Raw genomic sequence first — 57,671 nt, forward strand, 5'->3', positions numbered from 1 at the left:
GTCGAACTGCTCACCCGTGGGATCGGCGCGGACCGAGTCGCGGGCGAACTCCCCGCGGTCCGCCGCCTGGTGGCCCTCTGCGCCGGTCTTCCGCTCGCCGTCTGCTTGGCCTCCGCCCGGCTCGCGACCCGGCCCAGACAGTCGGTGGGGGCGCTCGCGGACGCCCTCGCCCGGAACGCGGGCGGTGGCCGGCTGGCAGCGCTCGAAGTCGAAGGGGAGACCTCGGTGCACAAGGCTCTGGACGCGTCGTACGCCGTACTGAGCGAGGAGACCGCACGCCTCTACAGGACGCTGGGCCTGCTCCCGGTGCGTACCTTCGACGCGATGATCGCCGCGGCGTCGTGCGATGAGACGCTGGACTGGGCGGAGCGCAGGCTGGACGAGCTGATCGAGGCGAATCTCGTGGAGGACGTAGGACCGGAGAGCTGCCGCTTCCACGATCTCGTACGGATCCACGCGCACGACCGCGCCCGGGAGGACGACACGGACGGCGCCCGCGAAGAGGCGCTGCGGCGATTCTGCGACTGGTGCCTGCACACGGCGACGGCGGCTCAGGAGCGGCTGACCCCGGTGCAGTTCACCCTCCCGAGGATCTACGACCACCGGCCCGGCCTTCCCCTGCCGTTCGCCGACGATGTCGCGGCGCTCGGCTGGCTGGACTCCCATCGGTCGCAACTGCTGGGTGCCGTAAGGCTCGCGGCGAACAGCGGCTGGCACGACACGAGTTGGATGCTCGTGGACGCCATGTGGCCGCTCTTCCTGCGATTACGTCACTACTCGGACTGGATCGCGGCCCATGAGATCGGCCTGGAGGCCGCCAGGCAGGCCGGGAACAGGGCGGCCGAGCGCCAGATGCTCAACTCCGGGGCCATCGGCCTGGGGGCCGCCCGCCGGACCGAGGAGGCAGCCGCCTGGTATCGGGACTCCCTCCAGGCCGCGCGCGAGGCCGGTGACGTACGGGACGAGGGCCAGGCGCTGCTGGGCCTCGGCGCGTGCCATCGCGAGGCGGGACGGCCCGACGACGCCGTGACGTACTTGAACCGGGCGATCGAGGTGTGGGAGGGCTGTGGTTACCCGCGAGGCGCGGCGCTCGCCCGGACCACGCTCGGCGAGATCGCGCTCGCGGCGGGTGCGCCGGACGAGGCGGTCGACTGCTTCGGTCGGGCCCATGCCGCGATGGTGGCGGTGAACGACCCGCACGACGCCGCACGGGCCCTCGCCTTCCTGGGGCGCGCCGGTGTCCGGGCGGGGGCGTACGGGGAGGGCGTGGCGAGGATGAACGAGGCGCTTGCCGTCTTCACCGGGTCCGGAGCGGTCTTCTGGCAGGCGCGCACCCTGGAGATGCTCGGGGAGAGTGCCGCGGAGCACGGTGACGCGAGGGCCGCGGAGGATTTCCTCGCGCGGGCCCTCACGCTGTTCGAGGCCACGAGCCCCGCCGACGCGCGTCGGCTCGGCGGGGTCGGCTGATCCCGCACGGTGGGGTGGGCGGGACCGGGCCGCTGTTGACGGCGGCCCGGCCCCGGGTGTGGTTGGACTTGCGCCTCTCAGTTGGACGGTCGCGCGTTGCGGGCGTACGGCCATTCCCGCAGCGAGCGTCCAGCCACCAGCCAGGCGTGCAGGCACGACGGCAGCAACGACCCGTCTCCGGAGGCTTGGTACGGCAGGTGAGGGCCGTACGGTACGAGGACGACAGCCCGGTCGGAGCCGCCGGCCACGGCCCAGCCGCTCACGCCTGCGCCCGCGCCCGCGCCCCCGGCACCGGCCAGGGGCAACGCGGCGATTCCGCAGGACGGGTGGGCCGAAGTGAGCGCCGCCAACCGGCGCAGTGCGTCGGGGACCGAGTGCGCCCGGCTTCCCTGGAGTACGTCCGCGCAGTCCAGCAGGCAGTTGTCCCGGCAGGCGTCCACGTCCACGACAAGATGCTCGTCGACGACCGCCGGCGCACCGCCGAAACCGACCCCGGCGCCGAGGCGCACGCCGAACGACGCGTCGGCGCAACGCGCGTTCAGCACAGCCGGGGCCGGGCCCGCATCGACCACGACGAAGCGCTTCACGCCGACACCTCCCCGCGTCCTGGCGCCCACCCGGGCAGCGGGAGCGGCGGCGGTTCCGGCAGCGGGACGGTCACCGGCTCGTGCGCGGGCTGGCCCATCCCCAGGAGCCCGTACATCAGCCTGCGCATGTTCCGGTTGAACCGGCCGGGCTCCGACGTGATGCGCGAGGCGATGGCCGCGTACTCCTCGGGCCGGTACTCGCTTGCCGCGTAGGCGAGTTGGTCCATCAGCGGATGGGTGGGCGACAGCGTCGGCGCGTGCGCCGCGAGAGCCGCGGCGGGCGACGACGGATTGATCTCCCGCTCCGGCGAGGTGGCCAGCAGCATCGGCGCCCCGGTGAGCGTCCCGTAGAGGGTGACTGAGCCGTGATCACCGATGATCCAGTCGGCCGCGATCAGGACACTGCGCCAGTCCGCCTCCGGCGGCACGAGCGCCATGCCGAGTTGGCCGCACCGTGCCAGCCACGCACGAATCTGATACGCCCCGTGGCCGGCCCACACATTGGGGTGGACGAGCAGGGCCGTACGGTAGCGCGCCGCCGGGAGTTCGCCCATCAGCCGCGGCAGCAGCGTGTCGAAGTGGCCGAAGGATGAGTGCGCTCCCCAGGTCGAGACCGCGACGACGAATTTCTCTCCTTCGGCGAGCCCCAGCGCGCGACGGTACGCGGTGCGCAGCGGCAGGCTTGCGGTGATCCGGTCATGCACGGGATCACCGGTCACATGCGCCAGCGGGAGCGCCTCCGGGCAGTCGCGCGCCAGCTCGCGCAGTTCGGCGTGGTGCGGGACGACCACGGCGGCGGGCAGCCGCCCGCCGGGCAGGATGTCCTGCCTGCGCAGCCCGGCCACGCCCGTGTTCGCTCCCTCGGTCACCCGCTTCAGATAGTTGGCCCCGTGCGGCAGTGTGATCAGCGGTGCGTCGATGTACTGCACGCCCCGCGGCCCGGCGGCGAGGGCGAGGTCGAAGGTCATACGGGTGGCCTGCTCCCACGGCAGCACCACGCTTCCCAGCCTCGCGAGGAAGGCGGGCACGTCGTCGCCGAAGGCGTGCGGCGGTGCCGTGAAGAGGACCTGGACCCGGAAGTCGGCTTCCAGCAGGGAAAGGACATCGAGCAGCCGTTTCCCGTACGTCACGGTGTGGACCACCGCGAGTATCCTCTTGCGCCCCACCAGGGTCAGCCACTGCCGTGACTCACCCGTGTTCGCCTCTGTGGTCCCCGCGTCGCTGGTGCTTGTTTCGAACCTGTTCGTTTCGGTCGTGCCCGATCCTGTCGCGCCCGATCCTGTCGTACTCGATCCGTACGGAGTCGATCGGTACGTGATGGATCCGTACGTGATCGATCCGGTCCTGCTCAACGCCGACATGGCGTCCCCCTGTTGACCGCACTCTTCCGAGTGCCATGAACTTCCTTCTGCCGAGGGGATGCCCGGCAGGGGGGACGGAAGGCTGGACAGACCCTTGCGAGAACCTTGCAGCCCTGGTGTCAGGAGCCCGTCCGTACGAAGGACCTGTGGGCCTCGACGAAGTGGCGTTCGGCAGCCGCCGCCTGGCCGGCCGGTGCGGAGACCCAGAGGTCGTACATCTTGCCGCCCTCGTCCCAGCTCAGGTCGTACGTTCGGCGCGGTCCGCCGTCGGCGGCGCCGCCGTCCCAGGTGAACTCCCAGACGGCGGCCGGGAATCCGTTGTGCGTGGTTTCGCGGACGGAACCGTCGCGGTAGCCGGGGTAGTCCGACGGGCCCGACGCGTGTGCCTGGCGCATCACCGCGGCGGGGCCGTTCGGGTCCAGGGCCTGGGGATGGACGCCGATACGGAAGGCGTTGTCGGCCGAGTTGTAGAAGACGCGGGGTGATTCGTCGGTGCGGATGAAGCCCGTGGGCGTGGCCATCTTGAAGCCGGCCGGGTCGGTGACGGTCCGGTAGCCCTTGGGGGCCGGGTCGCCGCCGGCCCCGGGGGTCTCCGCGGGTCCGGTGGAAGCGGGCTTGTCCGCGTCGTCGCCGAGGGGTTCGGCCGCGTCGGAGTCCTTCCTGCCGGAATCCTTCGACTTGTCGGGGGTCTTGGAGGGCTTCTCCGTCGCCGTCTCGGAATCCCGCTCCCGTACCTCGTCAGCGGGACCGCTCCCCGCCTCCGTCCCCTTGGCGGAGTCGTCCCTCGTCATGACCCACGCACCGGTGCCGCCCGCCGCGAGGACGACGGCCAGGGTGCCGACGAGAAGCGCCGTACGGACCCGTGGGCGCGCGGCCGGTGCGGATGCGGCGCCGAGCACGACCGGGGCGCCGGAAGGGGACGGGGCCCCGGGCTTGGGACTCACCGGTGTGTGGGGCACGGTGGGCATCCGCTCCTGCGTCAGAAAGCCGCGCAGTGTCCGCTCGACCTCGTCGGCGCCGAGCCGCAGCCCGGGATCCCGCTCAAGGAGACCGTTCACGACGGGAAGCAGCGGACCGGCCGAGTCGGGCACCTTGACCTCGTCGATCACCACGGCGTGCAGCACCTCCGCCATCGAGTCGCGGCGGAACGGCGACTCGCCCTCGACGGCGGCGCAGAGGAGCACCCCGAGCGACCACAGGTCGGACTCCGGGCCCGTACGCTTCCCCGACATCCGCTCCGGAGCGGTGTACTCCGGGGAGCCGACGAACGCGCCCGTCTCCGTAAGCGTCGCCTGTCCGTCGACCTGCGCGATCCCGAAGTCCGACAGCACCACGCGCCCGGTGGCCGCCTCCAGGAGTACGTTCGCGGGCTTGAGGTCACGGTGCAGCACCCCGGCCGCGTGCGCGGCGCGCAGCGCGGCCAGCAGGGCGAGGCCGATACGGGCGGCCTCCGCGGGCGCGACCGGGCCGTCCGTGGCGATCCGGTCGGCGAGCGACTGGCCGTCGATCAGCTCCATCACGAGCCAGGGCTGCTCGTCGTGCTGGACGACGTCGTGCAGGACCAGCACGCCGGGGTGCTTCACCTGTGCGACCGAACGGGCCTCGCGCAGTGTGCGCTGCCGCCGGCTCTCGGCCTCGGCGGGCGAGAGCCTTTCGTCGACGTGCAACTCCTTCATCGCGACGGCGCGGCCGAGCAGTTCGTCGTTCGCCCGCCAGACCGTGCCCATACCGCCGCGTCCGAGTGGTGTTGTGATGCGGTAGCGCCCCGCTATGAGATCCCCGTGACTTGCCATGGCGGCATCATACGAACTGCCTTTCCTATAGGGGCAGTTGGGCCGACTGATGGCCATTGTGCACAAGAGGCGTGACCGAGCGGTGAAGAGAGGCGCTCTCGACCGCGTCCACCGGCCCGGGAGATCCCCGATCAGTCCGCGAACCTCAGCACCTCACGTACGGGGCGACGCTGTGTCTTCGGTCCGTGGGGTCCGTATCCCAGCCGCAGGACCATCTGGACATGCCCCGAGCCCGAGACCGGATCGCGCAGCAGCCACCGCAGATCGGACCATTCGAGTGCCTGGGTGGCGAACGAACTCGTCAGCCCGTGCAGGGTGGCGACGAGGAGCAGCCGTTCCAGCGCCTGCCCCGTCCGCAGCCAGTCGGCCGGTCCGTCCGACGCCGTGCTGAGCAGCGCCAGTTGGGGCCGTTCCTCGAAGTCGACGGTGGGCCGGCCCCGGACCGCGTCGAGCCCTGCGAAGTCACGGGCGGGGGCGGTTCCACCGAGCTTGCGCGGCCCGAAGGCGTAGTCCGGCACCCCGTCGGTGGTGACGTCCGTCCTGGAGTTCCTCGTCCACCGGGCTCGCTCGGCGTCCCGGTCGGGGTCCATGAGGTTGTAGCCCTCGGCGTCCCTGATCAGATCCAGCACGGTGTGCAGGTGCGTGGGCGCGAGAAAGTCCAGTTCGGCGCCTTCGAAGCGGGCGGCTTCCCCGAGCAGGTCCCGGAGACCGGCGGGAATCTCGCGCTCGGAGAACGGAAAGCGGCTCGTGTGCCTTTCGTGGATCGCCGGGTACAGGTCGGCCCGCGGCGTCGCCGTCGTGGCGGAGCCGACGCGTACGGTCGCCAGGAGATCCGGAGCGGCCGGATCGGGCAGCAGCGCCGTCTCGGAGCGGAAACCGAGGTGGGCGAGCGCGACCCGCAGGTTGAGCAGCGCCGCTCCGCACCCGATGTGCAGACCTCGTCCGTCGGGGTCCTCGTGCGGCAGGGCACGCGCCGGATCCGCGTACATCGTGAAGGTGCGGGTGCTCGGGGCGTACCCGAACAGCCACGGCTGTGCGTTGTGCATCGACGGTGCGGCGGTGGCGTCGGCCACGAGCCCCGTCACCGTCCGCTCGTCGATCGTCTGTGCGGACACGGTGCCTCCCGAGCCTCGTCGTACTTCCAGCATGGAGCTGTGACGGGGTTCGGGGCAGGGGCCGACCGGCCCCTTTCCCGGAGCCTCGCCGACCTGGTGTGGAAGCCCCTTCCCGGGACCTGTCGACGCCCGAAAGGGCTGAGTGGCCCCTGGGGCGCCGTGCCGACGGGAGTCACGCTCGGGTGTGTGGCAGCCACAGCCACACACCCGGAGAAGGGGACACGTCATGAAGGCACTGGTTTTTCACGGGCCGGGAAAGTCGTCGTGGGACGAGGTCCCCGACCCCGCGCTCAAGGACGCGGGGGACGTGGTGGTCCGCGTCGACGCGACCACGATCTGCGGAACCGATCTGCACATCCTCAAGGGGGACGTCCCGGAAGTCGCTCCGGGGACGGTCCTCGGACACGAGGCGGTCGGCGAGGTGGTCGAGGCCGGCCGCGACGTGCGGACCGTGCGGCCGGGGGACCGCGTGCTGGTCTCCTGCATCTCGGCGTGCGGGCGTTGCCGTTACTGCCGCGAGGCCCGGTACGGCCAGTGCCTCGGCGGCGGTGGCTGGGTGCTCGGGCATCTGATCGACGGTACGCAGGCCGAGTACGTGCGCGTTCCCTTCGCGGACATGTCCGTTCACCCCCTGCCCGGCGGCGTGAGCAGCGAGGACGCCGTACTGCTCGCCGACATCCTCCCCACCGCCTACGAGGTGGGAGTCCTCAACGGCCGGGTCGGCCCCGGTGACACGGTCGTGGTGGTCGGATCGGGGCCGATCGGGCTGGCGGCGATCACGACGGCACGGCTGTTCAGTCCCGGCCGGATCATCGCGGTCGACCTCTCTCCCGCCAGGCTGGAGGCCGCTCGGCGATTCGGTGCCGACGAGGTGGTGAACGGGGCGGAGGACCCCGCCCGGGTGATCGCTGATCTCACCGGCGGCTCGGGCGCCGACGTGGCGATCGAAGCGGTCGGTGTGCCGGAGACCTTCGAGCTGTGCACCCGCACGGTGCGCGCCGGCGGACACGTCGCGAACGTCGGCGTCCACGGAAAACCGGCGGTGCTCCACCTGGAGGACCTGTGGATCAAGGACGTGACGATCACGACCGGCCTGGTGGACACCTCCTCCACCCCGATGCTGCTGGGCATGACGGCCGCCGGACGGTTTCCCACGGGCTCGCTGGTCACACACACCTTCGCTCTCGACCGGATGGAAGAGGCGTACGAGGTCTTCGGCGCGGCCGACAGCGGGGCGCTGAAGGTCGTCCTGAAGAGGGCGGGAGCGTAGGGAGGCGACCCGCTTCCGGTACAGGATGCGGTCACAGAAGCAGTGGCTACCGTGGAGTTACACCCTCTAGGGCTGGACTGCCCCGACGGAGGACTCGTGGGCGACGACACGGGCAGGTACGGCGACGACCGGCCAAGGCGCCGGGGCGGCCTGCCCGATGCGGGGCCGGCCGTCGCGGTGCCGATGATCGCCAGCGAGGAGGTGCGCGGCGTCCTTCTGCTGGCCAGGCTGCGTTCGGGCGCCCTGTTCACCCGGGCGGAGACGGCCCCTCTGCTCACGTACGCCGCGCAGGCGGCACTCGCCATGGAACTCGCCGAGCGCCGGCGCGCCTCCGAGCAGATGACCGTGCTGGAGGACCGCGACCGCATCGCCCAGGACCTGCGCGATCTGGCGATCCAGCGGCTCTTCGCCACGGGGATGACCCTCCAGAGCGTCGTCCGGTTCGTCGACCATCCCGGAGCGCAGGAGCGGCTGCTGCGCGCCGTGGACGACCTCGACGAGACCATCAAGATCATTCGCTCGACGATCTTCGGGCTGCGCGTCCGGGAAGCGGGGCGGTCCAAACTCGGGCTGCGGGCCCCAGCCGCCGACGCGGTCCAGGAGGCGGTGCGTTCTCTCGGTTTCACGCCGTCCCTGCGCATGGAGGGCCTGCTCGACACGGATGTGCCGCCGGAGGCGGCCGAGCATGTCGTCGCCGTCCTCGCGGAGGCGCTCAGCAACGTCGCACGGCACGCGCACGCCACCTCGGCGCCGGTGTCCCTCGTGGTCCCCGGCGGGACGCTGACCCTGTCGGTCTCCGACAACGGGGTGGGCATCGGGAAGGACAGCCGGAGAAGCGGGCTGGAGAACCTCTCCAAGCGGGCCCGCGGCCTGGGCGGCACCATGACGCTCGAAGCACCCGGCGAGGACAAGGGGCCGTTCGGACCACCCACGAGGCCGGGCGGTCCTTGCCCGAGCCCGGTCACCACAGGCACCCTGGAAGTCGAGCGACCCGTCCGGCAGGGCGTCGGGGTTCGGCGGACGGAGCGGAATCTGGAGGTACGGCCATGACCATGACTCTGCTGAACGCTCTGCCCGGCCAGGGACGGGAGCATCTGATGGAGTTCTCCCGTCCGGTCTCCTTCGCGGCGGGTACCCGGATCTTCGAGGACCGGGATCCGGCGGACCGGTTCTGGGTCATCCGGACAGGCGCGGTCAACCTCGATCTGCACAGGCGTGCGCGGAACACGGGCACGCTGGAGATGCTGGGCCACGGTGACCTGCTGGGATGGTCGTGGCTGGTCCCGCCGTACACCTGGCGGCTGGGTGCCGAAGCCTTCAGCATGGTCCGGGCCGACGAGTTCGACGCCCGCGCCGTACGGGCTCTGTGCGACGAGGACCCCGTCCTCGGACTCGCGCTGACCCGCCGCGTGCTGGAAGTGGTGGCGGACCGTCTCCAGGCGACCCGAATCCGCCTTCTGGGCATGTACGCCCCGCAAGGCAGCGAAGCCAGGCTGTCCATCGAGTGACGGCAGCCCCCTGATCAGCGGTGTCCGCCGGTGTGGCCGTCCGGCCGGCCCGTGTGGTCGTCGACCCGGGTAGCCGCCTCCGTGGCGAGAACCGCGGCCTGGATACGCCGCTCGACGCCGAGTTTGGCCAGCAGTCGCGAGATGTGGTTCTTGACCGTCTTCTCGGACAGAAAGATCCGTCCGCCGATCTCACGGTTGGTGAGCCCCTCCCGATCAGCACGAGAATCTCCCGCTCACGAGGTGAGAGCTGCGACAGGGCGCCCTGCTCGGCCTCCGTACCGCCACCGCCCTCCTCGCCGCGGAGATTCCTCATCAGCCGGGTCGTGGTGGCCGGGTCGAGCATGGACTGGCCCGAGGCCACCGTCCGCACGGCGGCCACCAGGTCCGACCCCTTGATCTCCTTCAGCACGTATCCGGCGGCCCCGGCCATGATCGCGTCGAGGAGCGCGTCGTCGTCGAACGACGTGAGTATCAGGCAGGCCAGCCGGGGCATGCGGGAGCGCAGCTCCCGGCAGACCGTGATTCCGTCGCCGTCGGGAATCCGTACGTCGAGCACGGCGACATCCGGGCGCAGGGCCGGGCCCTGGGCCAGCGCGTGAGCGGCCGTACCCGTGTCGCCGACCACCTCGATATCGGGTTCGGCGTCGAGCAGGTCCTGTACGCCGCGCCGGACGACCTCATGGTCGTCGAGCAGGAAAACCCGGATCGGGTGGGACGGCGAGAACTCCCTTGCCTCACTCATATCGGTCCTTCCGCGGTTCGTGGACCAGTCCCGGTCTCCATCCTCGCCCGCCTTCCGGGGCCGGACCAGGGCCGAACGGGCCCCTGCTCCGGCCGTAGGGCTCCGGCTCCGGGGCCCTGTGGTGCGTTGGCCGGGAGCGTCTGTCGGGGGGACGCTGGAATCCGGCGCCCGGCTTCACGACGTTCCGGAGGACGCGATGCGGGAGGAAGCGATGCGAGACGCGAGCACGTCGGCACCCGGCCCGGTCGCCGGCGGCGGAGACGGGCCCCTACGTTGAGCCGCCGGGGCGGGGGCGAGGGACCCGCTGTGCGGGCGGGGACATGGACGTACGAGGGTTTCGACCCGGAGCAGGAACGCCTGCGCGAGGCCTTGTGCACCCTGGGCAACGGCTACTTCGCCACCCGTGGATCGGCGTCGGAGATCTCCGCCCGGCCCTGGCACTCCCCGGGCACCTACGCGGCGGGGTGCTACAACCGGCTGACGTCCACGGTCGGGGGACGCCAGGTCGAGAACGAGGACATGGTCAACCTGCCCAACTGGCTGCCGCTCCGCTACCGCGTCCGCGTCGAAGGCGCACGCCCCGGCCCGTGGCTGGCGCCCGGCGGCCCCGAGCTGATCGAGTACGGGCAGACGCTGGATCTCCGGCACGGCACACTCACGCGGGGGTCGGTCTACACGGCGGCGGAGGACCCCGCCGGACCTCGGCTGCGCGTGGAGGAGTGCCGGCTGGTCCATATGGGCGAGCCCCATCTGGCCGCGCAGCGCACCTCGTTCACCGCCGAGGGCTGGGCGGGCGAGCTGGAGGTCGAGACGGCCGTCGACGGCGACGTACGGAACGCCGGCGTCGACCGCTACGCGGACCTCGCGGACCAGCATCTGACACGGTGGCGTACCGGCTCCGAGGAACACGACACGGTGTGGCTGTGCTGCCGCACACTCAACTCCGACATCCTTGTCGCGCTGGCCTCGCGGACCAGGGTGGCCGGCCACCGCGACATCACGCCCCGTACCCGTCTCGCCGACCGGCGCGCCGCCCAGACCCTGACGATCCCCGTGGGACGGGGCGAGACGGTGGTCGTCGACAAGACGGTCGCGTTGTACACCTCGCGCGATCCGGCGATCAGCGGTCCCCTGCCGACGGCCGTCGAGGCCGTACGGCGGGCCCCGGGCTTCCCGCGTCTGCTCGCCTCGCACCACCGCGCGTGGGAGCACATCTGGCGGCGGGCGGCTCTCGACGTGCCCGGGAAGGCGGGCTCGATTCTGCGGCTGCACCTGTTCCACGTACTCCAGACGCTCTCCCCGCACACCGCAGGGCTGGACGTCGGGGTACCCGCGAGGGGGCTGCACGGCGAGGCGTACCGAGGGCATGTCTTCTGGGACGAGCTGTTCGTCCTGCCGTATCTGAACCTGCACTTCCCGGAGGTGTCCCGGGCGCTTCTCGGCTACCGGCACCGGCGGCTGCCGGCGGCCTGCCGGGCGGCGGCGGACGCGGGACGTGTGGGGGCGATGTACCCGTGGCAGAGCGGCAGCGACGGACGCGAGGAGTCACCGGAACTCCATCTCAACCCGCGTTCGGGCCGCTGGCTGCCCGACCACTCCCGCCTGCAGCACCACGTCGGATCGGCGGTCGCGTACAACGTGTGGCGGTACGCCGAGGCCAGCGGCGACACGGAGTTCCTGCACGGCAAGGGCGCGGAGATGCTCATCCAGATCGCCCGCTTCTGGGCGGACGCCGCGGTCTGGGACCCCTCGCTGGACCGCTATCGCCTCCGGGGTGTCGTCGGCCCCGACGAGTACCACGACGGCTACCCGGACTCCACCACGCCGGGGCTCGACGACAACGCGTACACGAACGTCACCGCCGCGTGGGTGCTGACCCGGGCGCTCGAACTGGGTCGCGCGCTTCCCCGTACGCGCCGACAGGAGCTGTTCGAGCGTTTCGGAATGGATCCGGGCGAGCCGGACCGCTGGGACGACATCGCGCACCGCCTCCATGTGCCGTACCACGAGGGCGTCGTCAGCCAGTTCGAGGGATACGCGGACCTCGCTGAACTCGACTGGGAGCGGTACCGCGGGCGCTACGGCGACATCCGCCGGCTGGACCGGATCCTGGAGGCCGAGGGGGACTCGGTCAACCGGTACAAGGCGTCGAAGCAGGCGGACGTGCTGATGCTCGGCTATCTCTTCTCGCCCCGGGAACTCGCGGGTCTCTTCCGGCAGCTCGGTCACCGGTTCGACGACGAGTCCTGGCGTGCCGCCATCGACTACTACCTGCCGCGCACCAGCCACGGTTCGACGCTCAGCGCCCTGGTCAGCGCGTGGGTGCTGGCGAGGGCGCGCAGGGACGAGGCGTGGGCCTACGCGGAGGAGGCTCTCATCGGGGACGTGGCGGACATCCAGGGCGGCACCACCGGGGAGGGCATCCATCTGGGCGCCATGGCCGGGACCCTGGATTTCGTGCAGCGCTGTCTGACCGGGCTGGAGACGCGCGCCGACGGGCTGTGGCTCGATCCCGCGCCGCTGCCTCAGCTGTCGAAGTTCCGGGTCGGCATCCGTTACCGGAACCACTGGGACGTGGACCTGCGGATCCGGGCGCACCGGGTACGGATCGCCGTGCCGGAATCGGAGGAGGATCCCGTACGCCTCGTTCTCGACGGGAAGGAGTGGGCGGTCCCGCCCGGTACCGACCGCCGGCTCGATCTGGCCCGGGGGAAGGTCAGCCCGGCACGAGCACGGCGGCGCCGTTGACGCGGTCGGCCGCGAGGTCGCCCAGCGCCTGGTCCGCGCGGTCCATCGGGTACGGACTCACCGTGACCTCGATGCCGATCCGGTCGGCAAGGGCCAGGAACTCGCGTCCGTCCTGGCGGGTGTTGGAGGTGACACTGCGCAGGTCACGCTCCTGGAAGAGATGGCGCTGATAGTTCAGCGAGGGGATGTCGGTGAGGTGGATACCGGCGACCGCGAGTGTGCCCGAGCGGTCCAGCGCCTCCAGGGCCACCGGCACGAGGTCGCCCACGGGGGCGAAGAGGATGGCCGAGTCCAGCGGTTCGGGCGGGCGGCCGTAGGCGTCACCGGCCGAGGCGGCACCGAGGCTGAGCGCCAGTTCACGTGCCCGTGCCGATCTGGTCAGCACATGGACGGTGGCTCCCTCGGCCAGGGCCACCTGGGCCGCCAGATGGGCGGAGGCGCCGAAGCCGTAGATGCCCAGCCGCCCGCCCTCGGGCAGTGCGGCGCGACGCAGCGAGCGGTAGCCGATGATCCCGGCGCACAGGAGGGGCGCGAGCGGGGCGGCGTCCCGGTCTTCCGGGAGCGGGTAGGCGAAGGCCGCCGGGACCAGTGCCAGATCGGCGAAGCCGCCGTCCTCGTCCCATCCCGTGTAGGTGGACCAGGGGCAGAGGTTCTCCCGCCCGGCCCGGCAGTAGCGGCACTTTCCGCAGGTGCCGCGCAGCCACGCGCCGCCGGCGCGGTCACCCGCACGGAACGAGTCCACCGCGTCGCCGGTGGCGACGACGCGGCCGACGATCTCGTGGCCGGGTACGGTCGATGGCCGCCGGGGCGCGAGATCGCCTTCGGCCAGGTGCAGATCGGTACGGCAGACACCGCACGCCTCTACCCGCAGCAGCAGGTCGCCGGGCCCTGGGTCGGGTGGGCGCCGACGGACCCGGGTCAGGGGTCCGGTGCCGATGGGTCCCGGCCTCTCGACGGCCCAGGCGTGCGTCGGTTCTCCGGAGACTGCGGACGTCATGATTCAAGCCTGTGGCAGGTGGGCTGCCGGGGCAAACGACACCGGTCCGGGACACGGTGACCGTGTCCCGGACCGGTGGGCGATCCGGTCAGTGGAACCAGCGGTTGCGGTTGACGACCGGGAGTCGCTCCCACAGGGCGCTCAGACCCCAGGTCCGGCCGGCGTAGGCGGCGGCGAGGCCGATCAGGACCACCGCGTACACGATGTGGTAGTCGAGGACGGGGTTGCTCGACATGCTGGGCGCGCCGTCGGAGAGATGTCTGGCGGGCGGCCATTCCGCGAGCCACATCATGCCCATCATCAAGGTGCCCGCCACCGCGGCGAACCGCAGGGCGAAGCCGGCGAGCAGGGTCACGCCGATCGCGAGGAGGCCGAGCATGAACAGCCAGTCGACCCATGCCTGGCCGGCCCAGCTGTGGAAGGTGGACTCCAGCGGCCCCGCGGAGACGCCGCTCAGGAAGCCCTTCGTCGGCGAGCCTCCGTCGATCCAGGCCGCTCCGCCGGGAGTCGCGTATCCCCAGCCGAACGCCTTGTCCAGGAAGGCCCAGAGGAACACCCCTCCGAGGACCAGCCGTACGACGGCGAGGATCCTCGGGAGGAAGACATCCGCACCGGTTCGGGCGGCGTCCGCGATGCTCAGGGCCTGATCGTCAAGTCCCGGCCGTGAAGTACGAGGCCGGCGCGAACCCTCGTGAACTGCCATTGTCGTTGACCCCTTCGGGACGGTGGATACGGTGTGGCTGCTGCTTGCACACTCAATATCCCGCCGGCCGAAGGCGGCGCACAGCGGCGACAGGCCCTCCTCCGAGGGCCGAACGGCCCTCTCCGTCAGCGCCGTTCAGACCTCGGGGATGTGCCGTGCCGTTCGTTCGCGGCGTTCGCCTGGGTGGCGATGACCGCGGCCTGGACCCGTCGTTCGACGCCCAGTTTGGCCAGCAGCCGGGAGATGTTGTTCTTCACCGTCTTCTCCGCCAGGTAGAGGCGTTCGCCGATCTCGCGGTTGGTCAGTCCCTCCCCCACGAGGACGAGGATCTCCCGCTCGCGCTCGGTCAGGTCCGGCAGGCCGGGCGTCCGCTGCTCGGGTTCGGCCTCGCCGCGCAGTCGTGCCATCACGCGTGAGGTGGTCCCGGGGTCGAGCATGGACTGCCCCGATGCGACGGTACGGACCGCGGTGACCAGGTCCGTGCCGCTGATCTGCTTCAGGACGTAACCCGAAGCGCCGGCCATGATGGCGTCGAGCAACGCCTCCTCGTCGTCGAAGGAGGTGAGCATCAGACAGGCCAACTGCGGCATGCGTGAACGCAGTTCCCTGCACACCGCGACCCCGTCACCGTCCGCCAGCCGTACGTCGAGTACGGCGACCCGCGGACGCAGCGCGGGAATGCGGACCAGTGCCTGCTCCGCCGTGGACGCCTCCCCCACGACAGTCAGATCAGGTTCGGCGTCCAGCAGATCGCGCACGCCCCGCCGCACCACTTCATGGTCGTCAAGCAGAAAGACGCTCACCGGTGCCGTCGAGCCCTCGCCGCTCCCGCTGTCCGTCACTACCGCTCCCCTCGATCCCTGGCTCCGGTCATCCATCGCCCCACCTGGTGCATCCTCGCCGCAACGGGCGTCAAAAGCCATGTGAAGCGAAATGTCCGTGAGGGATGGACCGTTCGGCCCTGGCACCCGGGCGACCACGAGGGGACCCTGGTTGTCCGGCAGACGAGCGCGTGATCGGGCTCGGCGAGAGCAAAGGTTGTGGATGATGAGCGAGCGGGTCCCGCGGCCGTCGCCGAGCGCCCGGGAGACACAGATGCCCCGGCACATGGAAGCGCTGGAGCGTGCTGACGCGCTGAGCCTGCTGCGCTCGGTGTCACTCGGCCGCCTCGTGTTCACCGAGAGCGCGCTGCCGGCGATCCGTCCGCTCAACCATCTGCTGGACGGGGAGGACATCATCATCCGGCTCGGTGACGGTTCCGCGCTCGCGTCGCTGAAGGCGCCGAGCGACCCGCCTGGAGCGGTCGTGGCGTACGAGGCGGATGTCATCGACCCGGTGCGGCACGTGGGCTGGAGCGTCGTCGTGACGGGATACGCGCGTCTGGTGGACGATCCGGCCGACCTCGAACGCTACCGGGATCTGCTGCGTCCGTGGGTGGCCCGGACGATGACCGATGTGCTGCGTATCCGTCCCGAGCTGATCACCGGGTTCAGGCTCACCCCCGCGGCGGGGCACCCGACGGGCGGCTGAGCGGCGACCGACGTTCAGCCGACGGTCTGGGCCGGTCGACCGTGTTCTTCCTGAAGCAGAGGGGCGCGCCAGACGAATCGGCTGCCGCCGCCGGCGGGCGTCTCGATCGTGAAGGTCCCTCCCGCGCCCCGGGCCCGCTCGGCCAGATTCCGCAGACCGCTGCGCGGTACATCCGGTGGGATGCCGCGGCCGTTGTCCGTGACGGTCAGGACGACCTCGTCGGCGGTGGCCTGGAGATCGACCTCCACCCGGGTGGCGTGTGCGTGGCGTCCGGCGTTGCTCAACAGCTCGCCCAGCGCGGCGTGCACGTGGTCGGCGACCGGCGCCGGCACGTCGGTGTCCAGGAGACCCTCCATGCTGAGACGGGGCGGGTAGCCGAGGACGGACGCCGCCTCACCGGCCGTGCGCGCGGCACGCGCCCGCAGGCTGCGCCCGGCCTCCTCGTCCCTGACACGCAGGCCGAAGATCGTGCTGCGGATGATTTTGATCGTCTCGTCCAGGTCGCCGACGGCACGGGTGAGCCGTTCGGCGGCCCCCGCGTGGTCCACCAGCCGCGCGGCGCTCTGCAAGGTCATCCCGGTGGCGAACAGCCGCTGGATCGCCAGATCGTGCAAATCGCGCGCGATGCGGTCGCGGTCCGCCAGGAGCGTCAACTGTTCGGTGTCGCTGCGTCGTTCGGCCAGCTCCAAAGCGACAGCGGCCTGGCCGGCGAAGACGAGCAGCGGATCGATCTCACTGTCCGTGAAGACCGGCTCTCCCGCGGTCCTGACCAGCAGCAGCACTCCGAGACGGTGCTCGGCGGTGCCCAGGGGGACGGCGACGGCGGGCCCCGGCTTCGTGAGATCACCGGCTGCGCCGGTGAAGCGGTCGTCGTCCGCCAGAGAGGCCGTGGCGACAGGGCCGCCTTCGCGGTAGGCGGCGCCGGGCAGGGTGCCGTCGACCGGATGGACCAGACCGCGCCGTTCCTCTTCCCTGCCTCCGGCGGCGAGTTCCACGACGAGGCTGTCGGTTCCGGGCACGGGAAGGGAGATGTCGGCGCGCTCGGCTCCCGTGAGTTCTCTGGCCCGGTCGGCGATGAGACCGAGAACCTCCGCGCGCGGGCTGCCGGAGAACAGGCTGTTGGTGATCTCCGTGTTCGCACGCTGCCAGCTCTGCTGGAGCCTCACGCCCTCGTACAGCCGGGCGTTGTCGATGGCCACACCCGCCGCCACCGACAGGGTGGAGATGACGGCTTCGTCCTCGGTGTCGAAGTCCTGCCCGCCGCGCTTGTCGGTCAGATACAGATTTCCGAACACCTGGTCACGCACCCGGATGGGCACTCCGAGAAACGTGCGCATCGGCGGGTGGCGGGCCGGGAATCCGTAGGACGCCTCGTGCGCCGTCAGATCCGTGAGCCGCAGCGGTTCGGGATTGCGGATCAGCTCACCCAGCAGACCGTGGCCCGCGGGCAGTGGCCCGATCTCCTCGATCTCCTCGTCCGTGACACCGACCGTCAGGAACTGGGACAGTCTGCGACCGTCCGGGCCTATCACCCCGAGCGCCGCGTAGCGGGCGTCGACGAGGACGGCGGCAGCCTCCACGATCCGCCGCAGCACCTGGGCGAGGTCCAGCTCCCGCCCCACCGAGACGACGGCCTCCAGCAGGCTGTGCACCCGGTCCCTGGTGCCCCGGGCGGCGTCGATACGGGTCTGAAGCTCGTCAAGGAGTTCGTCGAGCCGCATCTTCGGTATCTGAGAGAACGGATCCTGCTCGCCCACCGTCGCTCCTCCACAGCCTGGACCGGGGGACAGACTAGCGGCCCTGTCAGGCGTTGTGTGGAGGGTGGAGGTACGACGGGCGCCTACGGTCCCGAGGGACCCGAGCGGCCGTCGGCTCGTACAGGGCCGCTGCCGTCGCCGGGCGGAGTGAGTCCGGAGGGAACCAGCAGGACCGGGCAGCGCGCGTGGTGCAGCAGCGCGTGCACGGTGCGCAGGCGCCGTGAGCGTTTTCCGCCGTGCCGGCGGTACGCGACGACCACCGCGTCGGCGCCGGACGTGGCGGTGATCAGCTCGCTGTCGGGCACGGGCGCGATCCGGTCGTGGTCACGGTCATCCATCCCGGCGGGGCACTCCGCCCCGGTGGCGCGAGCGGTGGAGAACGGCGCGTCGGCGGTGGAGGGCCGGTAGTGCGCGGTGTGTACGAAGCGCAGGCGGGCACCGCGCCGTACGGCTTCCTCGAAGGCGAAGCCCGCGGCTTCGAGGTCGGCGTCGCTTTCGACGGCGAACAGCACCTCGCCCGCCCGGAGTTGGCCAGTGGGGCACCCGGCGCCGACCACGAGGAGTGGGCAGCGGCTCCGTTCGGCGACGCTCTGGGCCACGGACCGCGACGCCAGCGAGGCGGGAGCGCGCAGGGCGCGTGTGCCGACGACGACGAGCGCCGCGGTCCTGCCGCGGGTCAGCAGGGCCGTGGCGGGGTCGGCGGCCACGGCCGTGAGGCGGACGGGGAGTTGGGGGTGGCGTGCGAGGACCCGGTCGGCCGACGTGGTCAGGACCGGTCCGGCGACGTCCAGGTCGGGCACGCCGTACACGATCTCCAGAGTCACCGCCCGGCGCCTCGACTCCTCGGCCGCCGCGTCCAGCGCGCGGGTCGCGACGACCGATCCGTCGACGCCCACGACCACATGGTGTTCGAGCATGCGCGTTCTCCCCTCCTGCCCCTGGCGGACCCTCCGGCCGGGCCCGCGACCCAACTCTGGTGCCTGGGGCGGGCGTTCCACAGGAGCCGACCGGACCCGCCCGGGGGTCCGACCGGCCCTACCCCCGGGCCGGCGGCCGGTGCCACGTTGCTCGGGACAACAACGTGAGCGGATACGGAAGGTGGTGGGAACGGTGGAGTTCCCCCTGGTGGTCGGCATCGACGGATCCGAATCGAGTCTGCGGGCGCTGGACTGGGCCGCGGACGAGGCGGTACGGCACACGCTGCCGCTGCGTGTGGTGTACGCCCACCTCTGGGAGCCGCACGACAGCGTCCGATCGCCACTCGGCGCAGGTGAGTCGATGGACGGGACCTGGGCCGAAGATGTCGTCACCGGAGCGGCCAGGCGGGCCCGGGTGGGCCGGCCCGAGCTGAAGGTCTCCAGCACCGTGCTGCCCGACGCCGCCGTACCCGCGCTGCTGCGCGAGAGCGAGGAGGCGTACGCCGTGGTCATCGGCAGCAGAGGCCATGGCACCCTGACGGGGCTGCTCCTCGGGTCGGTCGGCCTCCAGCTGGCGGCCCGCGCGTCCGGTCCTGTCATCGTCGTACGGGGCGCACCGGCCAGTGTCCGGGGCGGCTTCAACCAGGTGGTGCTGGGCGTGCACGACGCCGAACGCAGCTCGGCGGCAACGGAGTTCGCCTTCGCGGAGGCCCAGACGCGTCGCAGCCGGCTGCACGCGGTACACGCCTGGAGGACCCCGGCCTACGTACTGCCCGACGTGCCGATCCCCCCGGACCTGTTCACGGAGAACCAGGAGCACGAGGCGCGGGAACTGCTCACCGCCGCGCTGCGGAAGTCCGCCCATCGGCACCCGTCGGTGCGGGTCGTCCAGGAAACGTTCAACGGCCCCGCTCGCGACGGTCTGCTGGGCGCGTCGAAATCCGCCGATCTGGTGGTGATCGGCGCCCGCCGCCGCCACAACTCACCGGCCCTCCAACTCGGCAGCGTCAACCACGCGGTACTCCACCACGCACCCTGCCCGGTGGCGATCGTCCCCCAGCGCCCCTGACCCCGGACCCCCGGACCCCCGGGCCCCGGACGGTCACGGGCGATCGTCCTGCCGTCGGCAGGAAAACGAACGTAACAGCAGGTCAATCGCGCGGGCCCGGCGACCATCGCCGGGTCCCGCGCTTCGGTGTGTCCGGCCGTTTATCCGCCCTGCTCATGAGAGCAAAAAAAACCGCATGTGTTGCCTGGAGGTTAACGGCCGACCTACTGTCCCTCGCCAGGACCACATCAGGAGGCCCACATGCGTATCAAGCGCATCTTCGGGATCTTTATCGCGACATCCACCCTTGCGTCACTCGCCGCCTGCTCGGTATCCACCAGCCCCGGTGGCACCGACGGCGGAGGCAAGAAGGCCACCGGCGACCTGTCCATCGGCTTCAGCCAGGCGACCCAGCAGTCACCGTTCTACGTGCAGCTGCGCACCGGAGCCGAGCAGGCCGCGAAGAAGGCCGGCGCCAAGCTCAACTTCGCCGATGCCGGCGATGACGTGACCAAGCAGAACAACGACATCCAGGACCTGATCACGCGCGGCGTCGACGTGCTGCTGATAAACCCGGTGGACCCCAAGGGCGTCAAGGCGGGTCTCGCCGCCGCGAAGGCCGCGGGCATCCCGGTCGTCACCGTCGACCGTCCGGTGCCCTCGGGCGGCGCCGCGTCCCACGTCGGCCGGGACAACAAGGAGATGGGCCGGCTCGTCGGGGAGCAGGTCGCCAAGGCGATGGGCGCCCAGGGCGGCAAGATCCTTGAGATCAAGGGTGACGCGGGTGGCGCGGTCGCCCGCGACCGCAGCGCCGGCTTCCACGAGGCCGTGGCCGGGAACAGCAAGATCAAGATCGTCGCCGGGCCCTACTGCGACTACATCCGTTCCAAGGCCGTCACCGCCACTCAGGACCTCCTCCAGACGAACTCCGACGTCAAGGCGGTCTACGCCCACAACGACGACATGGCTCTCGGGGCGCTCCAGGTGCTCAAGGAGAACAACCGCGGCGACGTGATGGTCGCGGGGGTCGACGGCCTGATGGAGGCGGTGAAGTCCATAGCCGCCGACGGTCCGTATGTCGCCACGGCCCTCAACGACCCGATCTCCCTCGGTGGCACGGCCGTGCGGACGGCCCTCGATGTCCAGGCGGGCAAGAAGGCCCCCGCGTCCGTCGACGCCGGGACCGGTCTCGTCGACCGGGACAACGCCGCCAAGTACACCGGCTCCACCACGTTCGCCCTCGCGGGCAAGGAATGACACCGAGTCCCACCCCGGCGGCCGGGTCTCACCGTGGCCCCGGCCTCCGCCCCCTTCCCGAACCGGCTTCCGGACCCGTCCCAGGATCCACACGAGAAAGCGACACGAACATGCCGCAGACCATGCGAGCCGCCCTGCTGCACGCCCCGGGCGACATCCGCGTCGAGGAGGTGCCGGTACCGGAACCGGCACCCCGGGAGGCGCTCGTCCGCGTCGCCGCCTGCGGAGTCTGCGGCTCCGACATACCGAGGATGCTGCGGCCCGGCGGCGCGTACCACCTCCCGCTCATCTGCGGCCACGAGTTCTCCGGCCATGTGGTGGCGCTGGGCGCCGAGCTGGCCGCCGCCGGCACGGTCAAGGAGGGCGACCTGGTGGCCGTACCGCCGCTGGTCCCCTGCCGCCGCTGCGCACCCTGCTCCCAGGGCCACTTCAGCCTCTGCGAGGACTACGACTACTTCGGCAGCAGGCGCGCCGGTGCCTACGCCGAGTACGTCGCGGTTCCGGAGGGCAACCTCATGGTCCTGCCCGCCGACCTCGACCCCCGCGCCGCCGCGATGCTCGACCCCGCGGCCATCGCCCTGCACGCCATCTGGCGCACCAAGCTGCGTACCGGACACCGGGTCGCCGTTGTCGGCGCGGGACCGATCGGGCTGTTCGCCGTCCAGTGGGCGCGGCTCGCCGGGGCGAGCGAGGTGCTGTCGATCGATGTGAGCGAGCAGAAGGCGGCGATGGCCCTGGAGGCCGGCGCCACCCACACCGCCACCACGCCCGAGCAGGCCACCGAACTGGCGGGCCCCGGCTACGACGTGATCATCGAGTCCGCCGGCGTACCGGCCACCGCCGACCAGGCCGTCGCCCTCGCCGCCCGGCACGGCCAGGCCGTCTTCATCGGGATTCCGCACGACCCGGTGGTGCTGCCCAAGTCCACCTTCAGCAGCTTCCTGCGCCGCGAGGTCACCCTCCACGGCGCCTGGAACTCCTTCTCCGCGCCCTTCCCCGGCGACGAATGGCGCACCGCCGCGCGCGCCATGGGCGACGGCAGTCTCCGCTGGAAATTTATGATCACTCACGAGCTGGGCCTGGACGACGTCTCGTCCACCCTGCACAGCCTCGGCGAGCGCTCCGTGTTCAGCTCCAAGGTTCTCTTCATGCCGAACGGAGACCGGCCATGACGGCATTTCTCGCGATCGACCTGGGCACCGAGAGCGCCCGCGTCGCCGTGTACGGCGCGGGCGGCGCCGTGCTGGGGCAGAGCAGGAGCGGCTACCCCACGTCCTTCCCGCACCCCGGGTGGGCCGAGCAGGACCCCGAGAGCTGGTGGCGCGCGGTGGTGACCGCCACCAGGGCCGCGCTCGCCGAAGCCGGCTCGCCCCCGGTGACCGGTGTCGCGGTCGCCACCACCGCCTCCACCGTCGTCGTACTCGACGGCGAAGGGCGGCCGCTGCGCCCCGCACTGCTGTGGATGGACAGCCGCGCCAGTGCCGAATCGGCGCTGACCGCGCGGTCCGGCCACCCTGCCCTGCGGTACGCGGGCGGTTCCGACGCCGTCGAGTTCCTCGTACCCAAGGCCATGTGGCTGGCCAGGAACGAACCGGACACCTACCGCGCCGCCCGGCACATCTCGGAAGCCGTCGACTACCTCGTCTGGCGCCTCACCGGGGAGTGGACGGGCTCGCAGATGAACGCCGTCTGCAAGTGGAACTACGACCCGCACGGCGCCGGACTGCCCGACGACCTCTACGCCGAGTTCGGCGTCCCCGATCTGCGGGACAAGCTTCCCGACCGGATCATCCCGGTCGGCGGCCCCATCGCCGGGGTCCGGCAGGAAGCCCGCGAGGAACTCGGCATCACCGGAAAGGCCGTGGTCTGCGCCGGGGGCATCGATGCCCATCTGTCGCTCCTCGCCGTGGGAGGCGCCAGGCCCGGCCGGGTGTCGGTCGTCTGCGGCACATCGACCGCCTTCGTCACCGAGATCGACGAACCGGTGTTCCCGCCCACCGTCTGGGGGCCCTATCCGGACGCCCTCAACGCCGGGCACTGGCTGGTCGAGGGCGGACAGGTCACCTCGGGATCCGTCCTGACCTGGGTCGGTGAACAGCTTCTGGGCCGGCCCCGCGCCGAACTGGCCGGACTGATCAAGGAAGCCTCGGCCCTGCCGCCCCGTCAACACGGCCTCATGGTCCTCGACTACTTCATGGGCAACCGCACCCCGCTGCGCGACCCGCGGCTGCGCGGCGCGGTGCTCGGGCTGACCGTCGGCACCCGCCCCGAGGGGGTCTACCGGGCCGCGGTCGAAGGGGTCGCCTACGGCACCCGGCAGGTCCTCGACTCCTTCATCGACGGGGGTGTCCCGGTCGACGAGGTGTTCGTCTCCGGCGGAATCCGGCACAACCCGCTCTGGCTGCGTACCACGGCCGATGTCCTCGGCCGCCCGCTGCGCCTGGTGGCCGAGGACAACCTGACCCTGCGGGCCTGCGCGGTCGCCGCCGCCGTCGGCTCCGGCGAGGCGGCCTCGCTGACCGACGCGGCCGCGGGCTTCGCCCCCGAGGTACGGCTGGTCGAACCGGACCCCGCCCACCACGACACCTTCGAAGAGGGCTACGCGGACTACCGCGCCGCCACCGAAGCCACCCGCACGATCGCCCACCGGCTCAGCGCGCCGGACCGCGGGCACAGCTGACCGGGCATCGGACGAGGAGCGCCGGATGACCAACATCGAGGACGAAGCCCTGCTCTACCAGGTCGCCTCCATGTACTACGAGCAGAACAGGACTCAGGAGCAGATCGGGGAGGAACTGCACTTCACCCGCTGGAAGGTCGGCCGCCTCCTCGCCGAGGCCCGTCAGGCGGGGATCGTACGGATCGAGGTCGTCCACCCCAAAGCGCGGGTGCGCGCACTGGAGGAGCGGCTGCGGGAGGTCTTCGGGCTGCGCGACGCCGTCGTGGTCACGGCCGACCGTACGGACGACGAGGAGGGACTGCGCGCGCGGGTGGCGGAGGCCGGGGCGGACTACCTCGCCAGGCTCAAGCCCTCGGTGCTGGGCGTGTCCTGGGGCCGCACGATGGACCTGCTCGCGGCCAGCCTCCATTCAGGCTGGGCGAAGGACGTCCACGTCGTACAGATCAACGGCGGGCTCAGCCGCTCCCGCACCCCCACCTCCGCGCAGGACATGGCCAGCCGGATCGCGCACTCGGCCCAGGGCACACTCAGCGTCCTGCCCGTTCCGTCCATCGTGGAACAGGAGGCGACCCGGCGGCTCCTGGAGGGGGACAGCGCGGTCGCCGACGTCCTCACCCAGGCCGCCGCCGCTGACACCGTCCTGTTCAGCCCCGGTGGCATAGGCGCCGACTCGGTACTCGTCAGCTCCGGCTATCTCACCGCCGACGACCTGCGGGGGCTCGCCGAGGCCGGAGCCGTCGGCGATGTCGCGGGACGCTTCATCGACGCGCGGGGCGCCATCGTCGACCGGTCGCTGGACGACCGCACCCTCGGTCTCCCGCTGGAACACCTGCGCCACAGCGCCGTGTCGGTGGCCGTGGTCTCCGGCAGCGCCAAACACGCGGTGTGCGCGGCCGTGGTCTCCAGCGGGCTGTGCAACACCCTCGTCACCGACCACCACACCGCGTCCCATCTGCTCAACCCGCAGCCGAGCGACGAGCTGTGAGTGCGCACAGCAGGAAGGGAGGGGCCATGAGCCCTCAGGAATCCGACCGCCGGGGAACCGACCCCGAGATACCCCGCCTGACGATGCGCGGCATCGTCAAGCGCTTCCCCGGCACCCTCGCCAACGACGGGGCCGAGCTGATCGTGCGCCCGGGTGAGACGCACTGCCTGCTCGGCGAGAACGGCGCGGGCAAGAGCACCCTGATGAAGATCCTGGCCGGTTCCTACCGGCCGGACGAGGGCGAGATCCTCCTCGACGGTGAACCCGCCGTGCTCACCAGCCCGCAGGCCGGCCTGGCCGCGGGGATCGCCGTCATCTACCAGGAACTGGACCTCGTACCCGATCTGACCGTCGCCCAGAATCTCCTCCTCGGCCACGCGCCGTCCACGGGCCCGGTCATCCGTCGCAGAGAACGCGCCGAGCGCGCCCGCGCCGCCGTGGCCCGGGTCGGCGGGGACTTCTCCGTCCACACCCTCGTCCGCGATCTGCCCATCGCCGCACAACAGCTCACCGCGGTCGCCAAGGCACTCACCTCCGACGCACGCCTCATCGTCATGGACGAGCCGTCCGCGACCCTCGGCGAGAGCGACCTGCGCAAGGTGTTCGAAGTGATCCGCTCACTCACCGCTCAGGGCCGCTCCGTCATCTACATCTCGCACCGCCTGGACGAGGTCATGGAGATCGGGGACCGCGCCACGGTGATGCGCGACGGCCGGTCGGTCGCCGTCCGGGACCTCGCCACCACCACCGTCGGCCAGTTGGTCGACGACATGATCGGCGAGGCCCGGGAACTCGTCCGCCCCACCGAGCGGGCCCGGCCGCAGACACCGCCGCTGCTGGAGATCCACCGCGTGCACAGCCCCGGGCTGATCGACATCGCCGGCGTCGAGGTGCGGGCGGGCGAGATCGTGGGACTCGCGGGGCTGGGCGGCGCCGGCCGTACGACCCTGCTCAAGGCGCTGTTCGGGGACGCGCCGGCCACTGTCTCCGTCACCCTGGAAGGCGCCGCCGTACGGCTGGGCAGCCCCGCCGCGGCGGTACGGGCCGGACTCGCCCTGGTGCCGGAGAGCCGCAAGGAACAAGGGCTGATGCCGGGTCTGTCCGTCGGCCGCAACGCCGCTGTCACCGCGCTGGGCCGCCGGCCCTGGCTGCTGCCCCACCGCGTCGGCCGCAGGCTGGCCACACCGGTCCTCACCGGCCTCGGGGTGCGCTGCTCCTCGCCCGACCAACTGGTGGGCGAGCTGTCCGGCGGCAATCAGCAGAAGGTCGTGCTCGCCAAATGGATCACCAAGGGCGGGATACGTGTCCTGCTGCTCGACGAGCCCACCCGCGGCCTGGACGTGGGGGCCAAGGCCGACCTCTACCGGCAGGTGCGCCACCTCGCCGACCAGGGCGTGGCGGTGCTCCTGGCCAGCAGTGAGCTGAGCGAACTGACCTCCAACGCCGACCGTGTCTGGGTGTTGCACGAAGGCCGCAACGTGGCCTGCTTCGATCCGCGCACGACCGACGAGAACACCATCGCGCACACCGTCATCACCGGAGTCACCCCTACCGGAGTCACACCGACTGGAGCACCCTCATGAGCACATCCACTACGGTGGCCGACCCCAAAGAGGCCCCCGACGACCGGAACCCGCGGACCGCGTCCACCCGGCGGCGCGGCCTGGACCTCGTCGTCAAGTTCAATCTGGTGCTCGTCTTCCTGGCCCTGTGCGTGGTCGCGAGTCTGCTCGCCCCCGAGTTCCTGACCACCCGCAACATGTCCAACCTGCTTCAGCAGTCGGCGCTGACCGGCATCGTCGCCATCGGGATGACCATGGTCATCCTCACCGCCGGGATCGATCTCTCGGTGGGCAGCGTCGCCGCCTTCGGCGGGATGACCGTCGCCCTGCTGATCGACAAGGACATCAACTTCGTGCTGGCCATCGCCGCCAGCCTCGCCGCGGGTGCCCTGTTCGGCGCGATCATGGGCGGGCTCTCCGCCTATCTGTCGCTGCCCGCGTTCATGACCACCCTCGCCGGACTGACGGCCATCCGCGGACTGACCTATCTGCTGACGGACGGCGAGCCCGCCGGCGGCGACATCCCGCACTCCTTCCAGCTCCTGGGCGGCGGATTCGTCGGTCACATACCGATCGTCGGTCTCATCTTCGTGGCGGTCACCGTCGTCGCCGGACTGGTCCTGCGCGGCACCACGTTCGGCGAGTACGTCTACGCCGTCGGCAGCAACAAGGAAGCCGCCCGGCTCTCGGGTCTGCCGGTACGAGGCGTGATCACCGCGGTCTTCGCCATCTCCGGCACGCTGTCCGCCCTGGCGGGGGTGCTGCTGACCTCCCGTCTCACCATCGGCCAGCCGACGGCGTTCAGCGGTCTCGAACTGGACGCCATCGCGGCGGTCGTACTCGGCGGCACCAATCTCTTCGGCGGGCGCGGCGGGGTGATGGGCACCTTCGTCGCCGTGCTGCTGCTGTCGGTGCTGCGCAACCTCTGCAATCTGATGGGCCTGGGCTCGTTCTTCCAGATGGTCGTCACCGGTCTGATCCTCGTGGTCGCGCTCGTCCTCAACATGCTCATAGAGAAGCGAGGCTCCCGTGCCTGACACCGCCGCCGTCCACGCCCAGACCTCACTCGCGGCCTCCGCCGCGGCCTCCTCCGCGACCAGCAACGCCGAGCTCCGCGCCTTCCTGCACGGACTGCCCGGCGTCGACGAGGCCGGTGTCCACGCCCGCGTGGCCGACCTGGCCACCCGCTCGGTCAAGACCACCGCCAAGGCGCACGCCATCGACCTGGCCATCCGCATGGTCGACCTGACCACGCTGGAAGGCTCCGACACCCCCGGCAAGGTACGGGCCCTGTGCGCCAAGGCGCTGCTGCCCGACCCCGCCGACCGTACGGTCCCCCCGGTGGCCGCCGTCTGCGTCTATCCGGACCTCGTGCCCGTCGCCGTACAGGCCCTGCGTAACACCCCGGTCGGCGTCGCCTCGGTGGCCACCTCCTTCCCCGCGGGCCGGGCGCCGCTGGAGGTCAGGCTCCTCGACACCCGTCACGCCGTGGCCGACGGGGCGACCGAGATCGACATGGTGATCGACCGGGGTGCCTTCCTCGCCGGTGACTACCGCAAGGTCTACGACGAGATCGTCGCCGTCAAAGAGGTCTGCGCCCGCCCGCACGGCGAGCCGGCCCATCTGAAGGTGATCCTCGAAACCGGCGAACTGCCCGGCTACGACGCCGTACGCCGGGCCTCGTGGCTCGCCATGCGCGCCGGCGCCGACTTCATCAAGACGTCCACCGGCAAGGTGTCGCCCGCCGCCACCCCGGCCGTCACCCTGGTCATGCTCCAGGCGGTACGCGACTTCCGCGCCGAGACGGGCCGTCAGGTCGGTGTGAAACCCGCCGGAGGCATCCGCACCACCAAGGACGCGCTGCGCAACCTCGTGATGGTCGCCGAAACCGCGGGGTCCGACTGGCTCGACCCCCGCTGGTTCCGTATCGGTGCCTCCAGCCTGCTCAACGACCTGCTGATGCAGCGGGCGAAACTGACGACCGGCACATACCCCGGTCCCGACTACTACTCCGTGGACTGAAAGGGACCAGGCACGCATGTCCGACAGCAAGCTCAGCACGCTCGGTACGTTCGACTACGCACCCGCGCCCGAATCGAGGGCCGTGGTCTCCCTGCGGCCCGCGTACGGGCTCTTCATCGACGGAGAGTTCACCGAACCCGGTGACCACACCCTGGCCACCGTCAACCCCGCCGACGAGGAAGTCCTCGCCGAAGTGACCACGGCCAGCGACGAGGACGTGGACCGCGCGGTGGCGGCGGCCCGCCGCGCCTTCGAGGGCGTCTGGTCCAGGACCAGCCCCTCCGAACGCGGCAAGTACCTCTACCGGATCAGCAGGATCATCCAGGACCGCGCCCGTGAGCTCGCCGTCCTGGAGTCCCTCGACAACGGCAAACCCATCAAGGAGAGCCGGGACTTCGACATCCCGACGGCCGCCGCCCACTTCTTCTACTACGCGGGCTGGGCCGACAAACTGTCCTTCGCCGTGCCCGGCGCGCCCCGGCCCCGGCCGCTCGGCGTCGCCGCGCAGGTCATTCCGTGGAACTTCCCGCTGCTGATGCTCGCGTGGAAGATCGCCCCGGCGCTCGCGGCCGGTAACACCGTCGTGCTCAAACCCGCCGAGACCACACCGCTGACCGCCCTGGTCTTCGCGGAGATCTGTCAGCAGGCCGGCCTGCCGCCCGGTGTCGTCAATGTCGTCACGGGCGCGGGCGCCACCGGCCGTGCCCTCGTCGCCCACCCCGGCACCGACAAGGTCGCCTTCACCGGCTCCACCGACGTTGGCAGGGAGATCGCCCGCACCGTCGCGGGGACCTCCAAGCGGGTCACCCTCGAACTCGGCGGCAAGGGCGCCAACATCGTCTACGAGGACGCCGCAGTAGACCAGGCCGTCGAGGGCATCGTCACCGGGATCTTCTTCAACCAGGGGCATGTCTGCTGCGCGGGCTCCCGGCTGCTGGTTCAGGAGTCCGTCGCTGACGAGATCCTGCACCGGCTCAAGGAACGCGTCGCCCGGCTGCGCCTCGGTGACCCGCTGGACAAGAACACCGACATCGGCGCCGTCAACTCCGCCGCCCAGCTCGCCCGTATCCAGGACCTCGCGCGGGCCGGCCGGGAGGAGGGCGGTGAGGGCTGGTCCCCGGACTGTCAACTGCCCTCCAGGGGCTACTGGTTCGCCCCGACCATCTTCACCGGCGTCACCCAGGCGCACCGGATCGCCCGCGAGGAGATCTTCGGACCGGTGCTGTCCGTGCTGACGTTCCGCACCCCCGAGGAGGCCGTCCAGAAGGCGAACAACACCCCGTACGGACTGTCCGCCGGCGTCTGGACGGAGAAGGGCAGCCGGATGCTGTGGACGGCGAACCGGCTGCGCGCCGGGGTGATCTGGGCGAACACCTTCAACAAATTCGATCCCGCCAGCCCCTTCGGCGGCTACCGCGAGTCCGGTTACGGGCGCGAGGGCGGACGGCACGGACTGGAGGCGTACCTCAATGGCTGAATCCGTCATCGCACCCGAGGCGGCGGCCCCGCGGCTGCCGGTGCACAAGACCTACAAGCTCTATGTGGGCGGCGCCTTTCCCCGCTCCGAGTCGGGCAGGAGTATCCGCGTGACCTCAGCCCGGGGCGAACACCTGGCCAACGCCGCGCTGGCCTCACGGAAGGACGCCAGGGACGCGGTCGTCGCGGCCCGGGGGGCGTTCGGTCCATGGGCCGCCCGGTCCGCCTACAACCGGGGCCAGATCCTCTACCGGATCGCCGAGATGATGGAGGGCCGCCGCGCCCACTTCGTCCAGGACACCGTCGACGCCCAGGGCGTCGGCCGCGCCGAGGCGGGGGACATCGTCTCGGCGGCGATCGACCGCTGGGTGTACTACGCGGGCTGGACCGACAAGATCGCCCAGGTCCTGGGCACCGGCAACCCGGTCTCCGGGCCGTACGACAACAATTCCGCTCCCGAGCCGACCGGTGTCGTCGCCGTCCTCGCGCCGCAGGACGCGCCGCTGCTCGGACTGGTCGCCGTCGTCGCACCGGTGATCGCGGCCGGGAACACCGCGGTCGTGATCGCGAGTGAGCGCGCCCCGCTGCCCGCCGTCACCCTGGCCGAGGCGCTGGCCACCTCCGATCTGCCGGGCGGGGTGGTCAACATCCTCACCGGCAGGACGGCCGAACTGGCCACGCCACTGGCGGCGCACGCCGACGTCAACGCGCTCGACCTGGCCGGGGCGGGAGAACTCGCCACGGAACTGGAAACCGCGGCGGCGACCACCCTCACCCGGGTCCTGCGCCCGGAACCGTCCCCCGACTGGACCACGCTGCCGGGACTGACCCGCATCACACCGTTCCTGGAGACGAAGACCGTCTGGCAGCCGGCGGGGCGGTAGGGCGTGTCCGCATGCGATTGCCGGCCGTCGACGAGTCCACGGCCGGCAGTCGTACGGCGCAGACACCGGTGTCGTCGATGCGGAGGGTGGCGGGCGATCGCGACGGGTCAGGGCCTGAGCACGATCCGGCCGAAGACTTCACCTGCGTCCATCTTCCGGTGCGCCAGGACGGATTGGTCCAGCGAGAGCACGTCGTGCACGACCGCGGTGAGTTCGCCGCGGACCACTGCGGCGAACTGCTCGCCGCGTACGGCCCGTAGATCCGCCGTGCCGACCGTGGCCGCGCTGAAGGTGGCGAACGACATCGACTTCTGGAACCGAGCCATCAGCGTCGTTCCGAAGTCCGCGGGCGGCTGCCCTCCCACGGCTCCGACGGCGACCATGCGCCCGTTGGGATTGAGCAGGTCGAAGAACGACGGCAGGTCGTCGCCGGCCACCACGTCGAAGACCACGTCGTAGCCCGCCGGGGAGTCGGGGCCACCGCGGCCCGAGCGGTCCAGCACGTGCGTGGCGCCCAGTTGGCGCAGGCGTTCTCCGCGCTCGGCCGACGACGTGGTCACCGCCACCGCGGACGCGCCCTCGCGGACCGCCAGTTGCACCGCCATGACACCGATGCTGCCGGCCGCCCCGCGTACCAGCACCGCCTCGCCCGGGGCGAAGTGGGCGTGCGCCAGGCCGAAGTGGGCTACGGCCCCGGAGCTGCCGATCGTGACCGAATCGACCGGCGACAGTCCCTCGGGCAGCGGCAGCACCTGCTCGACCGGTACGCACGCCTGCTCGACATAACCTCCTCCCGTACCGGTGAAGGCCCACACCCACCGCCCGACCCAGGACCGGTCAACCCCCTTTCCAGCGACCGTGACCCTGCCTGCCACCTCACTGCCCGGGACGAACCCCTCCTTGAACCCGTAAGCGGCGAGGGCCCCGCTCCGGATCAGCACGTCCGCACCGGCGACCCCCACCGCCTCAACAGCGATCAGAACCTCGCCTTCGGCGGGGACGGGTGTCGGCAGATCAACCAGGGCCAGTCCTTCAGGATCTCCAAAGGTCCGGATCTCTACGGCCTTCACGGGTACGTACCTCCAGGGCGCTCGATGTCTCCCGCATGCGTACCTGTTACGGCTGCACATCACGCACACGGCATGTGACCCGGGCCGACGCTAATGGACGCCCCCGTCCGTTCAGCCGAAGTAAGAGCATGCCGCGGAATTTGCCTCACTCCCCGCCGCCGGACCAGGTCCGAAGCCGCCGGACCAGGTCCGAAAAGGATTGGACCGGTTGACGCCCGGCTCGTAGCCTGCGGTGGACCGCGACACCGCCCGAGGAGGTGAGACCCATGAACGCAGTATCGACGTGGGTGCTCCTTCTTCCCGTCACGGCCGGCGATTGACGTAGGTGTCGCCGGGAGCGCCTCGACTACTAGGTGCTCTCGAAAGGCAACACCTCATGTTCGACGTGATAATCGCCGGATGCGGGCCCACCGGCGCGATGCTGGCGGCCGAGCTGCGGCTGCACGATGTGCGGGTACTCGTTCTGGAGAAGGAAACCGAGCCCGTGTCGTTCGTCCGTGTCGTCGGGCTGCACATTCGCAGTCTCGAACTGATGGCAATGCGCGGACTGCTGGACCGCGTTCGCGCACACGGAAGGCAGCGGCCGGCCGGCGGATTCTTCGCCGGCATCGGCAAACCCGCGCCCCAGGGCCTGGATTCCGCGCACGCCTATCTGCTGGGCATCCCGCAGCCGGTCATCGTGCGGCTGCTGGAAGAGCACGCGACCCAACTGGGTGCGCGGGTACGGCGCGGTTGTGCGGTGGCCGGGTTCGTGCAGGACGACGAGGGGGTGACCGTCGAGCTCGCCGACGGCGAACGGCTGCGTTCGCGCTATCTCGTCGGCTGTGACGGCGGGCGCAGTTCGGTGCGCAAACTGCTCGGCGTCGGCTTCCCCGGTGAGCCCTCGCGGACCGAGACGCTGATGGGCGAGATGGAAGTGGCTGTGCCGCAGGCGGAGATCGCCGCCAAGGTGACCGAAATCGGCGGGACCGACAGGCGATTCTCGCTCAGGCCCTTCGGCGAAGGGGCATACAGCGTCGTGGTCCCCGCCGCAGGAGTCAGTGATCGCGCGGAACCACCCACCCTCGATGACTTCAAACAACAGCTGCGCACCGTCGCCGGAACCGATTTCGGCGTGCACTCCCCGCGCTGGCTGTCCCGCTTCGGGGATGCCACCCGGCTGGCCGAACGCTATCGGGTCGGGCGGGTGCTGCTGGCCGGCGACGCGGCGCACATCCATCCGCCCACCGGCGGACAGGGCCTCAACCTCGGCGTTCAGGACGCGTTCAACCTCGGCTGGAAACTGGCCGCGCAGATCCGCGGCTGGGCGCCGGAAACACTTCTGGACACCTATCAGGCCGAACGCCGTCCCGTCGCCGATGACGTGCTGGACAACACCCGCGCCCAGATGGAACTGCACTCCCCCGAACCGGGCGCGCGGGCGCTGCGCAGGCTGCTCACCGAACTGATGGACTTCGACGAGGTGAACCGCCATCTCATCGAGAAGATCACCGCGATCGGTATCCGCTACGACTTCGGTGAGGGACCCGACCTGCTCGGCCGCCGCCTGCGCGACATCGACGTGGAACAGGGCCACCTCTACGGTCTGCTGCGTCGCGGCCGCGGCCTGCTGCTCGACCGCACCGAACGCCTGGCCGTCGGCGGCTGGTCGGACCGGGTCGATCACCTCGCGGACCCCACCGCGGCGCTGGATGTTCCGTGCGTCCTGCTACGCCCCGACGGCCACGTCGCCTGGATCGGCGACGATCAGCGGGACCTGGACGACCACCTCTCCCGCTGGTTCGGCAAGCCCGCCAACTGATCCGGGACGTGATCGGCTCGTGACAGGCGGTTGCTCCCCGCTTGGCCCGTTTTATCCCCGCGTGATCATTACAGCCCGGCCACTCGCGCTGAAAGTTGGAGGTCAACTCCCTTAAGCTGGCAAAGCTTTGGCGTGATCCCTCACCGAGGTACGGCTGCGATGGCGGACGCCCTTGTGTCGTCCTCCGTCCGCCGTGGAGTCTCGATCATGAACCTGGGCAATCGTGACCGGTCCGGGCATCGCGCGTCGCGGGCGACATCTGTGACGCGCGGAGAAGGGAGACTTGCTGTGCACCGGATGGATGATCTCCTCCGTATGGTCTCCCGTGGAGCCGCCATGGATCGGCGGGCCTCCCTCCTCGTTCAAGCGGACTCACGACTCCGATGCTTCCAACCATCCCCAATCGTCGGCGCCTTGACACGCCACGCCTGCGGCACTGTCCGACGTGACCACCCCACGGGCGGGAGCGCCGACAGCGTCGCTCCCCCGCCCATTCCCCCCTCGAACCCCTAGGACCCTTCTTCCGTGACCTCTCCCTCAGAACCCGCCGTTGTGCTCGGCGCCGTGACGGTCGTCATGGCGGCCGTCGCACTGCTGCTGGCGCTCTCACGTCGCAAACAGGTGCGACGGTGCAGAGAAATGGACGCAGCCCTGAAGAGCGCCGAGGCTCGTACGCGCTCCGCCGAATCCCGCACGGATGACGCGGAGGCCCGCGAGGAGCGGTTCCGCGCCGAGGTGAGTCATCTCGTCTCGGCCCGGCTTCCGGCCCTCAAACTCAACCTGATCAGCTCTCACCACCCGGTCCCCGGGCTGCTCCACGAGAAGACGGCGGGGCCCGAGGACGCGGAACTCCTCGACTCCGTACTGACCAGGGTTTCTGAGATCGTCCTGACCGAGCGCCGTCGCGTCGACGCCGCCGCCAGGGCCGCCCTGCGCGGCGCGAGCCAGGACTCGCAGGCGTTGTCGTACCGGCTGCAGTCGGAACTCGACGCGTTGCAGAGGGAGTTCACGGGGTCGCGGCAGCTGACGCACCGCATGTTGGCCGCCGACCATCTCAACGAACAGAATCTGCGGCTCATCCAGCGGACCGCCATCGTGTGCGGGGCGTGGCCGGGGCACGTCCGCAAGGACACGTACGTGGCCGAGCTCGTCACGGGCGCCTCTTCCCGGCTGCGCGGCTTCGACCGGATAAAGATCAACTCGCGAATAGCCTCCAACGTCGGGATCGTCGGACGTGCCGCCGAGCCGGTCGCCGTGGCGTGCGCGGAGCTGATGGCCAACGCGCTGGAGCACTCCCGTGACGACCTCGCGGTGGATGTCAGCCTGATCCAGACCGGAAACGGCAACGTCAGCATCACGGTCGACGACGCGGGCAAGGGCATGACCGCGGAAGCGGCCGCGCGGGGTGTACGGCTGGTATCGGCCGACAGTCAGGACGTCATGCTCACCGAGCTGGGCGACCCGCCGTCTCAGGGTTTCGTCGCCATCGGCCGGCTCGTCGCCGACTACGGCTTTCATGTCTCCGTCGACAATCCGTCTCCCTATGGCGGTGTACGCGCTGTGGTGACCATTCCCCCGAACCTTCTGGCCTCGATCGACGAGGAGGCCGAGCCGCCGTCCGCGATGGCTCCTCAGGCGGCCGTGGCGCCGAAGGCGGAGCGGCGGCCCTCCGCGGCGACCGAAACCGCCACCGCGACCGAAACCCCGGCGGACGACGAGAAGTCGCGTGCCTCCGCGCCGGACGGTGCGGACGGTCTGCCGCAGCGTCGCCGCCGCGGTCCCGCGGCAACCACCGGCGGCCTCACCGTTCCCTCGTACCGTGCCCCGGACCCGGAGCGGTCTCGCAAGGCCTGGAGTGAGTTCCAGGACGGCCTCGAAGGTGGCCGAACCGATTCTGATTCGGAGGAAACACAGTGACCATGCCCAACGGCGAGAACGAGACCTGGTACCTGGACCCCATCACCGAGATCCCTGGAGTCCGCCACGCCCTGCTCATGACCCTCGACGGGATGGTCCAGGCCCGGTCCGAGAACCTTTCGGTGGACGACGCGGACGGTGTGGCCGCGATGACCTCCGCCCTGCACGCCGCCTCGCGCGCCGCCGTCATCCCGGCGCTGGGGGCCGCGCCGGACACGCCCATCGAGACCGTCACCGTGAAGATCGCCGAGGGCACCTACATGGTCATGCCGGCCGGCGCCAACACCCTGATCGCGGCCGCGGGTGACGATTCGATGCATATGGGCGTGGTCGTCCACATGATGGCGCGCCAGGCGAAGAAGCTCGGGGAGCAGCACATGTCTGTCTCCGCCCGTAGCCATGACAGCGCGTCATGAGCCGCGGTCATCAGCGGCGCCTGCTTCCGGCGTATCTGGCGACCGGAGCCGGCGGCGCCCCGTTGCCCACCACCCTCGATACGCTCACGGCCCTGCGCGCCAGCGGCCTGCCGCTCGCCGCCTATCACACGCCGGTGCACCGCCGAGTCGTCGAGCTGGTGACGGACGGTTCCCTCACAGCCGTTGAGATCGCCGCCTATCTCGGACTGCCGGCCAGTGTCGGCCTGATGCTCGCCGAACAACTCGTCAGTGACGGCGTGTTAAGGGCAAGCGTGCCGGTGCCCGATGCTCTCGCCCCCTCGCGCGCCGGTCGGCCGTCGATGCAACTCATGGAAGAGGTGCTGAGTGGACTCCAGTCACTCCGTGTCGCCTAGCCCGCGTCCCGTGTACCTCCCCGAAGGGGACCACCAGAGAGCCAAGATCCTGGTCGCGGGTCCTCTCGGTGTCGGCAAGACGACGGCGATCAAGACGCTTTCACAGATCCCCACGCTCCACACCGACGAAGTCATGACGGACGCGGCGGCCGGCGCCGACGATCTCAGTTTCGTCGGCCTGCGGGACAAAACGACCACCACGGTCGCCATCGACTTCGGCCGACTGACCCTTCCGGGCGGCCGAGTTGTTCTGTATCTGTACGGAACTCCGGGGCAGCGCCGCTTCCTTCCTCTGTGGGAGGGCATCGCCTTCGGGGCCCTTGGCGCACTCGTTCTGGTCGACACCCGGCGCCTCGATGAATCCTTCGAGGTGATGGATCTCATCGAGGAGCGCGGTTTGCCGTACGCCGTAGCAGTCAATACCTTCCCTGACTCCCCGGACTACGACCTGGAGATCGTGCGCAAGAAGCTCGACCTCGCCCCAGCCACCCCACTCGTCACCTGTGATGCCCGCGAGATGGACAGCACTCTCGGCGCACTCATCGCACTGACCGCCCATTCCATATCCTCGGCCGGAGTCGGAGCCCCGTGAGTATCACACCACCAGCCGCCACAGCCGTGCCCCTGCACGGGCCCGCGCACGCGGCGAATCCTCAGCACAGCTACGAACTGCTCCGTCTCCAGGGACCGGTGGGCGTCGCGGAGATCGACACCGGTCTCGTCGTCCATCTGGTCACCGACTACCGGGCGGCGCTCGAACTTCTCCAGGACACGGCCACCTGGACCAAGGACACCCGCAGTTGGCTGTCCCAGGTTCCGGAGAACAGTCCGATCAGGCCCCTCGTGGAGTGGCGGCCCAGCCTCTTCTTCGCCGACGGCGACGAGCACGCGCACCTGCGCAAGGTGATCACCGACAGCTTCGCCCTCCTCGACCCCAACGACGTCCGGGTTCTGACATTCCGTTACGCCGACAGGCTCCTCCAGGAGTTCGCGGACACCGGCAAGGTCGACCTCGTCAGCCAGTACGCACAGCAGTTGCCGTTGATGATCTTCAACGCCCTGTTCGGTATGGAGGACGAACAGGGGCCCCCGTTGGTGGGGGCTCTCGCCGCCATGATGGACACCGATCCGGAACGGAAGGCGGCCGGTGCCCAGGCCTTGGGCGCCTATCTGGGAACTCTCATCCAGACCAAGGCCGAAAAGCGCGGCGACGACCTGACTTCCTGGTTCATCGACCACCCCAACGGGCTGAGCCCGGAAGAGGTGATGAACCAGATCATCATCGTCCTGGGTGCGGGGAACGAGACGACAGCCAACCTCATCGCGAACACGTGCGTCCGGATGCTGAGCGACGACAGGTACTTCGGCACGCTCACCACCGGAAGTCTGCCTGTCCAGAACGCCATCGACGACGCGCTCTGGCACGACTCCCCACTGGCCAACTACAGTTTCCACTTCCCCAAGAAGGACGTCACTTTCCACGGCACACACATCCCCGCCGGCTCCCCCGTCATGGTTTCGTACGCCGCAGCGAACACCTGCCCCCACGCGGGGATCCCGGCCGACGGCTACCGCTCGGGCACCAAGGCGCACCTGGCGTTCGCCGCCGGGCCGCACGCCTGCCCGGCTCGTGATCTCGCTCTGCTGATCGCCACCGCCGCGATCGAAAGGCTCGCCAGCTATCTGCCGGACATCGAACTGGCCGTCTCGGCGGATCAGTTGACCTATCGCGACGGGCCCATCCACCGGACTCTCACGTCACTTCCGGCCACCTTCACTCCCCTGACCCCCGACGCCGAAGGCATCACCCCCTGGAGCCGCGGTTCCGCCGGTCCGAAGACGGACAGCGGGTCGCCGTCGGCCGCAGGCGACCGCGCGTCGGTGGCATCTTCCTAGCCTGCCCTCCCGTGCCGTGTCGCGGTGGTGCCGTCCGCGAAGGACCCGCACCACCGTGACACCCCGGGACGAGCAGTGTCCTGGCCCTGTCCTCTGCCCGAACGGAACCGCCAAGACGGTTCTCGGCCGAAAGGGGATCAACCACCATGACCACCACACGTCCCGGGACCAGTCCGCCGAGCTTCTCGTCCGTACGGCACAAGGTGGGTGCGGCACTCACCGGATTCCTCGACGCCAAGGACGAAACCGCGCCAGGAACCGAGCTGCTCTATCTGACCACCACCCTGCGCACGTTCCTCACCAGCGGGAAAGGACTGCGATCCGTACTGTGCGTCTACGGATGGCAGGCCGCCAGAGGCGACGGCGAGATGACGGCCGCCCTGCGCGCGGCCGCGAGTCTTGAACTCTTCCAGGTGTTCGCCCTGGTGCACGACGACGTGATGGACAACAGCGATGTACGCCGCGGCCAGCCGTCCGCGCACCGGGCGCTGGCCGCCGCGTACACCGACAGCGGCGGTCCCCGCGGCCGTGCGGAGGCACACGGCCTCGGCGCCGCCGTCCTCCTCGGCGATCTGGCACTCGTGTGGTCCGACGAACTCCTCCATACGGCGGGCCTCGACCCGATCAGGCTGGCCCAGGTAACGCCCCTGGTGGCCGACATGCGCAACGAGATCGTGTACGGGCAGCTCCTGGACCTTCAGACCACCGGGCGGCTGACCGGCGACCTCGAAACGGCGCTGCACGTCATCCGCTACAAGACCGCCAAGTACACCGTTGAACGCCCCCTGCATATCGGGGCGGCGGTGGCCGGAGCCGCCCCGGCGGTGCTCGACGCCTGCACCGCGTTCGGCATCCCACTAGGAGAAGCGTTTCAGCTGCGCGACGACCTGCTCGGTGTGTTCGGCGATCCCGCCGAGACCGGCAAACCGATACTGGACGATCTGCGCGAGGGCAAGGCCACCGTACTGATGGCCCTCGCCGTCCAGCGAGCCTCACCCACCGAGCGCAAGACCTTGCGCGACCTCGTCGGCCGGAGTGACCTCGACGAGGACCAGGCCGCCGAGGTGCGAGCCATCCTGGAGTCCACCGGGGCCCGGCAGACCGTGGAAGAAATGATCACCGAACGCCGGGACGCCGCCCTCGCCGCACTGGACGCGGCGCCCTTCCCGGAAGCGGCCTCCGCCCAGCTGCGCCAGATCGCGCTGGCCGCCACGGACCGGCAGACATAACCGCGCACCCCATGCCGTCACCGCAACCGTGAGGTGGAACAGCCCATGAGCGACACGGTCGTGAACGCGCCCTACTCCCAACAGGCCGCACACCTGGTGGCCAAGGTCGACCAGGACAGATGGGGCAGCGTCCGCCCCTCCTTGTACGAGACCGCCCGGGTCATCTCGGCGGCCCCCTGGCTGCCCGGGGAACCGGGCCGGATCGCCTATCTGCTGAACGAGCAGTCCCCCGACGGCAGTTGGGGTGAAGGACCGGAGCGTTACCGCCTGCTGCCGACGCTCAGCGCCGTGGAAGCCGCACTGGCGGTCCTCCTGCGAGGCACCACCGCCATGCCCGCGGAGACGACCCGGCGGCTCGCCACGGCGGTGGACAGAGGTCTCGCCGCGCTGCGCGCACTGCCCCCGGCAGGACCTTGGCCCGACACCGCCGCGGGCGAGATCCTCGTCCCCAGCCTGGTCGCGAGGATCAACGAGCAGATCCCCCTCATCGCCGACGACACGTCAGCGGTCCACAACAGGACACCGGTCCCCGACAGTTGGCGTCCCGGGCCCCAACTCACGCTGCCCCACGGCTACGACCGAGCCCTGCCCGAGTACGCGGCGAAGCGGTACACCTCGGCGGGCGGCCTCCCGGTCAAACTGCACCACACGTTCGAAGGCATAGCCGCGTACATCCCGCAGACGCTCATACCCGACAGGCCCGATCTGCTGGGCAGTTCACCGGCCGCCACCGCCGCCCGCGCCGCGACGGCCCCGACATCACCCTCGGCGGGGACCGTCGCCGCCCTCGAATCCGTGGCACAGCGCTACGCGGGTAGCTTCCCCGAGGCGGCCCCGATCCTCGTCTTCGAGCGCCTGTGGGTCGCCGCCGCGCTGGCTCGCGCCGGCCTGCCGGCGGCCAGTCTGCCCACCGTGCGGAGATGGGCCGCCGAGATCTACGATCCCCGGGGAGTACGCGGCGCACCCGGGCTCATGACGGACGCCGACGACACCGCCATGGCCGTGCTGGTGTCCTCACTGGTCGGCCTGCCGCACGGTCCTGAGCCGCTCGACCGGTTCCACAACGGCAGCCACTACGACTGCTACATCGGCGAGGACACCGGGTCCGTCACCGCGAACGCCCACGCCCTCCAGGCGCTCGGCGCCCACCAGCGCCGGCACCCCGGGACGGAGCGGACCTACGGCCCCCGGACGAACAAGCTGCGCGACTGGCTCGTCGGCCGGCAGCGGCCCGAAGGAACGTGGCCCGACAAATGGCACGCTTCCCCCTACTACGCCACCGCACGGTGTGTGTCCGCGCTCAAGCAGTACGGCGGGCAGTACGGCGCGGACCACGCCGCCGCGGCCGTCGGGACAGCCGTGGCCTGGACCGTCGACACCCAGCGTGACGACGGCTCCTGGGGGGTGTGGGGCGGTACCGCGGAAGAGACCGCGTACGCCGCACAGATCCTGCTGTCCGCCGCCGAGCACCGGCCACAGCATGCCCGCGCCCTGCACCGCGCGGAGACCTATCTGAACGGCGTGCCGAACAACGGCCACCACCCCGCGCTCTGGCATGACAAAACCCTCTACGCCCCCGGCGCCATGATCGAAGCCGAAGTCCTCGCCGTGCGGGAGCTGCTGCGGACCCGGCCCGGCCCGTCCGAGCGGGAGACGACCACACCCACCGACGCGGAAAGGTAGGGCAGACACATGACGACCAGCAGCTACGTTCCACCGATCGCGCCCGGGAAGCTGCCGCTCATCGGACACGCCGTACCACTGATCAAGGACCGGCTCGCCTTCGTCCAGAGCCTGCGCGCGCACGGCCCCATCGTCCGCATCACCGTCGGACCGAAGACGCTGACGGTGGTCAACTCGGCCGACCTGATCCACCAGATGCTCACCAGCCAGGCCGACGAATTCACCAAGGGGCTGCTCTTCGAAAAGCTCAAACTCTTCGGCAAGGACGCCCTGCCCGTCGCCGAAGGCAAGCCGCATCTGCGTCGACGCCGCCTGATGCAACCGGCCTTCCACCGCGAGCAGATCGCCGGCTACGTCACCACGATGCGGGAAACCGTGCAGCCGTACATCACGGCATGGGACGGCGGAACCCCACTCGATCTGAAGACCGAGATGCAGCTCATGACCCAGGGCGTCGTCATGTCGGCCCTGTTCTCCGCGAGGCCCGAGCGGGATCCCGCCCACGAGATCCTCGACAGCGTCGACACCGTCTTCAGGACCGCCCTGCGGCGGGCCCTGCTGCCCATATCCGCCCTGGAACGACTGCCCACCCGGCGCAATCGGAAGGCGGACGCCGCCGGCGGCACGCTGCGCACCTCGGTCACCGACATCATCGCGGAACACCGGGCGCACCCCGAAGCGTACGACGACATCGTGTCGCTGCTCCTGACCGCACAGGACGAGACCGGGGCGACACTGCCCGACGACGAGATCCTCTCGGAAGTCACCGGACTGCTCGCCGCAGGCTCCGAGACCACCGCGGTCGTTCTCGCCTGGCTCTTCCACGAACTGGGCCGCAACCCGGAGTTGGAGCGCCAACTCCACGAGGAGGTCGACTCCGTCCTCGCCGAAGGCCCGCTCACCGCCGATCGCGTTCCCCGCCTCGTCCTCACCCGCAGGCTCGTCAGCGAGACCCTGCGGCTGTACAGCCCCGCGTGGCTCGTGACCCGACAGGCCATCTCGGACGTGACACTGGGCGAGTTCACCCTGCCCGCGGGCTCGGACGTGATCTGGAGCGCCTACGCGCTGCACCGCGATCCCGCCCTCTACCCCGATCCCCTGCGCTTCGACCCCGACCGCTGGCTCCCCGAGCGCCCCCAGCCGCCGAAGGGCGCGTTCATCCCCTTCGGTTCCGGCAAACGCATGTGCATGGGCGACGCGTTCGCCTGGACCGAGGCGACCATCATCACCGCGATGGTCGCGCACCGCTGGCGGCTGCGGCCGACACCCGGCACCGTACGCCCGGTCGGAGCGATCACCACACACCCCTCGTCCCTTCACATGGTGCCCGAACTCAGGCAGCACACCGTCGCGGAAGAGGCCCGATGAACGACGCGATCCGCACCCACTCGCGTGCTGCCCTGCCGATGCCCGATCTGCGGGGCTCCTTTCCCGGTCCCTTCCCGGCCAGCACGTACGCCGACGACATCGAGCGCCACGCCACACGGTGGCTCCGGACGCACCCGCTCGTCGACTCGGAGCGCGCGCTGGGCGCCCTGTCCCAGATCACCGGCCAGGGCGTGGCCCGCACCTTCCCGACGGCCGGGCGGGACGACCTCTTTCTCTGCGCCGACCTCTTCCTGTGGCTCACCGCGTTCGACGACGCGCACGGTGAGGCCACGGGAGCCCGCGACCCGGCTCGCCTGGCCCGCGTGATCGGTGACTGCGTCCACCTCATCGCCGGTCACGACGAGCCACCGGGCAGCCCAAGTGCCTTCACCGATGCGCTGGGTGACCTGTTGGCCCGATTCCGGGAGCGGGCCACACCCGTTCAGTACCTGCGGCTCACCGCACACCTGCGGGACAACCTCTTCGGCATCCTCTGGGAGGCTCACCACTTCAACAGGCCCGATGACATCACCATGCGCGACTATCGCGCGATGCGGCCGCATACGGTCTTCGTGCGGACCGTCATCGCGACGGGTGAGGTCTTTCTCGGGTACGAACTGAGCGAGGCCGAGAGGTCGTTGGCGCCGGTCCGAGAACTGGAGGCGGCTGTCGCCGACCTCGCCGGCTGGATCAACGACCTCGCCTCGTACGCGAAGGAAACGCGGACAGCCCGGGACGGGCCGTGGACGCTCAACCTGCCCTCGCTGCTGATGCGACAGCACGACTGCGACCTCGAAGAAGCGTTCCGGCTGGCCTCCCGCATGTGCGAGCGGCGGGCCGAGGTGGCCGCCGCCCGAATCGTCGAACTGTCCGCCGGCGAAGGCCCGCTGTCCGATCACGCGCAGGCTCTCAAGTCCGTCGCGTCCTCCTACGTCTGGCACATCCGTCACTCCCGCTACCAGGTCTAGGGCGGGTGGCGCGGGCAGGGCTCAGGCGTGGAAGCCGTTGCAGCCGATGGTCTTGTACTTGGTGGGGCCGCCCTGCACGTGATGGAGCACCACGGTCCAGTCGCCCGGGTCGTCGTTCACCGGGATCGCGTCGAGGGTTCCGTCGTCGAAGTGGGCCCGGAAGTCGTCGGGGTACTGGAGCTTGATGGTTCCGCCGGACGACCACCGGGAGTAGAGGTCGACGGGTTTGCTGGTGAAGCCGACGTCCTTCCCGGCCGAGTCGAGGGGGCGGCCGGTGGTGCGGTCGATCTCGTGGGGAGGGCGTACCGCGATGGACACGTAGTACGGTGCGGGGCGCTTTCCGCTCCCGGCGGCCTGGGGGCGGACGGACACCGAGGCGGTGCCCGAGCCGCTGGTGTAGGAGACGGAGGACTGGAGGCCCGCCGGCGGTATGGAGTCGACGAGACTGGCCAGGTCGCAGGAGCCGATGCCCTGGGCGGCCTGTTCCGGATCGTCCGACAGGGCCCAACGGTCCTGCGACTCACGGTCGTTCACGATGTGGTCCGGTGGGCGGTCCGTCTGGTCCGCCTGGTCCGCCTGATCGTCCTTGGCGGTCGGCCGGTCCGTGGTGGAGCCGGTGGTGGCGCCGGTGGTGGGCGCCGCCTCGGGGTCCTGATCGTCGTCGCCCTGTCTGGGGAGCAGCCAGAGCGCCAGCGGTACGAGGAGCGCCACCGCGCATACCGCGAGCAGGCCCTTGCGACGCGCGGGCCGGGCGGGGGCCGGCGGCTGAGGGTCCGGCGCGGCGTAGGGGGTGGTCTCGGGGTCCCCCCACCGCCAGGACTCGGCGGAGGGCGCGGTGGACACGGCCTCGGGCTCGCGCTTGGACACATGCTCGGGTACCGCTTCGGTGTCGCGGGCCACCGACCGGTAGTGCGCGTCCGCGGTCAGCGCCGAGTCCACCGCGCATCCGGCGATCACCGTGGCCAACTCGGGCCGCTCGCCGGGTTCCTTGGCGACGCATCGCCGGATCAGCGCGGCCAGATCGTCCCGTACGCCCGTCAGGTCGATGTCCTCGTGCACGGTCCGGAAACTCACCGCCGAGGCGTCCCCGCCGCCGAACGGGGGCCGGGCGGTGGCCGCGTAGGCGATCGTCGCTCCCAGCGCGAAGATGTCCGCGGCCGGGGTGACCTCATTGCGCAGCAGCACCTCGGGCGCGGCGTACCCCGGTGTACCCGGCGCCATTCCGACCTGCGTGAGCGCCGTCCACTCCTGCCCCCGGGCGATCCCGAAGTCGATCAACTGCGGTCCCTGCGGCGCGAGGATGACGTTCTGCGGCTTCAGATCCCGGTGCGTGACCCCGTGCCGGTGGACGGTGGCCAGCCCTTCGGCGAGCGCGGCGAACAGCCGCAGCGCGCTCTCGGGCGGGAACGGCCCGCTCGCGCGCACCGCTTCGCGCAGCGTGGGTCCGGGCACGTACTCGGTGGCCAGCCAGTACGGGGACGCGTCGAGCGACGCCTCGATCAACTGGGCGGTGTAGGGGCTGCGTACGGTTTCCATGGTCGCGGCTTCCCGCCGGAACCGGGCCAGCGATTCCGGATGGTCGCTGATCTCGTCCCGGATCACCTTCACGGCCACCAGCCGGCCGCCGGGCGAGCGGCCCAGATACACCTGTCCCATGCCGCCCGCGCCAAGCCGGGCGAGTATCTGCCACACGCCTATTCGCGCGGGATCCTGAGGTCGCAGCTCATCCACCTGTAGGACTCTGCCACAGCCGAGAATCCCGCGGGGCGCGAGGGGCACACAGGCGGGGGTCAACTGGTCCCCGAACTCATCGCGCCAACAGGCCGGTTCCCGGCTGCGAGCCGGCTTTGGTACCGACCATCACGCGCACACGCTCATGGCGGACCCATAGCGGAGCGGGTCCGCCACGAGCGGTGGCGAGAGCGGTTCAGAGCCGTTCGATCCAGATGTTGCGGAACCTCGGGTTCGCACCGGGGTCCCCGTGGTCCTGCAACTTGATGTGGCCGGGTGCCGGGCCTTCCGGCCGGCCGGCCCCGGTGCTGCCCGTGATGGCCACGTCCTTGTGCACCAGCTTGCCGTTCCACCGGAGGCTCACGCGCGCGTTCTCCACCTTCTCCCCTGCGCTGTTGAAGCGAGCCGCCCGGAACTCGATGTCGTAGCTCTGCCAAGTGCGCGGCGCGGTAGCCGCGTTGACGTCCGGCGCCTTCTGCCGGTAGATCGCGCCGGCATCGTCGTTACGGGGCGTGGCGACCCCGAAGGACTCCAGTACCTGCATCTCGTAGCGCTCCTGGATATAGACGCCGCTGTTGCCGCGGGCCTGTCCGGTCACCTCCGCGGGGTAATCCGGCTGGTACCACTCGGCGTGCATCCGGAAGTCGCCGAACTTCTCCTTCGTACGGATGTCCCCGCCGAGCGACTCCACCGACCCGTCCGCCACCGGCCACTTCGCCGGACCGCCGGCGGCCGACTCCCAGGCGTCGAGGTTCGACCCGTCGAACAGGGTGGTGCGCTTCGTCGGGGTGACGGTGAGGTTGTCGATGTTCACATGGCCGTCGTCCGCGGCCTCGTAGACGTAGGAGACGGTGTTCGCGCCCTTCCGCAAGGGCACCGACTCGACGTGGGTCGCCCATGTGTTCCAGGTGCGTGTGCTGTCCAGCCAGATCTGTTTCAGGCGCTCGCCGTTGACATACACACTCATCGACCTGGGGACGGGCTCCGGGTCGGAGTTCAATCCGCTCGCGTACCGCAGGGCGAGGTCGTGCCGGCCGGCCTTGTCTGCTCGGACGGCGAAGGTGGTGCGGGCACCCGGTTCCCAGTTGCGGTCGATGAACCCCGCGCCGGAGTAGCCGGAGTGGTTGTCGTTGAACCCGGTCCCGCCGTCCAGCGACGCGGACTCCGCCTCGTACACCGGCGGCGGCTTGGAGCCGTCGGGCAGTGTGTTGAGGCTGTACCACGCCTCGGTGCTCCACAGTTCGGCACCGGACTCCGCGGCGAACGGACGCGGGGACTGGACGTGTACGACCCGGCCGGGCCGCAGGCCGTCCATCTTCAGCGTCACGGTCTTGCGGTCGGCGGACAGCGTCGCCGAGGTGATGTCGAGGGTCTCCTCGTCGACCTTCGGGCCGCCGTACCTCGGAGTCGCCACGTAACGCCACTGTTCGGCGGTGTACTTCGCCGCCAGGTCCTCGGCGGTCTCCTCGGACAGCGGCTGGGTGTACTCGATCGTGAAGCCGCCATTGACCGCGCGCATGGCACGCATGTCGAACGCGTCGTCGCCACTGAGCGAGAGCTTCTGCAGGCCGTACTTGAGCTTGCCCTGCTGGCCCCAGTTACCCGTGTCGCCGATACCGCCGGTGTAGATCTCCCCGTCCGGCCCGAGGCTGATCCGGCTGACCCCGGCCTCCAGACCCTGCGTCATACGGAAGACCGCGCCCTGGTACTCGCCGCCGACCTTCTCCAGGTACGCCCGCTGCAAGCCGCCGTAGGTCACGTCACCGAACACCATCTGGCCGGCGAAGGGGCCGTCGGGCAGGACGAGAGGGTTGCTCGGCGAGTTGGAGATCTCGCCGTGCGGCAGCCAGAGCACAGGCTCGGTCACCGGCTGGCTGTCGTACACGCCGTCGGGGTTCGTGTGGTGGTTGTAGAAGGCGCCCTGCTTGATCCGCACCAGCTTCGATGTCGGCACGTACGCGCCCTGGTTGTCGGTGACGAAGATGTCGCCCTCCGGGCCCCAGCCGAGGCCGTTCGGTGTACGCAGCCCTCCGGCCACATAGGACACCTTCCCGGTGTCCTTGTTGATCTTGAGGGTGCTGCCGCGGTTGGGCACGAGCTGCGGGTCCCTGGTCGCGCCACCGGGAACCATGGCGATGCCCGTGCTGACGTAGAAATGGCCCTTCTCGTACAGCAGGCCGAACGCGAACTCGTGGTAGTTGCCGCCGAACGGCCACGTCGCGATCGTGCGGTACTCGTCGGTGACCTCGTCACCGTCCTTGTCGATCAGCGCGGTCAGACCGTCCTTCTCGGACACGTAGAGGGTGCCGTCGACATACTTGAGACCCATCGGCTCCAACAGGTCCTTGGCGACCAGCTTCTTGGTCACCTTCGACGGGTCGGTGGCGCCGGTGACGTTGTCGAGCAGGTACACCTCGCCGAGTTCGCTCTCCCTGCTGCCGCCCCACGTGCTGATCGCCATGCGGCCGTCCGGCAGCCAGTCCATGCCGGTGACCTGTGGCTCGAAGCCGTCGGGACGCAGGTTCGTCAGCGTGTAGTCGGGGTGCACGCCGGCCAGCGGGAGGCCGTCGCCCGGCGACTCGTCGACGCCCTCGCACGTCTTGCGCCCCGGGGAAGTGACCCGCGTGACATCGGCGTCGGTGCTCAGCGCGGACGTGGGCACGCGGGAGAACCCGGCCGCACCTGGCGGTTGCCACTCCAGCAGGAGGCGCTGCGTGAAGGCGCCGTCCCAGTGGTCGATGCGCAGCGGGTGAGGCCCCTCGGTCAGCTCGACCGAGCCGTCCTTCGGCTGAGGGCCGTGCTTGCCGCCGTTGTCGATGATCTCCGTGCCGTCGACGATCAGCCGGGATCCATCGTCGCTGGTGATACGGAAGTTGTGCTTGCCGGGCGTCTGGATGTTGAGGTAGCCGGTGACCTCGGTGACGAAGTTCTCACCCATCCCGAAGTCTTCCGGGGTGGTCCAGTCGATCGTCGGCTTCAGCTGGTCGATGTTGGGTGTCTGGCCGGGTTTGAGTGTGCAGAAGTCCTCAAGAGGCACCTGCACGTCGAACACCCGCATGGTCACACCCGGTTGCTGGGGTGGGATGTCGGGAGGCTGTGCGGCGGCCTGGCCTGGAACGAGGGGCACGAGAAACAGTGCTGAGAAGAGTGCGACGAACGGCCGCATAGGCCTTCCTCCTTGAGGGCCGAGGCAGCCGGCGGTCCAGTGGCTGACGGGCTGCCGTTCTCAGTGAAGGGCAGCCCTCACTGAAAAGGCAACAGTCGGGAAAGCGCTTTCTATACAACGCTGGAAAGATAGTGCGCCATTGGCGGCTGGAGGGCATGCGTCGGCCGGACACGGCTGCGGAGCCTGAGAACGAGGCGGGTAGGTGGTCGGGATCGACGGGATGCCTATGTTAGGAAGCGCTATCATTCGCGGCGGGGCAATGGGTGAGAACGACACGGCGCCTCCGGGCACTCTCGGCCCGCTGGTGCAAGAACAGGAGAGGCCGCGGGCGCGCCTCTTTCAGCTTCCGTTCGCAGCCGCGTGCGCCGGCTGCCGTGCCTGGCTCCGGAACTGTGCGGGCGATGAGCCGACCACGCGGCGGAACGTGGTGCTGAACGCGCTCTCGGACTGGTAGCCCGTGGCCCGTGCGAGCTCGGAGATCGAAAGGGTGTCGCGGGCGAGGGCGTCGCGCGCGAGGCTCATGCGCCATTGGATCAGGTACTCCAACGGCGGGACCCCGACATGGCTCTTGAAGGCCTGGGCGAACGCGGAACGCGACATGTGGCTGATCTCGGCGAGCTCCTTGAGGCTCCAGGAGTGCGCCACGTCCGCGTGCACGGCACGCAGGGCGGCACCGATGCCGTCCTCGTTCAGGGCGCCCAACCAGCCGGTGGGCCGGTCCGTCTGACCGGCGTGAGCACGCAGCATGTGCACGAGCAGGATCTGTGCGAGGTGGTTCTGCACCAGCGGGCCGCCGGGCGCGGCGACCCCGACCTCGGTGGCCAGGAGATCGATCAGCTGCGCGAGCCGCATCCCATGAGGATCGGCCACGCGGACGATCACGAGCGGCGGCAGAAGATCGGTCAGGAGGGCCGCGTTCTTGTCGTCGAACGCGATGTGCCCGACGCAGAGGTAGAGGTCCTCCTCGGACTCCGGACCGATCCGCACGAACCCGTCTTCGGCACCCGCCAGCACCGGCCCCGCGGGGCGCGGGCTTGCGTCGGGCGTGCCGGCCAGCACGTATGGCGGCGGGTTGCCCAGCATGAAGGTGTCACCCTCCCGCAGGAGCACCGGCTCGTGCCCTTCGAGGATCAACCAGCACGTGCCGCGCACGAGGCCCCCGATCCGCACGTGCAAGAACGTGTCGAAGCGCAAGGCCCACTCTCCTGCGGCCAGGAGGCTGGGCCCGATCACCGTACGGGGCCGGAGCAGGCCGATCGCGTCAGCCACTGGATCCCGAAAGCCGAGCACCGACGACACCTCCTGGACGATACGTAAAGAATGCCGGACTCTGCATCATGGATAGTATCCCCGATCTCCCGCAGTATCGATGTCGAACGGATCGGCAACGAGAGAGCGATGGAGACACCCACATGGGACAGCTTGAAGGCAAGACGTCGGTGGTCACCGGGGGCAGCACCGGTATCGGTCTGGCCACCGCCGTACGGCTGGCGGACGAGGGCGCGTACGTCTTCGTCACCGGCCGACGCCAGTCCGAACTGGAGGCCGCCGTCAAGACCATCGGAGCGGACCGGGCCACCGCGGTCGTCGGCGACATCTCGAATCCGGAGGACCTCGACCGGCTCTACGAGGCCGTCCGGGCGCGAGGCAGGGGCTTGGACGTGCTCGTGGCGAACGCGGCGGTCGGTGCGTTCGTGACGCTGGAACAGACCACCGAGGAGCACTTCGACCAGACCTTCGCGGTCAACGTCCGAGGCACGCTGTTCACCGTGAAGAAGGCGTTGCCGCTGCTCAACGAAGGAGCGTCGATCGTCCTGGTCGGTTCGACGGCCGGCGACCGCGGAGTAGAGGCATTCGGCGCGTACGCGGCATCGAAGGCGGCCGTCCGGTCCTTCGCACGGACATGGTCCAACGAGCTCAAGGACCGTGGCATCCGGGTCAACGCGATCTCGCCGGCATGGATCGAGACCCCCGGAGGCACCGCCGCATTCGGCGACGAGGAGACCGCCCGAGCCGTCAAGGAGAACGTCGCCGCGACGGTGGCCAAGGGCCGCATGGGACAGCCCGAGGAAGCCGCCGCAGTCGTCGCCTTCCTGGCCTCGGAACAGAGCAGCTACGTCGTCGGCGCGAACATCTACGTCGACGGAGGCACGAACCAGATCTGAGCAGGCACCCCACCGCCCTTACCCGGACGGGGCCGTCGGCGTCCCGCAGGATCGCCAGGATCTCGCGGGAGCCGGGGCGACGGTCGCGGCGGCCTCATCAGCCGTGACAGCCGCGCCCCGGCCATAGCCGTGCGCGTCCAACAACCGCCTGGCCCGCCCGGTGACAACGGCGTCACCGGGCGCCTCAAGGAGGGGCCCGAGCCGGACTCCCGCGGTCCTCGGCGGACAGGCGGGGACCGGCCCTCGGCGGGACAATGGTCGCTGGGGGACCGACGGCAGCCCCTTGGAGGCGGTGGCAGCTCATGAACGCGACGGCGAGCTCTCCGGGAGCTGCGGGCCCGGCGGACATGGCGGGCCAGACCGTGGTAGTGATCGGCGGCAGCGCTGGGATGGGGCTGGAGACCGCCCGCCTGGCCCGGTCCCACGGCGCGGACGTGGTGCTGGCCGGCCGCAACCCCGAGCGGCTGGCACAGGCCGCGGCCGAGGTCGCCCCCGTCAGCACGGCGGCCTTCGACGCCACCGACAGCGACACCCTCCGGACGTTCTTCGAGGAGTTGCCCGGACCCGTCGACCATGTTCTGAGCACCGCCGGCACCCCCTCGTACATGCCGCTGGACGGCATGGACCTCGCCGAGGCGGTGCGCGGCTTCGACGAGCGCATGGCGCTGACACTCGGCATCGCCCTGTACAGCCGTGCCAAGGTCCGCGCCGGGGGCACGCTGCTCTTCGTCGGTGGCACGGGCGGCCGACGCCCCGGTGTCGGGATGTCGGTCATATCGGCCATGACCGCGGCGCTGCCTCCCCTGGTCGCGAACCTGGCCCTGGAGATGGCGCCGGTCCGGGTGAACCTCATCGCCGCCGGCTTCGTCGACACGCCTCTGTCGGCCTCGCTCCTGGGCGATCAACTGGAGGCGCGGCGCGAGGAGTTGCGCACGAAGCTGCCGATCCGCCGGGTGGTCGGCCCCGCCGACGTCGCGGCCCTGGCCGTGCACATCATGGTGAACGAGGCGCTGACCGGCGCGACTTACGACATCGACGGCGGCCAGCAGCTCCTCCCGGGCTGAGATCACGCGCGAAAGGGACGGGGGGTTCGCGTTCTTTCGCGGGATGACGCAGACGCACCGTGGGGCTGTTCACCGAGCTGCTCAGCGACGCCCGGTACGGCTGGGTCCCGGCGTGTGAAGAAGCATTCGGCACCTTTCCGGTGGGCGATCTGCCATGAGTGGAATACCCTCCCTCACCTGCAGGACCACGAAGGCACCCCGGAGGCACGGCCCTTCACAAGGAAAGAATCGCAGCGCTTCCTCGACTACGCCGACGACCAGGCCGGCCGCGCGATGAAGTCCAAGCGCAAGGGGGCCTCGCCGCCTACCGCGACGCCACGTTGTTCAAGGTCGTGTACGGGTTGGGGCTTCGCCGAACCGAGACGTTCGAGGCACACCGCGACGCCCTGTGGGGCCGGCACATGGGCAAATCACGAACGATGGCTGCTACGTCGTGAAGTTTGCCGAATCTCACGCCGGACCTGGGGTCGGTTCGAGCGCTTTCCCCAGGAGACTCACCAGGTTGAGCAGGTCATCGGTGTCCAGTCGGGCGAAGGGGCTCAGGGCCAGTGTCGCCTCGATCACCACGGCTCGTACCCGCCGGCCGTCCTCCGTGAGCGCTACGACGCGTGAACGGCGGTCGGCGGGGTCGACGGAACGTTCGACGAGTCCCCGACCGGTGAGCTGATTCATGACGAAGCTGAGGTTGGGTGCGTTGCAGTACAGTCGGCCGGCCAATTCCTTCATCGAGGGCGGCGCTTCGGCCGGGTCGATCACCCAGAGTGCCTGAGCGGTTGCGTGCGTCAGACCGTGTTCAGCCAGGACGGTCTCGATCCGGTCGCTGGTCTGCATGAAGATCTCGTGGTTTGTCACCACCGCTGCCTCAAGAATGCTTCGCCTCATGGCCCCATCCTAGCCTTTTCGCTTCGAGTCTCGAAGTGTTATGTTTGTTCGAGACTCGAAGTACCTGGTCCTCGTTCCCGCTGTGGACACGAGGCGTCGCCGGAGCGGGACGCTCCCCCACGTCCCGTCTTTCCCGAGGTCCGTCCGCTCTGACGCGGCCCGGCGCCCAGCCGAACAGGAAGCACTCACTCATGCACGACTACACGAACACCACCGCCTTGGTCACCGGCGCTTCGAAGGGGCTGGGCGAGGCTTACGCGCGGGAACTCGCCTCCCGAGGCGCACACCTCATCCTTGTCGCCCGCTCGGCCGACGCACTCCACACCCTTGCCCGGCAGATCCGGACGGCGCATTCCGTCCGAGTCGATGTGATCGCCGCGGACCTGTCGGACCGGCGGTCCCCACAGACGGTGGTAGGCACCATCGAGGAACTCGGCCTGGACGTAGACCTCCTGGTCAACAACGCCGGGATGGGGTCGGTGGGGCCCTTCCTCGGCCGTCCCCTCGAACCCAACCTTCAGTCCGTCGACGTGAACGTCACCGCGCTGATCGGCCTGGTCCACCTCCTGGGCACCGGCATGGTCGAACGCGGTCGCGGCGGCATCATCAACGTCGCCTCCACCGCCGCCTTCCAGCCCATGCCGTACCAGGCCAGTTACGCCGCCACCAAAGCATTCGTGCTCTCGTTCACCGAGGCGCTCGCCGAGGAGGTCCGCAATACCGGCGTACGCGTGATGGCGGCCCACCCGGGAGCCACCGACACCGGATTCTTCGACCGTACAACCGCGTCCATGGACCCGAAGACCACGGACACCTCCGCCGACGTCGCTGCCAAAACACTCGACGACTTCACGCGCGGCCGGCCCATCTCCTTCCCCGGACGCACCTCCAACCGCGCCGGAATCTGGGCGTCGCGCCTGCTTCCCCGGACCACGGTCGCCCGCATCACCGGCAACCTCAACCGCAAGGCCGGATTCGACGACGTCAGCGACCTCGACCCCGCCACCTCGTGACGCCAGAACCCGCGGCGCGAAGACGAACAACGGCACCGACAGCCCTACCGAGGCCGCCCAGAGCCGATGACACGGGAGAAGAGATGACCACGCTGAACGAGCCACTGCACCTGAGCAACGGCGCTCCGCTGCCCAACAGGATCGCGAAGGCCGCGATGGAAGAGTCGCTCGCCGCGCCAGGGCAGCTGCCAGGTGACAAACTCCTCACGCTCTACCGCCGTTGGGCTGCGGGAGGTGCCGGGCTCCTGATCACCGGACACGTCATGATCGACCGCAGAGCAGTCGCCCAGCCCGGCGACGTCGTCCTGGAACAGGACACGCCGCTGGAGCCGTTCCAGCGCTGGGCGGCGGCCGGTAAATCGGCAGGCGGACAGATCTGGATGCAGATCAACCACCCCGGGCGCGTCATCCCCAAAGACCTCGCCGACACCACCCAGGCCCCCTCCGCGGTGCCGATCGACGCCGGCGGCTTCTCCAGCATGTACCCGACACCCCAGCCGATGAACGCCCAGGAGATCGACGAGACGGTGGAGCGCTTCGCCGTGACCGCGCAGCGGGCCCAACAGGCCGGCTTCGACGGAGTCGAGATCCACGCCGCCCACGGCTATCTCCTCTCCCAGTTCCTCTCTCCCCTGGTAAACCGGCGCGACGACCGCTGGGGCGGCAGCCTGCACAACCGCGCCCGCCTGCTGCTCGATGTCGTGGGCGCGGTCCGCGAGCGCGTCGGCACGGGCTTCGCGGTGGGAGTGAAACTGAACTCTGCGGACTTCCAGCGCGGCGGATTCGACACCGACGACGCGCGTGACGTGATCAAGATGCTCGCCGATGTGGGGACTGACCTGGTCGAGCTGTCCGGCGGCAGCATCGAGAGCCTGGCCACGGCGGGCTCCCCCGCGGACGGCCGCACCCTTGCCCGCGAGGCGTACTTCCTTGAACTCGCCGAGCAGCTCGTCGCCACCTCGCCGCTGCCACTGCTGCTGACCGGAGGGATCCGGCGACGCGCAGTCGCCCAACAGGTGATCGACTCCGGAGTCGCCATGGCAGGCATAGCCACGGCGCTGGCAATCGACCCCACTCTGCCGGGGCAGTGGCTTGCCGGTAGCGATGCGCAGGTCCGTCCGCCCCGCACCCGTTTCCGGAACAAAATGCTGGCAGCCGCAGCCGTCCAGGCTGCCACGTCGCGACAGCTCGCCCGCCTCGGTGCGGGCAAGCCGTCGAAGACGCCCTACTCTCCGGCCGTCGCACTCCTCCTCGAACGGCTTGTCCGCGCCCGGCGTCGGCGCGATTATCTGAAATGGCATACGGCCGTCTGAGGCCGGACCGGATCGAGCCGGGCGCCTCCCCCTCACCGAACACACCGTCCGGCACGAAGTCCACCAAGCCACTCGCCCCACCCCAATCCACGACCCCGTCATGAGGTGTCCTCCCCCAGCCCCGGCGTTCGCCGGACCCTGACGAGGAGGGATCCGGCGGTGGCCGCCCCTCATGAGACGGCACAACTAGTGCCTGTTGTTTGGATCATTGGGCTGACCACAAGAAGATGCCTGCGATGTGGAGTCCGGCCAGGTAGATCGTGGCGGTCTTCTCGTAGCGGGTGGCAATGCCGCGCCGCGGCCGGTGTGTGCCCACCGTTCATCGATGTCGGTCAGGCCCGGTACGGCGACCACGTTGTCGAGCATTCCGGCGCCGAACCAGTGCCGTGCGGCGTTGTCGTCGCCCAGGAACCGTCGAACGGTGTCGACCTGCCTGGCGTAGCACCTGCGTACCGCCTCACCGACCAGCGGTTCGCTGGCCGCGCAGTTGCTGTGGAACCGCAGGATGGTCCGGTCCGCGACGTTCATGCGGCGGGACCGGTGGTCGATTCGCAGGTCCGCTCGTGTGGGGGTCAGACCCAGTTGGGGGCATGCTCTTCGGCGTAGCGGGCGCCGAATCCACCGTTCGGGAGGATCTCGCGGATCGCGGCGAGATCGCCCTCGGTGAGGGCGACGTCGGCCGCGCGGGCGTTCTCTTCCATACGGGCGGCGCTGCGGGTGCCCGGGATCGGCACGATGTGCTCGCCCTGGGCGAGCAGCCAGGCCAGGGCGAGCTGGGAGACGGTGATGCCCTTGGCCGTGGCCAGCCGGCCGAGTCGGCCCACGGCTTCGACGTTCTTCTCGAAGTTGCCGGGCTGCCAGCGCGAGTCGGTGTTGCGCAGGTCGGTGGCGTCGTACTGTCCTGCGGGCTTCGCGGTACCGGTGATGAAGCCGCGGCCGAGGGGCGAATAGGGAACAAAGCCGATGCCGAGCTCCTGGAGGAGCGGGAAGAGCTGCTCGACCTCGCGCTCGAAGAGCGAGTGTTCGGTCTGCAGGACCGAGACCGGCTGGACGGCGTGCGCCTTGCGGATCGTCTCCGGGCCCGCCTCGCTCAGGCCGAAGTACTTCACCTTGCCCGCGTCGATCAGTTCCTTCACCGTCCCCGCGACCTCCTCGATCGGCACGTCCGGGTCGACCCGGTGCTGATAGAAGACGTCGATCTGGTCGACGCCCAGGTAGCGCAGGCTGTTGTCGGCGACCTTGCGGATGTTGTCGGGGCGGCTGTTGAGGCCGAACCCCTGGGACAGGTCGGACAGGTCGTAGCCGAACTTGGTGGCCAGTACGACCTCGTCGCGGAAGTCCTTGACCGCCTTGCCGACCAGGATCTCGTTGGTGCCGGTGCCCCAGCCGTAGAGCTCGGCGGTGTCGAAGAAGGTGACGCCCAGGTCGTGGGCGCGGCGGATGGCGGCGATACCCGCTTCCTCGTCTCCGGGGCCGTAGGCCATGGTCAGGCCCATCGAGCCGTAGCCGATCGCCGAGACGGCCAGGCCCTGGGTGCCGAGTGTCCTGTGCTGCATGAGGATCTCCTGGTGTGAAACCAAACAGTTCGGTTTGAAGGCTACGCCGACCACTGCCCGGCGTCAAACCAAACGGTTTGGTCGGATAGCGTGGAGACACGAGCCCCTCAACCCGCGCACACTCGGTCTGTGACCGCATCGTGAGTGCCGCCAAGGCCGAGTTCTCCCTGCGCGGGATCGCCGGGGCGCGGATGGACCGCATCGCCAGGGGCGCCGGGACCAGCAAGGAACGCGTCTACGCCTACTTCTCCAGCAAGGTGGCCCTCTACCGGTTCGTCTCCGCGCAGGAGCTGGCGGCCGTGGCCGATGCGACCCGCATGGACCCCATCGACCAGCCCGGTTACGCCGGCCACCTCCATGACTACTTCACCGAACACCCCGACCGCTTCCGGCTCATGAGCTGGGGGCAATTCGAGCTCGACGCCGGCGACTCCCTCCCCCACGACATCTTCCGAGAATCAGTGGCCCACAAGATCGAGCAGATCCGCGAGGCCCAGGAAGCCGGCCATCTGGACGCAGGGTGGGACCCGGTCGGCATCCTGGTCTTCGTCCACCAGATCGCCACGTCCTGGGCTGTACAGCCTGACCTGCTGCCCCCGTACGGCGAGGATCGCGTCACGTTCCTGGCTGCGCGCCGAGCTGCCATCGTCGCGGCCGTCGAGCGCCTGTTTCCCGCGACGACGAACTGACCGCGCCCCGAGCCCTCGAAGTGGCGCCTCACCCTCGTTGGCGCCCGCGAGACTCGGGCGTGTGACCGATCGCTGTCGCATCTCGTCAATTTCGAACAGCGGGTGACGGTGGCGCCCTCCAGATGCAGCGCTGATCTGCATTCCCGTCCACGGATGCTCGGGCCCGCCGGGGGTCAGCGCGGCCCCCAGTTCGCGCCGCCGCCGCGCGGCGGGGGCCGCACTCACCCTCGGCGGTGGCGTCTGGCTCGCGGGTCTGCTGTAGCGGTGCTGAGGCGCGATGCAGATTCGTCGGAGTCCGGCGGTCTGAGGCTCAGCGTGGGCGGGGGAACAGGCGCTCGACGGCGGTGACCAGGGCCGCGCGGCGTGCGCCGACGGAGGTGTCCGCGGCCAGGTTGGCCGCGGCGGCGCCGATCTCCGGCTGACCTGCCCAGGTGGTGGCGATCTGGTTGATCAGGGCGAGCACGTCGACCGGATCCCAGGCGGGATCGATCAGGCCGGCGCGCTGCGCGTCGCGGAGCTGTTCGACCTTGCCGGTGATGGTGGTCCGCAGGGGGGCAACCGTGTCGCTGTCGGCTTCGCCGTCGCCGAGTTCGAGGCGGCCCCAGGTGATGAGTCGATAGTGGTCCGGGTGGGCCGTGAAGTGGTCGAAGAGGATGCCTGCGTAGCCTGGCAGGTCCGCCGGGTCCATGCGGGTGGCCTCGACAAGCGCGGCCGTTTCGTGCTCGGCGATGTGGTGGTAGAGGGCCTCTTTGCTGCTGAAGTAGGCGTAGACCCGTTCCTTGCTGGTCCGCGCCTGCTTGGCGAGGCGGTCCACTCGGGCGCCGGCGATGCCGTACCGGGCGAACTCATCCCTCGCCGCGGCGAGGATCCGCTGCCGGGTGTCGGCGGTAGAGGAGTTCGAGGTCTTACGGGGGACGGCAGAGCTAGGCATAAGGACACGATAGGCGACCAAACCGTTCGG

At 70.1% G+C, this 57,671-nt stretch carries 48 protein-coding genes and 1 pseudogene (1 of these 49 running past the window's edge); 32 read left to right on the forward strand and 17 right to left on the reverse strand.

The annotated features are described in order from the left end of the window. Nucleotides 1–1,467, forward strand: partial view of a tetratricopeptide repeat protein gene (locus tag OIE74_RS03970; protein ID WP_329378452.1) — the 3' portion only. It extends 651 nt beyond the left edge of the window; 1,467 of the gene's 2,118 nt are visible here — the last part of the coding sequence; its start codon lies off the left edge, out of view; the stop codon is at nt 1,465–1,467. Between the two features lie 77 nt (nt 1,468–1,544). Here OIE74_RS03970 and OIE74_RS03975 read toward each other — a convergent pair whose 3' ends face one another. Both OIE74_RS03975 and OIE74_RS03980 read right to left on the reverse strand, forming a co-directional pair. Continuing rightward, complete coding sequence (locus tag OIE74_RS03975; RefSeq protein ID WP_329378455.1) at nt 1,545–2,054, reverse strand: hypothetical protein; 510 nt, start codon at nt 2,052–2,054, stop codon at nt 1,545–1,547. Then, complete coding sequence (locus OIE74_RS03980; RefSeq protein ID WP_329378457.1) at nt 2,051–3,220, reverse strand: hypothetical protein; 1,170 nt, start codon at nt 3,218–3,220, stop codon at nt 2,051–2,053. The genes OIE74_RS03975 and OIE74_RS03980 overlap by 4 nt, the downstream gene beginning before the upstream one ends. Before the next feature lie 88 nt (nt 3,221–3,308). Here OIE74_RS03980 and OIE74_RS03985 point away from each other — a divergent pair, with 88 nt between their 5' ends. Beyond that, complete coding sequence (locus tag OIE74_RS03985; protein WP_329378459.1) at nt 3,309–3,431, forward strand: hypothetical protein; 123 nt, start codon at nt 3,309–3,311, stop codon at nt 3,429–3,431. 103 nt (nt 3,432–3,534) lie between these two features. Here the strand turns inward: OIE74_RS03985 and OIE74_RS03990 are convergent, their stop codons facing one another. Continuing rightward, complete coding sequence (locus OIE74_RS03990; RefSeq protein ID WP_329378461.1) at nt 3,535–5,208, reverse strand: serine/threonine-protein kinase; 1,674 nt, start codon at nt 5,206–5,208, stop codon at nt 3,535–3,537. Nucleotides 5,209–5,339: 131 nt separating this feature from the next. Continuing rightward, nucleotides 5,340–6,323, reverse strand: a complete 984-nt coding sequence (locus tag OIE74_RS03995) for an Acg family FMN-binding oxidoreductase (protein WP_329378463.1) — start codon at nt 6,321–6,323, stop codon at nt 5,340–5,342. A gap of 226 nt (nt 6,324–6,549) precedes the next feature. Here OIE74_RS03995 and OIE74_RS04000 point away from each other — a divergent pair, with 226 nt between their 5' ends. From OIE74_RS04000 to OIE74_RS04010, 3 genes are all read left to right on the forward strand, one after another. After that, nucleotides 6,550–7,593: a zinc-dependent alcohol dehydrogenase family protein gene (locus OIE74_RS04000; protein WP_329378465.1), complete on the forward strand. Its 1,044-nt coding sequence runs from the start codon at nt 6,550–6,552 to the stop codon at nt 7,591–7,593. Between the two features lie 96 nt (nt 7,594–7,689). Next, the gene (locus OIE74_RS04005; protein ID WP_443076017.1) at nt 7,690–8,643 is read left to right on the forward strand and encodes a sensor histidine kinase; all 954 of its coding nucleotides are present in this window, start codon (nt 7,690–7,692) and stop codon (nt 8,641–8,643) included. After that, nucleotides 8,640–9,101: a cyclic nucleotide-binding domain-containing protein gene (locus OIE74_RS04010; protein ID WP_329378467.1), complete on the forward strand. Its 462-nt coding sequence runs from the start codon at nt 8,640–8,642 to the stop codon at nt 9,099–9,101. The genes OIE74_RS04005 and OIE74_RS04010 overlap by 4 nt, the downstream gene beginning before the upstream one ends. A 14-nt stretch (nt 9,102–9,115) precedes the next feature. Here the strand turns inward: OIE74_RS04010 and OIE74_RS04015 are convergent. Then, a pseudogene (locus OIE74_RS04015) lies at nt 9,116–9,843 on the reverse strand (response regulator). Nucleotides 9,844–10,149: 306 nt separating this feature from the next. Here OIE74_RS04015 and OIE74_RS04020 point away from each other — a divergent pair. After that, nucleotides 10,150–12,591 (forward strand): glycoside hydrolase family 65 protein, encoded by a 2,442-nt coding sequence (locus OIE74_RS04020; protein WP_329378469.1) that lies wholly within the window; start codon nt 10,150–10,152, stop codon nt 12,589–12,591. Here OIE74_RS04020 and OIE74_RS04025 read toward each other — a convergent pair. From OIE74_RS04025 to OIE74_RS04035, 3 genes are all read right to left on the reverse strand, one after another. Next, entirely contained in the window at nt 12,560–13,588 is a 1,029-nt protein-coding gene (locus OIE74_RS04025) for a zinc-binding alcohol dehydrogenase family protein (RefSeq protein WP_329378471.1), read from the reverse strand. The genes OIE74_RS04020 and OIE74_RS04025 overlap by 32 nt on opposite strands. Nucleotides 13,589–13,676: 88 nt before the next feature. After that, nucleotides 13,677–14,291 (reverse strand): hypothetical protein, encoded by a 615-nt coding sequence (locus tag OIE74_RS04030; RefSeq protein WP_329378473.1) that lies wholly within the window; start codon nt 14,289–14,291, stop codon nt 13,677–13,679. A gap of 125 nt (nt 14,292–14,416) precedes the next feature. Further along, the gene (locus OIE74_RS04035) at nt 14,417–15,133 is read right to left on the reverse strand and encodes a response regulator transcription factor (protein WP_329378475.1); all 717 of its coding nucleotides are present in this window, start codon (nt 15,131–15,133) and stop codon (nt 14,417–14,419) included. Between the two features lie 205 nt (nt 15,134–15,338). Here OIE74_RS04035 and OIE74_RS04040 point away from each other — a divergent pair, with 205 nt between their 5' ends. Continuing rightward, on the forward strand, nt 15,339–15,821 hold the full coding sequence (locus OIE74_RS04040; RefSeq protein ID WP_443076018.1) for a pyridoxamine 5'-phosphate oxidase family protein: 483 nt from the start codon (nt 15,339–15,341) through the stop codon (nt 15,819–15,821). 14 nt (nt 15,822–15,835) lie between these two features. Here OIE74_RS04040 and OIE74_RS04045 read toward each other — a convergent pair whose 3' ends face one another. Both OIE74_RS04045 and OIE74_RS04050 read right to left on the reverse strand, forming a co-directional pair. Further along, complete coding sequence (locus OIE74_RS04045) at nt 15,836–17,542, reverse strand: sensor histidine kinase (RefSeq protein ID WP_329392156.1); 1,707 nt, start codon at nt 17,540–17,542, stop codon at nt 15,836–15,838. Between the two features lie 119 nt (nt 17,543–17,661). After that, a complete protein-coding gene (locus tag OIE74_RS04050) occupies nt 17,662–18,495 on the reverse strand; it encodes a universal stress protein (protein ID WP_329378479.1) in 834 nt (277 codons plus the stop codon). A gap of 193 nt (nt 18,496–18,688) precedes the next feature. Between OIE74_RS04050 and OIE74_RS04055 the strand changes: the two genes are divergently transcribed. The 10 genes from OIE74_RS04055 (at nt 18,689) to OIE74_RS04100 (ending at nt 30,409) form a co-directional block, all read left to right on the forward strand. Further along, the gene (locus OIE74_RS04055) at nt 18,689–19,564 is read left to right on the forward strand and encodes a universal stress protein (protein ID WP_329378481.1); all 876 of its coding nucleotides are present in this window, start codon (nt 18,689–18,691) and stop codon (nt 19,562–19,564) included. Nucleotides 19,565–19,804: 240 nt separating this feature from the next. Beyond that, on the forward strand, nt 19,805–20,800 hold the full coding sequence (locus OIE74_RS04060) for a substrate-binding domain-containing protein (RefSeq protein ID WP_329378483.1): 996 nt from the start codon (nt 19,805–19,807) through the stop codon (nt 20,798–20,800). 110 nt (nt 20,801–20,910) lie between these two features. Further along, nucleotides 20,911–21,972: a galactitol-1-phosphate 5-dehydrogenase gene (locus tag OIE74_RS04065; protein ID WP_329378485.1), complete on the forward strand. Its 1,062-nt coding sequence runs from the start codon at nt 20,911–20,913 to the stop codon at nt 21,970–21,972. Then, nucleotides 21,969–23,480, forward strand: a complete 1,512-nt coding sequence (locus tag OIE74_RS04070; RefSeq protein ID WP_329378487.1) for an FGGY-family carbohydrate kinase — start codon at nt 21,969–21,971, stop codon at nt 23,478–23,480. Before OIE74_RS04065 ends, OIE74_RS04070 begins: the two co-directional genes overlap by 4 nt. A 25-nt stretch (nt 23,481–23,505) precedes the next feature. After that, nucleotides 23,506–24,465, forward strand: a complete 960-nt coding sequence (locus tag OIE74_RS04075; RefSeq protein ID WP_329378489.1) for a sugar-binding transcriptional regulator — start codon at nt 23,506–23,508, stop codon at nt 24,463–24,465. A 26-nt stretch (nt 24,466–24,491) separates the two neighbouring features. Then, nucleotides 24,492–26,048 (forward strand): sugar ABC transporter ATP-binding protein, encoded by a 1,557-nt coding sequence (locus OIE74_RS04080; protein WP_329378491.1) that lies wholly within the window; start codon nt 24,492–24,494, stop codon nt 26,046–26,048. Beyond that, nucleotides 26,045–27,064, forward strand: a complete 1,020-nt coding sequence (locus OIE74_RS04085) for an ABC transporter permease (RefSeq protein WP_329378493.1) — start codon at nt 26,045–26,047, stop codon at nt 27,062–27,064. The genes OIE74_RS04080 and OIE74_RS04085 overlap by 4 nt, the downstream gene beginning before the upstream one ends. A gap of 85 nt (nt 27,065–27,149) precedes the next feature. Next, complete coding sequence (gene deoC / locus OIE74_RS04090; protein ID WP_329392157.1) at nt 27,150–28,049, forward strand: deoxyribose-phosphate aldolase; 900 nt, start codon at nt 27,150–27,152, stop codon at nt 28,047–28,049. A 16-nt stretch (nt 28,050–28,065) separates the two neighbouring features. Then, nucleotides 28,066–29,526, forward strand: a complete 1,461-nt coding sequence (locus OIE74_RS04095; RefSeq protein ID WP_329378495.1) for an aldehyde dehydrogenase family protein — start codon at nt 28,066–28,068, stop codon at nt 29,524–29,526. Continuing rightward, the gene (locus tag OIE74_RS04100; protein WP_329378497.1) at nt 29,519–30,409 is read left to right on the forward strand and encodes an aldehyde dehydrogenase family protein; all 891 of its coding nucleotides are present in this window, start codon (nt 29,519–29,521) and stop codon (nt 30,407–30,409) included. The genes OIE74_RS04095 and OIE74_RS04100 overlap by 8 nt, the downstream gene beginning before the upstream one ends. 107 nt (nt 30,410–30,516) lie before the next feature. Here OIE74_RS04100 and OIE74_RS04105 read toward each other — a convergent pair whose 3' ends face one another. Next, complete coding sequence (locus OIE74_RS04105; protein ID WP_329378499.1) at nt 30,517–31,479, reverse strand: zinc-dependent alcohol dehydrogenase family protein; 963 nt, start codon at nt 31,477–31,479, stop codon at nt 30,517–30,519. 376 nt (nt 31,480–31,855) lie between these two features. Here OIE74_RS04105 and rox point away from each other — a divergent pair, with 376 nt between their 5' ends. The 10 genes from rox to OIE74_RS04155 all read left to right on the forward strand — a co-directional run bounded on the left by rox (nt 31,856) and on the right by OIE74_RS04155 (nt 43,131). After that, complete coding sequence (gene rox, locus OIE74_RS04110) at nt 31,856–33,280, forward strand: rifampin monooxygenase (RefSeq protein ID WP_329378501.1); 1,425 nt, start codon at nt 31,856–31,858, stop codon at nt 33,278–33,280. 525 nt (nt 33,281–33,805) lie between these two features. Next, nucleotides 33,806–35,197 carry an ATP-binding protein gene (locus OIE74_RS04115; RefSeq protein WP_329378503.1) on the forward strand — a complete coding sequence of 464 codons (1,392 nt, stop codon included), beginning with the start codon at nt 33,806–33,808 and terminating at the stop codon, nt 35,195–35,197. Between the two features lie 2 nt (nt 35,198–35,199). After that, nucleotides 35,200–35,613, forward strand: coding sequence for a roadblock/LC7 domain-containing protein (locus OIE74_RS04120; RefSeq protein ID WP_329392158.1), 414 nt, complete (start codon nt 35,200–35,202; stop codon nt 35,611–35,613). After that, complete coding sequence (locus OIE74_RS04125) at nt 35,610–35,987, forward strand: DUF742 domain-containing protein (RefSeq protein ID WP_329378505.1); 378 nt, start codon at nt 35,610–35,612, stop codon at nt 35,985–35,987. Before OIE74_RS04120 ends, OIE74_RS04125 begins: the two co-directional genes overlap by 4 nt. 10 nt (nt 35,988–35,997) lie before the next feature. Beyond that, the gene (locus tag OIE74_RS04130; protein WP_329378507.1) at nt 35,998–36,579 is read left to right on the forward strand and encodes a GTP-binding protein; all 582 of its coding nucleotides are present in this window, start codon (nt 35,998–36,000) and stop codon (nt 36,577–36,579) included. Then, on the forward strand, nt 36,576–37,883 hold the full coding sequence (locus OIE74_RS04135) for a cytochrome P450 (RefSeq protein WP_329378509.1): 1,308 nt from the start codon (nt 36,576–36,578) through the stop codon (nt 37,881–37,883). Before OIE74_RS04130 ends, OIE74_RS04135 begins: the two co-directional genes overlap by 4 nt. A gap of 146 nt (nt 37,884–38,029) precedes the next feature. Beyond that, nucleotides 38,030–39,112 carry a polyprenyl synthetase family protein gene (locus OIE74_RS04140; protein WP_329378511.1) on the forward strand — a complete coding sequence of 361 codons (1,083 nt, stop codon included), beginning with the start codon at nt 38,030–38,032 and terminating at the stop codon, nt 39,110–39,112. 45 nt (nt 39,113–39,157) lie between these two features. Beyond that, nucleotides 39,158–40,795, forward strand: a complete 1,638-nt coding sequence (locus tag OIE74_RS04145; protein ID WP_329378512.1) for a prenyltransferase/squalene oxidase repeat-containing protein — start codon at nt 39,158–39,160, stop codon at nt 40,793–40,795. Between the two features lie 9 nt (nt 40,796–40,804). Then, complete coding sequence (locus OIE74_RS04150) at nt 40,805–42,163, forward strand: cytochrome P450 (RefSeq protein WP_329378514.1); 1,359 nt, start codon at nt 40,805–40,807, stop codon at nt 42,161–42,163. Beyond that, nucleotides 42,160–43,131, forward strand: a complete 972-nt coding sequence (locus tag OIE74_RS04155; RefSeq protein ID WP_329378520.1) for a terpene synthase family protein — start codon at nt 42,160–42,162, stop codon at nt 43,129–43,131. The genes OIE74_RS04150 and OIE74_RS04155 overlap by 4 nt, the downstream gene beginning before the upstream one ends. 21 nt (nt 43,132–43,152) lie before the next feature. Here the strand turns inward: OIE74_RS04155 and OIE74_RS04160 are convergent, their stop codons facing one another. The 3 genes from OIE74_RS04160 to OIE74_RS04170 form a co-directional block, all read right to left on the reverse strand. Further along, the gene (locus OIE74_RS04160; RefSeq protein ID WP_329378521.1) at nt 43,153–44,862 is read right to left on the reverse strand and encodes a serine/threonine-protein kinase; all 1,710 of its coding nucleotides are present in this window, start codon (nt 44,860–44,862) and stop codon (nt 43,153–43,155) included. 196 nt (nt 44,863–45,058) lie between these two features. Next, nucleotides 45,059–48,028 (reverse strand): family 16 glycoside hydrolase, encoded by a 2,970-nt coding sequence (locus OIE74_RS04165; RefSeq protein ID WP_329378522.1) that lies wholly within the window; start codon nt 48,026–48,028, stop codon nt 45,059–45,061. 339 nt (nt 48,029–48,367) lie between these two features. After that, a complete protein-coding gene (locus OIE74_RS04170) occupies nt 48,368–49,297 on the reverse strand; it encodes an AraC family transcriptional regulator (protein WP_329378523.1) in 930 nt (309 codons plus the stop codon). 143 nt (nt 49,298–49,440) lie between these two features. On the opposite strand from OIE74_RS04170, the gene OIE74_RS04175 reads away from it, so the two are divergent. Next, nucleotides 49,441–50,193, forward strand: coding sequence for an SDR family NAD(P)-dependent oxidoreductase (locus OIE74_RS04175; RefSeq protein WP_329378524.1), 753 nt, complete (start codon nt 49,441–49,443; stop codon nt 50,191–50,193). 302 nt (nt 50,194–50,495) lie between these two features. Further along, nucleotides 50,496–51,257, forward strand: coding sequence for an SDR family oxidoreductase (locus tag OIE74_RS04180; protein WP_329378525.1), 762 nt, complete (start codon nt 50,496–50,498; stop codon nt 51,255–51,257). Nucleotides 51,258–51,707: 450 nt separating this feature from the next. On the opposite strand, the gene OIE74_RS04185 is transcribed toward OIE74_RS04180, so the two are convergent. Beyond that, entirely contained in the window at nt 51,708–52,139 is a 432-nt protein-coding gene (locus OIE74_RS04185) for a MarR family winged helix-turn-helix transcriptional regulator (protein WP_329378529.1), read from the reverse strand. Nucleotides 52,140–52,330: 191 nt separating this feature from the next. Here OIE74_RS04185 and OIE74_RS04190 point away from each other — a divergent pair, with 191 nt between their 5' ends. Continuing rightward, complete coding sequence (locus tag OIE74_RS04190) at nt 52,331–53,152, forward strand: SDR family NAD(P)-dependent oxidoreductase (protein WP_329378534.1); 822 nt, start codon at nt 52,331–52,333, stop codon at nt 53,150–53,152. An 83-nt stretch (nt 53,153–53,235) separates the two neighbouring features. Next, a complete protein-coding gene (locus OIE74_RS04195; protein ID WP_329378539.1) occupies nt 53,236–54,465 on the forward strand; it encodes an NADH:flavin oxidoreductase/NADH oxidase family protein in 1,230 nt (409 codons plus the stop codon). A gap of 572 nt (nt 54,466–55,037) precedes the next feature. On the opposite strand, the gene OIE74_RS04200 is transcribed toward OIE74_RS04195, so the two are convergent. Continuing rightward, a complete protein-coding gene (locus OIE74_RS04200) occupies nt 55,038–56,021 on the reverse strand; it encodes an aldo/keto reductase (RefSeq protein WP_329378541.1) in 984 nt (327 codons plus the stop codon). 140 nt (nt 56,022–56,161) lie between these two features. Between OIE74_RS04200 and OIE74_RS04205 the strand changes: the two genes are divergently transcribed. Further along, entirely contained in the window at nt 56,162–56,710 is a 549-nt protein-coding gene (locus tag OIE74_RS04205; protein WP_329378543.1) for a TetR family transcriptional regulator, read from the forward strand. A 310-nt stretch (nt 56,711–57,020) separates the two neighbouring features. On the opposite strand, the gene OIE74_RS04210 is transcribed toward OIE74_RS04205, so the two are convergent. Beyond that, the gene (locus tag OIE74_RS04210; RefSeq protein WP_329378545.1) at nt 57,021–57,641 is read right to left on the reverse strand and encodes a TetR family transcriptional regulator; all 621 of its coding nucleotides are present in this window, start codon (nt 57,639–57,641) and stop codon (nt 57,021–57,023) included. Nucleotides 57,642–57,671 lie beyond the last annotated feature (30 nt).

Source organism: Streptomyces sp. NBC_01716, from assembly GCF_036248275.1.
GTDB lineage: Bacteria > Actinomycetota > Actinomycetes > Streptomycetales > Streptomycetaceae > Streptomyces.

What these genes read in the sequence shown, in the direction of transcription:
- OIE74_RS03990 (WP_329378461.1), bottom strand. Translation starts at nt 5,208, where the DNA reads ATGGCAAGTCACGGGGATCTCATAGCGGGGCGCTACCGCATCACAACA.
- OIE74_RS04000 (WP_329378465.1), top strand. Translation starts at nt 6,550, where the DNA reads ATGAAGGCACTGGTTTTTCACGGGCCGGGAAAGTCGTCGTGGGACGAG.
- OIE74_RS04010 (WP_329378467.1), top strand. Translation starts at nt 8,640, where the DNA reads ATGACCATGACTCTGCTGAACGCTCTGCCCGGCCAGGGACGGGAGCAT.
- OIE74_RS04025 (WP_329378471.1), bottom strand. Translation starts at nt 13,588, where the DNA reads ATGACGTCCGCAGTCTCCGGAGAACCGACGCACGCCTGGGCCGTCGAG.
- OIE74_RS04030 (WP_329378473.1), bottom strand. Translation starts at nt 14,291, where the DNA reads ATGGCAGTTCACGAGGGTTCGCGCCGGCCTCGTACTTCACGGCCGGGA.
- OIE74_RS04040 (WP_443076018.1), top strand. Translation starts at nt 15,339, where the DNA reads ATGAGCGAGCGGGTCCCGCGGCCGTCGCCGAGCGCCCGGGAGACACAG.
- OIE74_RS04045 (WP_329392156.1), bottom strand. Translation starts at nt 17,542, where the DNA reads ATGCGGCTCGACGAACTCCTTGACGAGCTTCAGACCCGTATCGACGCC.
- OIE74_RS04050 (WP_329378479.1), bottom strand. Translation starts at nt 18,495, where the DNA reads ATGCTCGAACACCATGTGGTCGTGGGCGTCGACGGATCGGTCGTCGCG.
- OIE74_RS04060 (WP_329378483.1), top strand. Translation starts at nt 19,805, where the DNA reads ATGCGTATCAAGCGCATCTTCGGGATCTTTATCGCGACATCCACCCTT.
- OIE74_RS04065 (WP_329378485.1), top strand. Translation starts at nt 20,911, where the DNA reads ATGCCGCAGACCATGCGAGCCGCCCTGCTGCACGCCCCGGGCGACATC.
- OIE74_RS04070 (WP_329378487.1), top strand. Translation starts at nt 21,969, where the DNA reads ATGACGGCATTTCTCGCGATCGACCTGGGCACCGAGAGCGCCCGCGTC.
- OIE74_RS04075 (WP_329378489.1), top strand. Translation starts at nt 23,506, where the DNA reads ATGACCAACATCGAGGACGAAGCCCTGCTCTACCAGGTCGCCTCCATG.
- OIE74_RS04080 (WP_329378491.1), top strand. Translation starts at nt 24,492, where the DNA reads ATGAGCCCTCAGGAATCCGACCGCCGGGGAACCGACCCCGAGATACCC.
- OIE74_RS04085 (WP_329378493.1), top strand. Translation starts at nt 26,045, where the DNA reads ATGAGCACATCCACTACGGTGGCCGACCCCAAAGAGGCCCCCGACGAC.
- OIE74_RS04095 (WP_329378495.1), top strand. Translation starts at nt 28,066, where the DNA reads ATGTCCGACAGCAAGCTCAGCACGCTCGGTACGTTCGACTACGCACCC.
- OIE74_RS04100 (WP_329378497.1), top strand. Translation starts at nt 29,519, where the DNA reads ATGGCTGAATCCGTCATCGCACCCGAGGCGGCGGCCCCGCGGCTGCCG.
- rox (WP_329378501.1), top strand. Translation starts at nt 31,856, where the DNA reads ATGTTCGACGTGATAATCGCCGGATGCGGGCCCACCGGCGCGATGCTG.
- OIE74_RS04120 (WP_329392158.1), top strand. Translation starts at nt 35,200, where the DNA reads ATGCCCAACGGCGAGAACGAGACCTGGTACCTGGACCCCATCACCGAG.
- OIE74_RS04125 (WP_329378505.1), top strand. Translation starts at nt 35,610, where the DNA reads ATGAGCCGCGGTCATCAGCGGCGCCTGCTTCCGGCGTATCTGGCGACC.
- OIE74_RS04140 (WP_329378511.1), top strand. Translation starts at nt 38,030, where the DNA reads ATGACCACCACACGTCCCGGGACCAGTCCGCCGAGCTTCTCGTCCGTA.
- OIE74_RS04145 (WP_329378512.1), top strand. Translation starts at nt 39,158, where the DNA reads ATGAGCGACACGGTCGTGAACGCGCCCTACTCCCAACAGGCCGCACAC.
- OIE74_RS04150 (WP_329378514.1), top strand. Translation starts at nt 40,805, where the DNA reads ATGACGACCAGCAGCTACGTTCCACCGATCGCGCCCGGGAAGCTGCCG.
- OIE74_RS04155 (WP_329378520.1), top strand. Translation starts at nt 42,160, where the DNA reads ATGAACGACGCGATCCGCACCCACTCGCGTGCTGCCCTGCCGATGCCC.
- OIE74_RS04165 (WP_329378522.1), bottom strand. Translation starts at nt 48,028, where the DNA reads ATGCGGCCGTTCGTCGCACTCTTCTCAGCACTGTTTCTCGTGCCCCTC.
- OIE74_RS04175 (WP_329378524.1), top strand. Translation starts at nt 49,441, where the DNA reads ATGGGACAGCTTGAAGGCAAGACGTCGGTGGTCACCGGGGGCAGCACC.
- OIE74_RS04180 (WP_329378525.1), top strand. Translation starts at nt 50,496, where the DNA reads ATGAACGCGACGGCGAGCTCTCCGGGAGCTGCGGGCCCGGCGGACATG.
- OIE74_RS04185 (WP_329378529.1), bottom strand. Translation starts at nt 52,139, where the DNA reads ATGAGGCGAAGCATTCTTGAGGCAGCGGTGGTGACAAACCACGAGATC.
- OIE74_RS04190 (WP_329378534.1), top strand. Translation starts at nt 52,331, where the DNA reads ATGCACGACTACACGAACACCACCGCCTTGGTCACCGGCGCTTCGAAG.
- OIE74_RS04195 (WP_329378539.1), top strand. Translation starts at nt 53,236, where the DNA reads ATGACCACGCTGAACGAGCCACTGCACCTGAGCAACGGCGCTCCGCTG.
- OIE74_RS04200 (WP_329378541.1), bottom strand. Translation starts at nt 56,021, where the DNA reads ATGCAGCACAGGACACTCGGCACCCAGGGCCTGGCCGTCTCGGCGATC.
- OIE74_RS04210 (WP_329378545.1), bottom strand. Translation starts at nt 57,641, where the DNA reads ATGCCTAGCTCTGCCGTCCCCCGTAAGACCTCGAACTCCTCTACCGCC.